A 57671-nucleotide genomic window follows, 5' to 3' on the forward strand; every position below is an offset into this window, starting at 1 on the left:
GCCGGGCCGATGATTTGATCCGACCCGGCAAGGGGAGCAGGTAGAGTTACTCTTTGTCGAGCGGCACCTGGAGCATGGTTGCCAGATCCCTCGCGTTTTGAGGGGCCGCGCCCCCCACATCGTTGTTGAAATAGATGTAGACGTCCAAACCGCGGCTTAAGTATTTCCTGATCCTCGCCATGTCCTTCTCCAGTTGTTCCTTGGTGTAGAACCCGTTGTAGCTCCCCTCCATCCCATGTCGCCTGATATAGACGAAGTCTGCGGTGATCGGCGGTGCGTCGATGAATATTGGGTGGTCTGCCATGCACAGTGACACATTGCGGTCGCGGCACAGGCTCACCACCTCGTCGGTAAGCCAGCTTTCGTTCCTGAACTCCAGCGTGTGCCTGCCGTGGTATGGTGCCACTTGGTCCAGGAATTTTTCCAGTCTCCCCAGGTCGACCTTGAACTGCTGTGGGAACTGCCAGAGGACGACTTGCAGTTTCTCCTGCAACTCACGGGTCGGCTTGAAGAATCTCGATAAGGCCGTTTCGATATCGTGCAGCCTCTTGATGTGGGTAATGTAGCGGCTCCCTTTCAGCGCGAACGAGAAGTTGGGCTCGCTCTCGTCGTGCCAATGCTTGAAGATCGCCGCAGAGGGGGTCCGGTAGAAGGTGACGTTGAGTTCAACGGTGTCGAAGACGGAACGGTAATGTTCGAACCAGTCTTTGGTCTTGAGCTCCGCCGGGTAAAAGTTACCGCGCCAATGGTTGTAGCTGAAACCGCTGCAGCCGAGGTAGAGCTTCGCCATGATGATCCCCCATATACGAGTTGTGGGATGCGAGGTGATCTTATGGATCGTTAATTTTTTTAAACTTGGTTAGTATACCCGATGCAGCCGCAGGGGCCAGTCATGGAGGAGGGGAGAACCTTCTTTAAAATTTAGTCTGTTCGCGTTGCGAACTTGTACGGGCACGTTGCGAACTTGTACACCCGCGTTGCAAACTTTTACACCCGGGTTGCAAACTTGTACATCCGGGTTGCAAACTTGAACACCCGGGTTGCAAACTTGAACACCCGGGTTGCAAACTTGTACATCCGGGTTGCAGACATGTACACCCGCGTTGCAAACTTGTACACCCGGATTGCAAACTTGTACACCCGGGTTGCAAACTAGTACACCTGGGTTGCAAACTAGTACACCCCTGTTGCGAACTTGTATATCCGTGTTGCAATTTTGTAGATGCATGTTGCAAGTTTGTAAGGGCGCGTTGGAATATGCCACCACGACCGCCTTTGAGCACAAAAAAAGGCGGGACCTTTCGGTCCCGCCTTTGTGTTCATATGGTGCTGCCAGTTACATCTTATGGCACTTGTCGCAGTCGCCGCTGGAGGTGAAGGCGTCCTTGCCATTGTGGCATGCGCCGCAGGACTGGCCTTTCTCCATGTCGCCCATGGTGTGGTGCTTGGCGCCGGCTTGCATCGGGAAGATCTTGGTGTGGCAGTCAGCGCACTTGTAGGCTTCCAGGTGGAAGTCGTGGCTGAACTTCACTTCGCCGCCCTCGTTCTTGAAGATGACGTTGCCGGGCTTGTAGCCTTTGTGGCACTTGTTGCAATCGCCGGCTACGGAGAATGCCTCTTTGCCGTTGTGGCAGCCGCCGCAAGACTTGCCTTTGTTCATGTCGGCCATGGTGAAGTGCTTGGCGCCGGCCTTGAAGGCGAAGAGCTTCGTGTGGCAGTCTTTGCAGCTGAATGCTTCGAGGTGGAAGTCGTGGCTGAACTTGGCGTCGGTCACCCCTTTGGCTTTCCAGGTGATCTCGCGGGGTTTCATGCCGGCGTGGCACTTGCCGCAGTTGCCGGCGACGGTGAAGGCTCTCTTGCCGTTATGGCAGGCGCCGCAGGTCTTGCCTTTCTCCATCTGGGCCATGGTCACGCGGCCCTCTTTGCCGGTGATTACGGTGCCGTTGTGGCACGCTTTGCAACCGTCACTGACTTTGGCAAGGTGAACAGAGTGGTTGAAGGTGGTCTGACCCAGACCCTTAACTTTGAAATCTACGTTACGGGGTTTGCCCTTGTGACATTTGACGCAGCTCTTTTCATCGGCTACGCTAAAAGCCTTGATGCCAGTGTGGCAAGCACCGCAGGACTTAGTCTTTTCCATTTCGGCCATGGTGAAGTGCCGCTTCGCCTTAAGATCGAAGATAGCGTTGTGACAGATCCTGCAATTGTTGTTATATTTCAGCAGGTGCACATCGTGACTGAAGACAACGGCGTCCCCGTTCTTAAGAGGAAACTTGACGTCTTTGGTCTCCTTGGCAAAAAGCGCAACCGGCGACGCACAGACGATAAGAACCATAAGCAAGGCGAGGCGAAACTGCATGGTACACTCCTTCTGGCTATTTATTTGCTATCACCTTAGGGCAATAGCCGGGATAATATACACATCGCAAAGGGCATCGTCAATTCAAAACTATTGATTGTTTTTTATGTTTGGCCGGTTAGGCCCTGTAAGAGGAGGGATGATGAAAACGATTTTGCTCTCCCTTTTGATGCTTTCTCTACTGGCTCCATCCCTCGCCCGCGCCGCTTTCTACCAGTGGACCGACGCTCAGGGTGTCGTCCATTTTACCGATAACCGCAACAACATCCCCAAGCATTACCGCGACAAGGCACAGCGGGTCGAACTCTCCGACAGCACCCCTGCGGTCGTGTCCCCCGGCGGCAAAACAGAATCCTCCGCAGCGCCCAGCACGGCTCCCGCGCCGGGTGGACATGGCGAGCGCTGGTGGCGCGATCGCTTCAAGTCGCTGCGAACCGAGTTGAAGACGCTCCAGGACCAGCGCGCGGGCCTGGAGCAGCAACTGGTCGAGTTGCGACGGAAACGCACCATCTTCCAGCGCGCACGGGACCGCGAAGCCATCAATCGCATGGAGGCGCAGGTCTCCGTCGTTGACGGCAAGATCAGCGAGATGCTGAACCGCATAGCCGCCCTCGATCTCGCTGCCGCCCAGGCAGCGGTGCCTCTAGAGTGGCGTCAGTAGCTTGCTCACGCAATTTATTAGCGGTTGCGGGCCTAGTTAAGCTGTGCTATAAAAAACTGCCGCTTAACTTAGGGAGAATTGAGATTATATGAACCAAATCGATAACATAATCGACAACGCACTGGCCGAAGATATCCATACCGGCGACATCACCACCCTCTCCGTCGTCGCCAATCCGCGTCGCATGCGCGCCAGACTGGTCGCCAAGGAGGAGATGGTCCTCTCCGGCGTCGACGTGGCCCGTCGTGTCTTCGCACGGCTCGACTCCGGAATCGTTTTTACCGCCCACTTCCAGGACGGCGCTCGGCTCAATAAGGGTGACATCATCGCCGTGATGGAGGGGAATGCAGCGACGCTTTTGCAAGGGGAACGGGTTTCCCTGAACCTGCTGCAAAGGATGAGCGGCATCGCTACCCAGACCGCCCTGTACGTCAAGGAACTGGAAGGGACCGGAGCCCGCGTCGTCGATACCAGGAAGACCACCCCCGGCCTGCGCGTGCTGGAGAAGTACTCGGTGAGGGTAGGGGGCGGCACTAACCACCGTACCGGCTTGTACGACGGCGTGCTGATCAAGGAAAACCATATCGTTGCCGCAGGCGGCATCGCCGAGGCTGTGCGCGCCGCGCGTGCCTATATCCCGCACACCCTGAAAATCGAGGTTGAGACCGAGACGCTGGACGAGGTCAAGCAGGCGCTCGAAGCGGGCGCCGACATCATCATGCTGGACAACATGTCGCTCGATCAGATGACCGAGGCGGTGCAGATAATAAATAAGAGGGCGCTGGTCGAAGCGTCCGGGGGGGTGAACCTGAAAACGATCAGGTCCATAGCCCTGACCGGTGTGGACATCATATCGGTCGGAGCGCTCACCCACTCGGTTCGCGCGACCGACATCTCAATGCTGATGGAGGGCGTTTGAAAGACTCCGGGGTCGATGGCAGGATAATCGAGCTGTTCCGCTCCGGCGATGGGGTGGTTTCCGGCGCTGCGCTGAGCCGCCTCCTGGGTGTATCGCGAACCGCAGTCTGGAAGCACGTCAAGGGGCTCCGCGCCTGCGGATACCTGATCGAAGCCGTCCCCTCCAAGGGTTACCGGTTGCTCTCATCACCCAAAGTTCTCACCCAGTTAGATCTCTCCTCCGGCCTCGACACAAAGAGAGTCGGCTCCAGCATCATCTGTCTCAAGGAAACCGAGTCCACTAACCAGGTCGCCTTCAAGCTCGCCGAAGACGGCGCCCTAGAAGGGACCGTGGTCATCGCCGACGCCCAGACCGCCGGCAAGGGGAGGCTCGGGCGTGTGTGGCTGTCGCCCCCCGGCGTCAACCTGTACTGCTCAGTGGTGCTGCGTCCCGCCATCGCACCCATGGCGGCCTGCCAGCTCACCTTTCTTTCCGTGGTCGCCGTGGCCCGTGCCATCGAAAGCTGCACTACGCTCAAGCCGCAGATCAAGTGGCCCAACGACATCCTGATTAGCGGCAAGAAGGTTGCGGGGCTCCTCAACGAGATGAACGCGGAGACCGAGAAGGTCAATTTCGTGGTGCTGGGGATCGGCGTCAACCTGAACCTGGACATGGCCTCGATATCGGAGTCGCTCCTGCGCCACCCGGCTACCTCGTTGTTGCAGGAAGGTGGCGTGGAGGTGGATCGCCTCGCCTTCACCAAGGCGCTGCTTATCGAGTTGGATCGGTTGTACGACGTGTTCCTGGCCGAGGGGGAAGCGCCGGTGCGGGCCGAGTGGCTGGAGCGGTCCGCCATCAAGGGGCGTAACGTCAAGGTGAGCCAGGGCGAGCGCGAGTTCGTGGGCATGGTACAGGGGGTCGATTCCTTCGGCGCCTTGCTGGTGCAGTTGTCCGACGGTAGGATGGAGACCGTGCTCTCCGGCGACGTCGCACTCGTCTAAAGGCGGCTCACGCAAAGGCGCAAAGAAAAGCAAGCCTTTGTGCTGTGACCGTTTTACTTTTAGTTTCGGTATGTGCTTGGCGTCTTTGCGGCTTCGCGTGAGGCGCAGTTTGGGAGGTTTTCCTTGCTTTTGGTGATCGACGTCGGGAACAGCAACATCGTTCTCGGGATTTACGATGAGGAACGACTGGTTCAGGACTGGCGGGTTTCCACCGACAAGTCCAAGACCATCGACGAGTACGGCATCCTGTTCCACGACCTGTTCCGCCTGTCGGGGATCGTCTTCTCCGACGTGAAGGACATCATCGTTTCCTCGGTGGTGCCGACCCTGACCGGTGTGCTGGAAAAACTGGCGCGCCAGTACTTCAAGATCAATCCCTACGTGGTGGGACCGGGCATCAAGACCGGCATGCCGATCCACTATGACAACCCGAAAGAGGTTGGGGCGGACCGCATCGTGAACGCCATCGCGGGCTTCGAGAAGTACCGCACCCCGCTTATCATTGTGGACTTCGGCACCGCCACCACCTTTGACTACGTCAACAAGAAGGGGGAGTACTGCGGTGGCGCCATCGCCCCCGGGCTCGCCATCTCGATGGAGGCCCTGTTCCAAAAGGCGAGCAAGCTGCCGCGGGTAGATATTGCCCGCCCGCCGGCTATCATCGCCAAGAACACGGTGAACTCGATGCAGGCCGGCATCTTCTTCGGCTACGTGGGACTTGTCGACGGCATCGTGCAGCGCATGAAGGCTGAAGGGAAAGAGAACGTAAAGGTCATCGCCACTGGCGGGCTTGCCTCGCTGATCGCGCCGGAATCGAGCACCATCGAGGCGGTGGACGAGTTCCTCACCCTCGAGGGGTTGCGCATCATTTATAAGAGGAACAAGCCGTAAGGGCACCCCCTCGATCCCCCTTTCGCAAAGGGGGATCGAGGGGGTGATTTGACTTGCATTGCGGGGCAGGATGTGGCGGCTACTACGGCTACCCCCCCCTGTCCCCCCTTTGCAAATGGGGGGACGTGAGGTTCGTGCTGCGCTTAGAGGAACATCGGCGTCCCGGCACAAGCTCAGAGAGCCTGCGGAAGAGGGTAGGTAGCAACTGTCTTTGAAACATCACGTTTTTTCTTGGATAGGGAGAGTTGGTTCACACGCTGAGGCGGGTGAGGGAGGTACGCTAAAATCCATTGAGAGTTCAGCCAGGTAGTTGATAGTGCGTTGTTTGTTTCGTCTGCTTTACTCAAGTCGGTTTCTCGTTGAAGCGTAGGTCATTGATGATCTTCATTCTAAAGGGAGGGCACTATGGGAAGGTATGAAACGGCAAAACTGCGTAACCTCGGTATTGTAGCTCACGGCGGTGCCGGCAAGACCTCGCTGGCTGAAGCGATCCTGTTCGATACGGGCATGATCGACCGGCTGGGGAGGGTCGACGACGGCAGTTCCACCATGGATTTCGAGCCCGAAGAGATCAAGCGTCGCATCTCGATCACCTCTTCCCTGGACCACTGCGAGTGGAAAGGGCACTCCATCCACATAGTCGACACCCCGGGCTATGGCAACTTCATTGCCGACACCCGCGCCTGCATGAGGACGCTTGACTGCGCGGTCGTGATCCTCTCCGCCATCTCCGGCGTCAAGGTCCAGACCGAGGAAGTCTGGCAGTGGGCCAACGAGTTCGAGATCCCGCGCATCGCTTTCGTTAACAAGATGGACCGCGAGCGGGCCAGCTTCCTGCGCGCCATCGACGACATGGAGAAGGCGCTGGGCGCCAGGGGGGTCGCGGTACAGATGCCCCTGGGGGCCGAGGAGAACTTCGAGGGGGTCATCGACCTGGTGCGCATGAAGGCGTACCGCTACCAGAAGGACCTCTCCGGCAAGTTTACCGAGGGGGAGATTCCGGCCGAACACCTTGACGAGGCGAAACGCCTCAGGGAGATGATGGTCGAGACGGTCGCCGAGGCGTACGACGCTCTGACTGAAAAGTTCCTCGACACTGGTGAACTCTCCGAAGAGGAGATCCTTGACGGCATCAGGGTTGGCACCATGCGCAGCACCTTTACCGCGGTCTTCTGCGGGTCGGCTGCCATGAACATCGGCGTGGCGCAGCTTCTGGATGGCATCTGCGATTTTCTCCCTTCGCCGCTGGATCGCACCAAGGCGGTCGGGATCGATCCCAAGACCGAGCAGATCATCGAGCGCGCCCCCTCCGAGAGCGAGCCGTTCTCTGCGCTGGTCTTCAAGACCACCTCGGACCCCTACACCGGCAAGATAACCATCTTCCGTGTCTACTCGGGCGTGCTCAACTCGGACTCGCTGGTTTACAACTCGGCCAAGGGGGTCCAGGAGCGCATCGGCCAGATCTTTGAGCTGGAAGGGAAGAAACAGCACCCGATCAAGCAGGCAGTGGCCGGCGACATCGTCGCCGTCGCCAAGCTCAAGGAAACGGTCACCGGCGACACGCTCTGCGACGAGGCGAAGCCAATCGTCTACGAACCGGCCCAGTCGCTGCAGCCGGTGATCTCCTACGCGATCGAGCCCAAGACCAAGAACGACGAGGACAAGATCCACGGCGCCCTGCAGCGCATGATCGAGGAAGACCCGACCATCGAGAGCCACCGCGACCCGCAGACCCGCGAGTTCATCATCTCCGGCATGGGTCAGGTGCACCTTGAAGTTGTGGTCGAGAAGTTGAAGCGCAAGTTCGGCGTTGACGTCGTCCTGAAGACCCCGAAGGTGCCGTATCTCGAAACCATCCGCGGCTCGGCGAAGGTGCAGGGAAAATACAAGAAGCAGTCAGGCGGGCGCGGCCAGTACGGCGACTGCTGGATCGAACTCTCTCCGATGCCGCGCGGCGAGGGGTACAAGTTCGAGGACAAGATCGTGGGGGGCGTCATCCCGCGCCAGTACATCCCGGCGGTCGACAAGGGGATCCAGGAGGCGGCCAAGGAAGGATTCCTGGCCGGCAACCCGGTAGTCGATTTCAAGGTCGCGCTCTTCGACGGCTCCTTCCATACCGTTGACTCCTCGGAGATGGCCTTTAAGGTCGCCGGTTCCATGGCCTTCAAGAAGGCGATGGAACAGTGCAAGCCGGTCCTTTTGGAGCCGATCGTCAACATGAAAATCACCGTACCCGACGAGAACATGGGCGACGTGATCGGCGATCTCAACTCCAGGCGTGGCAAGGTAGTCGGCGTCGAGCCCAAGGCGAACTCGCAGATCATCAGGAGCGTGGTGCCGATGTCGGAGGTGCTGACCTATTCCAATGACTTGCGCTCCATGACCAGCGACCGCGGCATGTTTACCTCGGAATTCTCCCACTACGAGGAGGTCCCGAGTCACCTGGCCCAGAAGATCATTGCCGAGGCGCAGGACCAAAAAGGCAATAACCACAAGAGTGCTTAACTGAAGTTGTAAACAGGCTGCCCGGCCCACCTTCGCCAAGGCTACGGTGGGCAAGTCTCACGAAGTCTCGGCCAAGGGGGGGCTTGCCCCGCCGAAGCCTTGGCCAAAGGGGGCTAGCCCCACGAAGCCTTGGTGAAGTAGGGGCCGGGCGCGCCTGACTCGAATGTCATGACAGGGAGGATGGAGCCAGATGGCGAAGCAATTTACACCCGATGAAGATGAAACCGTAGACCACAAGAAGAGCTCGCAACAGCGACTCCTTTTGCTTCTGCTGCTGCTCATCGCCCTTTTTGCTTACCTTTACTTCTTTACTGGGCTGATCAAGCCGCGCGAAGAGGCGCCCGCGCCCCCTCCGCCCGCACCCGCGCCGGCTGTGGTGAAGAAGCCGCTGCCGCCACGTTCCCCCGTCGCCGAGGCACCGACCTCCGCCAAGGCTACGGCCGGCAAGCCGACTACTGAAGCTGCGGGTAAGCCGGGTGAACCCGCCAAAGCTGGCGAGGCCAAACCCGCTCCTGCCGCTAAGCCGGGGACGCCTGTTGCGCCTCCTGCAACCCCCGCGGCGCCTGCTGCCAAACCCGGTGCACCTGCTGCGAAACCCGGGGCGCCGGCTGCAAAACCTGAGGCACCTGCGGCCAAGCCTGGTGCGCCTGCAGCGAAACCTGGTGCGCCTGCAGCGAAACCTGGGGCGCCTGCAGCGAAGCCAGGCCAGCCTGCGGCAGCTCCCGCTGCGGCAGCAAAGGAGGCCAAACCCGCAGCAACGAAAGAAGCCAAGCCTGCCGCCGGGAAGGAGTCCAAACCGGCCGCCAAGGAAGCCAAAGCCGCGGCAGCGGGCAAGGAGGCCAAGTCTGCCAAGGAGGCCAAAGAAGCCAAGCCGACTAAGCCCGTTGCCAAAGCCGCTGCCAAGGCCAAGGCAAAAGGCGTTTTCTCCCTCGAGCTCGACAGCGAGGTCGCGGAGAGTGAGGTCGCCTCGGTCACTGCCAAGCTCAAAAAGGCTGGCGTCGCGCCGGTAGTCACCACCAAGACCCACAAAGGCGAGCCAATGCACCGCTTGTTCCTGGCCGACTTCGCCAACCACGACGAGGCCGCCGAAGAACTGGCGCGCCTCAAGGGCGTTGCTCCCAATGCCTTCATGCTCAAGGAAGGTGGACGCTACGCGGTCTACGCTGGTTCCTTCATGAGGGAAGGGAAGGCAGCCGTGGAACAGGACCGCCTCTACGACAAGGGGGTTCGCCTGGTGCTCAAGAAGGCCAATATCCCGGTGACGGTGGTCAAAGTCCGTGCCGGCAGCTTCGCCGATCCGACCAGCGCCGAGAAGGCGGCGGCGCACCTTAAGAAGACCGGCCTTACAGCCAAGGTCGTCAAGGCAGGGAAATAGCTAAGTGTCGAAGGTCACCTTCAGGATTTCTGCGGCTGCGGCCCCGTACGTCGGGGCCGATAAGCCCAGGGAGAACCGGATGCAGGCCGCAGCAGGGCGTGTGGCGCTCCCGCCGGGCGATCTGGTACTGCTTTTGTACTATCTCTGCCATGATGCGGACCAGGAGGTAAAGCAGCAGGCGATGGCGACGCTGCGCTCCCTGGAAAGGCCACTTCTGGAACAGATCCTGTCTGAGCGCGAACTCCATTCGCAGGTTTTGGACGCGCTGGTGCAGTTGCACGGCAGAAAACCGGAGATCGCGGCGCTGCTCGCCGGGCATCAAAACCTCAGCGAAAAGGCGGCAGCCTTTCTCATGGCACAGAGGGGCGCCGCCTTGGCCGCCCCCCAGGCGGCGCCGCACGCGGCTCCTCACAAGGAACATGACCTGGAGGAGGTCGACGAGACCATCGGCCCTGACGATGATGAACCGATCGACGAGGAAGAGTACCAGTCAAAGTACCAGATGGCCCAGGCCATGGGGGTTGGCGACAAGATCAAGATGGCCATGACCGGCGATAAGGAGTGGCGTTCCATCCTGATCAAGGACACCAACAAGCTGGTGTCAGGTGCTGCCATCAAGAATCCGCGTATGACCGAATCGGAGGTGCTCGCCATCGCCAAGTCGCAGATACAAAACGACGAGGTGATCCGGGTCATCTGCGCCAACAAGGACTGGATCAAGAATGGGCAGATCAGGAAGGCTCTGGTGGAAAACCACAAGACGCCTCTGCCCAACGCGCTCCGCTTCCTTGGCACGTTGGGGGAGAAGGATCTCGCCAACCTCGCCAAAAGCAAAAACGTCAACACCATCATCTCGACCCAGGCGCGCAAGATTTTGCTGAGTAAGAAGGAAAATAGGTAATTCAGGGGGATCTCGAATGGCTCTGGTGAACCAGGCAAAGCGTGAAATCAACGCGAAAATAGTCTTTTTCGGCCCCGGTCAGGCAGGTAAGGGCACCAGCCTCAGGCACGTCTTCAATAAGCTCAAGCCCGAATTCCGCGGTGCGTTGAAGGTGATGAGCGTGCAGGGCGCCCGCATGTTGTTCTTCGACTTCACCCCGCCCGGTGACGGCAACGTCGACGGCTACCGGGTTCGTTTCCATCTCTACACCGTCTCCGGGCCGCTAGTGGACCCGGCGGCCTGGAAGATGGTGCTGAAGGGCGCCGACGGGGTAGTGTTCGTGGCGGACTCGGCTCCGCAGCGGTCGGCCGAAAACCAGGCCGGGCTGGGCCAACTGGTCGAATACCTGAAGGGGTATGGGCAGAGCCTGACCTCCATACCGACCATCCTGCAGTACAACAAGAGCGATCTCGCCGACGCAGCTTCGCAGGCCGAGTTGGAGCAGCAGCTGAACCCGTCGCGGCTGGCCAGCTTCAAGACCAGCAGCCAGACGGGTGAGGGCGTGCTGCAGGGGCTCATGGCGCTGGTGAAAAGCATTCTGACCGGGTTGCGCGCCAAGGGGACCGCCGCCATTGCCAGCGGCGAAGGGCTGCAACAGATGATGGAACCGCTGGCTGCCGCTGCGCCTGTGTCGCGGCCCGTCGCGGAGGAACCTTCCGCTGCATCCGCACCCGCTCAATCCGCCGCTGCCGTGCCGCCTCCGGCCGCGCCTGCGGCACCGGTAGTATCAGCACCGGAGGCGCTGGAGGAAGCACGGCTGTCTCTGGAGATAGCAGGTGATCCCGTGGCCACGGGCGACGTGGTTCGCGTTCCGTTGACCATCCGTAGCGGCGACCTGGAAAAGACCGTGGTGCTGACCCTGTCGCTCGGCCTTTCCGAGGAGTAGTGCTTGGGTCCCGACTTCGACATCTACCTGCTGTGCCGATTGCTGCTCGCCTCGTTCCTGGGGGGGCTGATCGGCCTGGAGCGTGAGATCCACGGCCGTCCCGCCGGGTTCCGGACCCACCTCTTGGTCTCGCTCGGCTCGTGTCTATTTACGATCTCGTCCATCGAGATCTACCGTATCTTCGGCAACTTCGCCGGCGGTCCGGTCGGGGTCGACCCGGGCCGTGTCGCCGCTCAGGTGGTCGCTGGTATCGGTTTCCTGGGTGCGGGCGCCATCATCAGGGAGCGCGCCTCGATCCGCGGGCTCACCACCGCCGCTTGCCTTTGGGTCGCCGCGGCACTGGGTATCGCCTGCGGCATCGGGCTTTTCTGGCTCGCGATCTCCGTCACGCTGGTGGCCCTGGTGAACCTCCTGTTACTCAAGGAGGTGGAGAAGAGACTCTCCCGCGACACCTACGTGCTGGTCAAGGTTTGGGGCGAAGACCGGTCCGACTTCGTCACCCGTGTCTACGAAACCCTCAGCTCTGCCGGTATCGAGCGGGTCGACGCTAAGTTGCAGAAGGACATCGAGCACGGCGTGATATTTCTCGAGTTCCAGGTCAAGCAGCCCAAGAAGTCCAGCTCCGCGGACCTCATGGCGCGTCTGAGCGTAGTGGAGGGTGTCAAGAGGATCGGAATCGACTGATCCCATCAGCCCCATTTTTAAAGCAGTCAACCAAGGAAAGGAGAACAGAGCATGGCGGAACTGAAAGGAAGCAAGACAGAGAAGAACCTGCAGGACGCGTTCGCCGGCGAGTCGATGGCGCGCAACAAGTACACCTACTACGCGGCGGTGGCCAAGAAGGAAGGGTACGAGCAGATCGCGGCACTGTTTCTCGAAACGGCTGAGAACGAGAAGGAGCATGCCAAGCTGCACTTCAAAGCCCTCTCCGGGCTCGGCGACACCATCACCAACCTGAAAGCCGCTGCGGCTGGCGAGTACGCCGAGTGGGTCGACATGTACCCGCGCATGGCCAAGGAGGCCCGCGAAGAGGGCTTCACCGCTATCGCCGCCATGTTTGACGGCATTGCCGCCATCGAGAAGGCACACCAGGAGCGCTACAAGGCCCTGCTGGCGTCGGTAGAAGAGGGGACCGTCTTCAAGGATGAGGCTCCCACTAGCTGGAAGTGCCGTAATTGCGGCCACATCCACGAGGGAACCGATGCACCCGATATGTGCCCGGTCTGCCATCACCCCAAGGCGCACTTCGAGCGTCTGGCCGAAAATTACTAACCTGCCGGGGTGGGGGAGACCACTTCTCCCTCGCCCCTGTTCCGCTTCATCCCCGTTGGGCCTGCCTCCACGCTGCGTGCGGTTCATCCAAGACAGCAAAATCCCTTGTATACGGCAGACTTTACGTGCTATGATGCGGCGGTTTCTCATTAGCAAAGGAGGCTTGCATGGCAATCATCACAATTTCCAGGGAGATGGGGACCGGCGCCTACGCCATTGCCAAGGAACTGGCAAAGAAGCTCAAGTACACCCTCGTTGACCGCGTAAAGATCGAGGAATTGGCCCCCGCCTACGGCCTGACCCCCGAGATCCTGGAAAGGGTGGACGAGAAGCCGCCGTCCTATCGCACCGCCGAAGACCGCCTCCAAGCTGCGCATCTTGCTACTATGGAGCTCATCCTGCTGGACTGCGCCAAGAAGGGTAACGTGATCCTCTACGGCAGAGGGGCACAGGATCTCATCAAGGTGCTGACCACCGTGCTCAGGGTCCGCTTCATAGCGCCTTTTGAAGACCGGGTGGAAAAGTTTGCCGAAAGGGAGTGGATCGATCCGGACCTGGCCCGCGAGCTGATCAGGAGGAGCGACCACCAGTTGGGCGGCTTTATCCATTTCTACTTCGATCGTGACTGGAATGACCCGCTGGCCTATGACCTGCTTTTCAACACCAAGTCTTCCACCCCGCACGCCATGATCGAAGCTATCATCGCCGCCTCCAAGGATCCCCGTCTCAAGGAAGGGGAGGAGGAGTCCATGGCACTGCTCGAAGACCTGATCGTGGCCAAGAGGGTCGAGGCCGAGCTGCTCAAGTCGTCGCTGGCACGGGCCCTGAAATTCTGCATCAGCTGCGAGGACGGCATCGTCACCCTGGCCGGTCACGTCCAGACCGAGGAGGAGATCGAGGAAGCCATCGAACTGGCCAGGTCCGTGGAGGGCGTCACCGACGTCGAAAGCGATCTGGATGTACTGAGCTACAAGCCGGTGAAGGATTAAAGGCAGGGACTAGGGACCGGCACTACAAATAAAAAGGGGCTGGGAGCGTAGGTGCGGGGGGCGGAAACCATTAGCGGTTTTTCCAGCCCCCAGCCCTTAGCCTCCAGCCCCTTTGTTTTTAGCCTCTCTGGCTTTGGGCCCGCTTCAGCGCCTCGACGCAGGTATAGGGTATGGCCATGCTCCCCTTGCCGGTACCCATGTTGATCCCTTCCTCGATGCCGTGGTAATCGGAACCGCCGGTCCAGATCAGCCCCTTTTTCTCCGCGGTAGATACCAGGAAGGCGCTTTCCTGTTCGTTGCAGACGTTGTTGAAAGCCTCCACCCCGGCAAGCCCCATGGCGCAGAGCTCGTCGATGATGCGGGTCAGCGTGTCGCGGTCGTTGGTTATGGTGGTGGGGTGGGCCAGCACCGCTACCCCGCCGAGCTTCTGCACTGTCGCCAGCGCCTCTTCCATCGGGAAATAGCGTTTGGGGACATCGCACGGGAGCAGGTAGCGCACGAAGGCGTCCTGCATATCCCTTACGTATCCCTTGCTCATCAGTACCTGCGCGATGTGGGGGCGTCCCAGTGCCCCTCCCGCCAGTGCGGCTGCTTCGGCGCTGGAAATGGGTGCTCTCCCTTCCGTTGCCAGCTTCTCGTTGATGCGCCCCACGATCGCCTCGCCGCGTGCTTCCCTGCGATCCCTGAATTCCTTAAGAATGGACTGTAATTGCGCATCGTGGTGATCGAGGAGGTAGCCGAGCAGGTGGACGTCCTTGAACGAGCTGTAGGCGACGGAGAACTCGAGGGCAGGCAGCACCTCCACACCGGCGGCAGCGCCTGCCGCGAGTGCCTCGTCGATGCCGTCCACGGTATCATGGTCCGCCAGCGCGATCGCCTTGAGTCCGAGTCCTTTGGCCATGGCCACCAGCTCGCTGGGGGTACGCACCCCGTCGGAAAAGGTGGAATGTAAATGCAGGTCTACCAGTTCTCTCATGTATCTCCCTCGAATTTGATCAGGCCATTATAGGGTGTTCTCCCGTTTGTGCAATAGGGAAGGACGCAGTTAGCAGTTGCCTTGACTGGTACCATCTTGTATAAGGAAGCATTACTTTTGAAAGAACGATAGAGGTGTGTGTGGCAAAAACGAAGGGGATGGCTGGAGCGGTATTCGCACTGTCCACGTTTATCATAGGGGGGCTTCTTACTTTCACTGGTTTGGGGCTGATAGCCTTTATGAAGAACCAGGACCTGCTCGGCTGGGGGGAGGGGCGCAGCATCGGCATACTGCTGGTATGCGTGGGACTGCTCGCTTCCATCATGGGCGTACTGGTAATGCGCGTGATCACCAACAGGTTATGACATGAGGGACGACCAGATCCACCAGGCGATAACGATCCTCACCGAGGCGGTCAAGGCCTGGGTGAGCCCCGCGGTGACCATCGTCGCCACGCAGGGGAAGGATCCTTTCAAGGTGCTGGTCTCCTGCATCCTATCGCTGCGGACCCGCGACCAAGTCACCGCCGACGCTTCGGCCCGGCTTTTCGCCCTGGCGGATTCCCCTGAAAAGATGATCCACCTTGATGTGCCGCGGATCGAGGCGGCCATCTACCCGGTCGGCTTCTACCGCGTCAAGGCTGAGCAGATTCTCGAGATATCGCGCTCGTTGTGCGAACTGTACCGGGGAGCGGTCCCGGATGAGCTGGAGACGCTGCTGAAATTCAAGGGGGTTGGGAGGAAGACCGCTAACCTGGTGCTCACCCTCGGTTTCGGCAAGCCCGGTATCTGCGTCGACATCCACGTGCACCGGATCTCCAACCGATGGGGCTACGTCAAGACCCGCACCCCGGAACAGACGGAATTCGCACTGAGAGAGAAACTGCCGGCGGAGTACTGGATCATAATCAACGATCTTCTGGTGACTTTCGGGCAGAACCAGTGCACGCCACTTTCACCGAGGTGCTCGACCTGTCCGTTGTACGATCTGTGCGACAGGGTGTCTGTTACCAAATCAAGATAAAACAGTGTTGCACAAACTCGCTCTTTGAGTATAATGGGGCCTTGAGTTTTTTGGTACTAAGCAAAAATGCTATCCGCTGGTGCAGAGCATCAGCCACTCTGGGGGGATTATGCTTAAGAAGATAGGTTTCGTCGGTCTGGGCACCGTCGGCGTTCACATGGCAGCTAACCTTGCCAAGTCGGACTACCAATTAACGGTGTTTGACCAAGACGCAAATGCGATGGCTGAACTTGCCAAGCTGGGCGTGAAAGTCGGCGAATCGCCGATGGCCACCGCCAAAGGGCAGGATCTGGTTATCGTAATCGTGCCGGAGAGCAAGTACCTGGTCTTTGGCGAGAACGGCGTCCTGGAAGGGATCGACCCCGGCACCATTCTGGTCGACATGGGCACCCACTGCCTGGAGACCATTGAGCGCATGGCCGAGGAAGCGAAGGCGCGCCGGGTCATGTTCCTCGAGGCGCCGGTCTGGGGGAGCAAAGAGCACGCGGCCAACGGGTTGCTCACCATCCTCGCCGGTGGCGACGAAGCCCTTTTGGGTCGTTGCCGTGAGCCGTTCTCCTATTTCGGCCTCAATATCATCCATATCGGCAAGATCGGCGACGCCACCCGCATGAAACTGATCGTGAACCTGCTGCAGGCAGAGATGATGCAGTCCCTTTCCGAGGGGCTGGTCTTCGGCGAGAAGATGGGCTTCAAACCTGACAAGATTCTCGAGGTGCTCGATTCCGGCGGGGTTGCCTCGCCGCTGTTCCACTCCAAGGGGCGCTCCATCGCGCGCGGCGACTTCAGCCGTAACCTGGCGCTCAAGTACGTCGACTCGCAGATGCGTCGCGTACTGGAGATGGCCGATAAACTGGGACTCGATCTCCCCGCCGCGAAGACCGTCTCCCAGATCTACGATCAGGCCGTCAAGGATGGTCGCGGCGAAGAGGATTTCTCCGCCATCGTAAAGCTGCTGCGCAAGTAGCCACTGTTTTACACTTGTCGTCCAAAGAGGCGCCCCCCAAAAGGGCGCCTCTTTTTTTGCTTCCGGAATGATGTGCGGTGCACTCTCCCATCAAGCGTCGTCCGCGCCTCGCGTTCCCCCCTTTGCGAAGGGGGGACAGGGGGAGTTTTCCCCGCTCCGCCTCCTTTTGCCCGCCCAAATCAACATCCACCCACCATCTCCTGCACCTCCGCACCTGTCCCACAACATCCCATTCCCCATCTATAAATGAAAAAAAATTGTGTGTACAAAAAAGTTACGGATGCAGTAAAAATAGATATTCAATTTTTTAAAAACTATTTGGATTGTTTTTAACAGGTACTAATTGTTAATTATCTGATCACAAAACAATAAGTACTTTTACTGTTACGGTTTACACATGTAGAGATAGGATTGTAGTAGGCGTAACGTTATTACTACTTCAGTAGTAATGGGAGAACTATGGGGAACACTAGAAACAAGAAGCTTCTGTTTTTGGGTCTGTCTTTGAGCTTTTTGGCCCTGGTCGGTTATGGCCTCTATTCCTGGCAGCAATCACACGCGGATACTAGCAGGCAAATCAGCTACACCACCTTCATTCAGAAAGTATCGGCCGGCAATATAGCCAAGGTGAGGATCGTCGGCGACGAGATCACCGCCCACGCTAAAAACGGCGAGAAGTTCAACCTCTTTCTCCCGGCAGGCGCCTACCTCGGCGATCTGCTCATCGCCAAGAAGGTCGATTTCTCCTCGACACCTCCGTCCGGCGGGCCTAACTGGTTCGAGATTGGTTTCCTGGTTGCAGTCGGCATATTCCTGTTTGTCATCCTGAGACGTTTCACCGGCATGGGGAGAAGCCGTGCCCGCGTGGTCGACTACTCAGAATCGACCACCCGTTTCAGTGACGTGGCCGGCGCCGAGGAGGCCAAGGCGGAACTGCTGGACACGGTCGAGTTTCTCAAGGATCCCGAGAAGTTCTCCACACTGGGTGGCAAGATGCCCACCGGCGTGCTCCTCGTAGGCCCTCCGGGCACCGGCAAGACCTTGATCGCACGTGCGGTCGCGGGGGAGGCGGACGTTCCTTTCTTCTCCATATCCGGTTCGGAATTCGTCGAGATGTATGTCGGCGTGGGCGCGTCGCGGGTCAGGGACCTGTTCGCGCAGGCCAAGAAGGCGGCGCCCTGCATCGTGTTCATCGACGAGATCGATGCGGTCGGCCGCAAGCGTGACGCAGCCGCCGGCGGCGGCGCCAGCGACGAACGCGACCAGACCCTGAACCAGTTGCTAGTTGAGATGGACGGCTTCGAGGTGAACTCCGGCATCGTGGTGCTGGCCGCCACCAACCGCCCAGAGATCCTCGACGCGGCGCTGCTGCGCTCCGGGCGCTTCGACCGTCAGGTCACCGTGGGCTCCCCCGACATCAGGGGACGTGAGGCAATCCTCAAGGTGCACGCGAAGAACGTCCCGCTGCACGATGCAGTCGACCTGTTGGTCATCGCGCGCGGCACGCCCGGTTTCTCCGGCGCCGATTTGGCCAACGTGGTCAACGAGGCCGCCATACTCGCCGCGCGCTCCAACAAGGGTGTGGTCGAGATGATCGACTTCGACCTGGCCAAGGACAAGGTGCTCATGGGCGCCGAGAAGAAGTCCATGGTCCTCTCCGACAAACTAAAGCTTTCCACCGCGTATCACGAGGCGGGCCACGTTCTGGTGGCGAAACTTACTCCGGACGCCGACCCGGTACACAAGGTGACCATCATCCCCAGGGGACGGGCAATGGGGGTTACCGTGCAGATCCCCGAAGACGACATCTACTGCTACACCAAGGAGATGCTGGTCGCCCACCTCAAGGTGCTCATGGGTGGGCGTGCTGCCGAGGAGCTTATTTACAGCACCACCACCACGGGGGCTGGCAACGACCTTGCCCGTGCCACCGACACCGCGCGCAGGATGGTCAGCGAGTGGGGCATGTCGCGTGCCTTTGGCCCGGTGGCCTTCGGACACAACGAGAACACCGATAACGGCGGGAAGAAAGGCTTCAGCGATGTCACCGCGCGCGAGATGGACAACGAGATCCGCTCCATCGTCAGCGGCTGCTACCAGGGCGTCGTGACCCTGTTGCAGGAAAACATGGACGCTCTCGAGCGGCTGACCCGGGAACTGGTTGTCAAGGAAACTCTCGACGCCGGCGAGATAGACAGCATCCTGGGGTTCGGGGACGATAACAGCAGCGATCCGGTATCCGCGGCAGCGTAACACTGTCGGCGGCAGCCTAACCAATCCAGCCTGGAAACAACCTGGGGGATCGGCGCGCTCTACCACGCGCCGGTCCCCCTTTGCTTTCTCAATCAGCAGCAAAAGCTTGCCCCCACCAGCCGATCGATGTTATGAAAGAGCCTGGCCCTGGCCCATTTGAACCGAGGAGCACCCGATGACCAACAACGATGTTTTCCGCAGACTGCGCTACGCGCTGAACCTCAACACCCAGGCTGTCGTGGAGGCGTTTCGGCTTTCGGACATGAAGATGGGGCAGGCGGACATCACCAGCTTGGTCAAGAAGGATGATGAGGAAGGGTTCCGCGAGTGCGGCGACGATGTCCTCCAGGCGTTTCTGGACGGCCTCATTGCCTTGAAGCGGGGCAAGCGTGAAGGGGCGGAGAGCAAGGTGGCACCGTTACCGGAGCAACTGACCAACAACGACATCCTCAAGAAGATCCGTATTGCCCTGAGTCTGAAAGAAGACGAGATGCTGGCCATCTTCAAACTGGCCAAATTCCCGGTTTCCAAGTCCGAGCTCAGTGCGGTGTTCCGCGCCAAGGGGCAGGAGAACTACAAGCCGTGCGGCGACCAGATGCTGCGTAATTTTCTCAAGGGGCTGACCATGAAGTACCGGGAAGGTGCCCAGGACTAAAGGCTGAAGGGAGGTTCGTTTGGACCGTCACGAAGTCGAAGGGGCCGCTGTCACGGCCGGAACTACCGAAACCGGAGTTGCTGGCGTCAAGGCTGCTGATGGTGAAACTGCCGGAACTGCCAATGTTGAAGCTAGTGAAGCTGCCGAAGTGATCGACCCGGCTGTCATTGCCCGTGGCCTGGTTGCGGTGCGCAAGCGCCGCTGGTGCCTCTGGATCGTCCTCATCGTTTACCTTCCGACCATGTACCTGACCCAGAGGATTACCCATTCCTTCAGCGGCTCGATGCCGGTCTTTTTCTGCTGGTTCGCCGTGCTGCTCTGCGTCATGTTTTATTCCGCAACCGCCCGGTGCCCGCGCTGCCGCAACTACTACCACATGCAGGGGATGGCGCTACTTTATCTGCGCAAGTGCCTGCACTGCCAACTCCCCCTCAACGCTGACAAAGGTGACAGGTTCTAGGGAGTGCCTGCTTCCTTTCCTTGCGTTATTTCTGTATATGCCTTCTGGGCCCTGTCCACCACTGACAACTCCGTCTCGAGTTCATACAAGAGGCTGTCCCCGTCCACGTCACTCTTGCGCATGAATATTTCCATGTCTCTTACGCCTTGCTCGTTCAACTCTTGAGACAGGTACTCGTCGATGGCCTCTATGTCGAGTTCGAAGGCCCGATAGGCCCGTTGTACCGCCTGTCCCTGCTCGGCGATAGGCTCGAAGGCGTCTCCCAGCTCCATGCGAGGCAGCTTCGCATTACCTGACAGCCTTGGGTAGCGACACTCTCCTGCCGATTTTTCCCCCTCAACCAGGTAAGCATTGCCCTGGTAGTGCATCCCGTTGGCGTGCTGAACCAGCTTTTCGCCCGCGCCGGTCATGGTGTTGACCTCCTCCCTGAAGGCTCGGTAGGCGCGCGGCAGGTCGGCTTGGTCGGCGAACTTCACGTCTTCCAGCGCCTTGCGTGTTTTCTGTGTTTTTAGCTGCGCGTACTGCAGGTCGTCCTGCACCGTCTGCAGCGATGCGCTGTTCCCCTGCCGCAACCCTACCCACCTTGACGTGCATCCCGTCAACGACATCCCAATGAAGACTACCGTCAGCCAACCGAGAGGACGAAGTGAGTTCAGTTGTCTCATGACAGCTCCTGTTATGCTATTGCGATTGGTTAATCGTACTTAATGTGTTGCGGGTGTCAACGCGCCTGGTGGAACAAAAAACGGCGTCGGATGCCAGCTCGGTGGCAGCAGGGAAAGGTGAGAAGAGGGCGCACCGATACCTGGGATTTTTGGTAAAATGAAGACACTCAGCTCTGCTGCTAATGAGAGTGCAACCCATTTCATTTCGGCTGCCGTAACCGATTTCATTGGTTATGGCAGCGTGGAGGAAATCATGAAAAAGTACCTGTTCGCATTGATGATGACACTCGCGGCCCAGGGAGCAGGCGCCGCGGTGGTGGCGCATAACGTCGAGTACCGGCAGGGTGACACGGTCCTGGAGGGATATGTCGCTTATGATGATGCCATCAAGGTGAAGCGTCCCGGGGTGCTCGTTATTCACGAGTGGACTGGTGTCAGCCCTTACGAGAAGATGCGCGTCGAGCAACTTGCCAAGCTGGGATACGTTGCCTTCGCCGCCGACATCTACGGGAAGGGGGTGCGCCCGGTCGGTCCTGAGGCGGCGGCCAAGGAAGCGGCCAAGTACCGAGGCAATGACCGGAGCCTGATCCGTGCTCGCGCCGCGGCGGGACTCGAGAAGCTGGCGGGGTTCCCACAGGTTGACCCGAAGCGTCTGGCCGTGATGGGATATTGCTTCGGCGGCACCGCCGCGCTGGAATTGGCCCGAAGCGGCGCCGACGTGCTGGGCACGGTTAGCTTCCACGGCGGCCTCAGCACGCCCAACCCGGCCGATGCCAGGAACATACGCGGCAAGGTGCTGGCGCTGCATGGGGCAGACGACCCCTTCGTGAAACCCGATGAGGTCGCCGCCTTCCAGAAGGAGATGCGGGATGCCAAGGTTGACTGGCAGATGAACTTCTACGGCAACGCGGTGCACAGCTTCACTAATCCCAAGTCCGGCAATGACAACAGCAAAGGGGCCGCCTATAACGAGAAGGCGGACCGGCGCTCCTTCGAGGCGATGAAGATCTTCTTTAACGAGATTTTCGCAGCACCCTGACCACAGGACCTCCACGTCTACCACTCCTGAGGCCGTAGTCCACAACTCCTCCCCCCGGAGGGGGGAGGTCGGGAGGGGGCTCGCTTCTAGGCAAACTACATTTCCCCCTCCCTGACCCACCCCCTCCGGGGAGGGGCAACGGGCGACTCCAGAGACATTCTTCCCGCGATCAGCGACACAAGGTGCAGTCATGGCGGATCGCTCCGAACCAGACTGAAGCCCATTCCCTCGATTACGCCTTCTTCGAAGGTGTCTCGACCCTCCCGAGGAGGAAAGCCTGCCGTGGGAACTGATCGCTGAGGCCGATCACATGCTGCACATCCACCTACAGGAATACGGACTGGAGAGCTGCATGCAGACGACTGGATGTAAGGGGTACTACGTCGCGGCGCCGCTGGTCGCTGCTGCCACCTGGCCCGAGATGACCAACGTCTCCACTCGTATTTCCAAAGAGATGGAAGCGAAGTTTCCAGACCGCGAGCTGCGGTAGAAGTTGCCAGGTTAGAGAGCTTGACTTGCCCCCGCGGGCGGCGGTATACCTGTGCAATTCACTTTTCCCGGAGCATCCATGCCCGTTCGCTTCATCCACACCTCCGACATCCATCTCGGCAAGACCTACCGCGCCTCCGGCTGTGATGTCCAGCGCTACCAGGACTTCTTCACCACCTTCGCCGCCATCGTGGCCGACGCGGTGCGCGAGCAGGTCGACTTTGTCCTCATCGGTGGTGACCTGTTCCACACCGGCCAAATCCTCCCCAAGACCTTTGCCAAGACCATCGAGATCCTGCAGCCGTTGAAGCATGCCGGTATCCCCTGCCTGGCTGTCGAAGGTAACCACGACTGGATCCACCGCCGTGACAGCGTCTCCTGGATGGAAGCGCTCTCGCAGCTTGGCTACATCTCCCTGCTGCGCCCCTCTCGGAGCGCCGACGGTGGCTACCTCTTCGACCCCTTCGACCCGGAGCAGGGGAGCGGCGGGCATATCGAGGTTAAAGGAGTGAATATTTATGGCCTCGGATACATCGGCTCCCAGGCAGGCAACCACGTTCCGCGCATCTGCGACGCCATCGCCACCAACCGCAACATCCTGCTCTTTCACGTCGGTGTCTGGACCTATTCCCCCGTGGAGATCGGCAACATTAAGCCCGAGGAAGCACAGCCCCTGGCAGCATGTTTCGATTACGTCGCACTCGGCCACGGCCACAAGCCCTACATCGTCAATGACGCCGACGGCCGCCCCTACGCCTTCAATCCCGGCTCCCCCGACTGCGTTGATTTCGGAGAGGAGCGCTACGACAAGGGATACTACCTGGTTTCCCTGGAACCGGACGGTACGGTGCAGCATGAATTCCGTCGCACCACGCCGCGCCCGATGCTGGTCGTAACTGCCAACCTTGACGGCGCTGGCAACGCCACCGATGCCCTGGAGCTGTTCAAGAGCCAGATGGCGGAGAAGCTTACCGATTGCGGCGACGAGCGCGCCCCGCTCATCGAAGTTCGCCTTGCCGGTAAGGTCGGCTTCCACCCCTTCGAGTTGAGCCGTGACCGTCTGCGCGCTTCGCTGTGTGAGATCTGCGAGCCGCTGCACCTGGAGATCAAGAACCACCTTTCTCTGGTTGCCGGCGGGGGAGGGGAGGAGAAGGTCAAGAAGAGCCTCGCCGAGATCGAGCGAGATGTCCTTGGCGAGCTGATCGGCGCCAACAGCCACTACCAGGGGCGCGTGGATGAGCTGACTCGCCTGAGCCTGGCGCTGCGGGACTTGGTACTCAAGGGGGACGTGGAAGGCGAGGAGCTGCTGAGCCTGCTTTCCTCCGGAGGTGACCAGTGCGCATAGTCTCGGTCCATCTCAAGAACATCAAGTCGCACCGCGAAAAGGAACTCGTCTTCTCCCCGGGGATCAACGTCCTTTCCGGCGCCAACGGCTCGGGCAAGAGCACCATCTTCGAGGCCATCGGCTACGCCCTGTTCGGTGTCGATGCCAAGGACTTCGTCTCCAATGCGGAGCGCTTCCTCACCATCGGCACCAAGCGCGGCGAAATCGGCGTGGTGTTCGAACCGGCACCGGGCGAGCTGTACCGGGTGACCCGCACCGTGGGTACGGCCGGCAAGTGGCTCCTGGCCAAGGAGGTGGGTGACGAGTTCGAGGTCGAGGAACACGCCAACATGGAGGAGACCGAGGCGCGTATCGCGCAATTGCTCGGCCTTTCAGGCACGCGGCCGTTGTCGGAGCAGTTCAAGCTGGTGATCGGCCCCTTCCAGAACGACTTCCTCGGCCCCTTCGTGATCAAGCAGCCCGCCAAGCGCCAGGATGCCTTTGACGAGATCCTCGGCATCGATGCCTGGCGCAAGACCCAAGACAAAACGAAGGTTTTGACTAGCACCATTAAGGCAAAGCTAGATGTGCTGCAGGCCGAGGTCGATACCAAGTCGGAGCAGATTGCCATCCTGCCTGTCAAGGAACAGGAACTGGCCGACCTGCGAGCTCAGGGTGAGACCAAGCAGGCCGAATTGGTGATCAAGGCGGATGCGCTTGAGCAGGCCACGACCCTGCTGAACACGCTGGAGTCGAAAAAAGAGGCGATCCAGGTAGTCCAGCAGGACGTGCAGGCGTTGCAGGAGCGCGTTGAATCCGGCAGAAATTATGTCTCCACCCAGCAACTCCTGGTCGAGCAGTCCCGGCAGGCGGCGGCTGTGGTAGCGGCGTCGACCGCTGGCAAGCAGGGATACGATGCGGCCGAAGCGCGGCTCAAGGCGTTGCGCGAACAGGAACATCAGAAGCACCAGTTGGAAAAGCAGCTTGCTGAGCTGGAAAAAGAGCAGGGAAGCGTGCGGGCGATGCTGGACGCCGAAAGCCGCGAACTCAAACTAGCCAAGGCGTCGATGGCCGAGGAAGGCACACGCCTGAAAGCCGAGCAGGACGCATTGGCGTCGGGCTTGGCAGAACAGAAGAAGCTGGAGACCGTGGCGGCGCAGGGACTGGCTGCGGCGGAGCAGAGCCGGCTCATGTTCCGCAAGCTCCCCATGCACAACATGGAGGCCACGCTGCCCTACCTCAACGTCGCCCTCAGCAGGATCGAGGAAATCGACCGTCAGATTCGTGAGAGGGAGAGTGTCCTGGCCGGAAGCGCGCCGCTCCAGGCCGAGGCGGAGCAACTGGGCGCGCGCCAGGCACGGCTGGAGCAGATCCAGACACAGCGTTCCGAGTTGGCCGGGCGCAGGCATTCGCTGGTCGAGGGGCGTGACAAGATCGGGGCCGGCTCCTGTCCGTTCTTCCAGGAGCCCTGTCAGAACCTCCAAGGGGCGGATCCCGCCGGTCTTTTCGAGTCTCGCATCGCCGCTCTCGATGGTGAGATCGCCGTGCTCGACCGGGAGGCGGCTGACCTTGCGGTCCAGGTGACCGCCGCACAGCAGGCCGCGCGTGAACTGGTGGGCATGGAGCAGGTGGCCCTTGAGCTCACCAAGGCGGGGCGGGAGCGGACTAAGCAGGAAGAGGAATTCAGCCGCAACTACGCCCATATCGCTGCGCACGCACTTCGTGCGCCGCTTGAAGAGTGGCTGGCAAGTGCCGGTCTTTCCGCTGTTTCACCCTCTGAACTTCCTTCCCTGGAAGTTGACTTGGCGGCTGCCCCAGAACAGCGTCGAGACGCGCTGGCTCAGGCCACGGACGCTTGGCAGGGCATCATTGCCAGGCTGGAAAACGCCTTGGACGAGTGCGTGAAACAGGCCGCCGACCCGGTTCAGGAATCTGCTCGCAAGCTGGCCGAACTGTCCGCGCGGGGGGAGGCGTTGAGCCAAAAGGAGCGCGAGCTTGCCACCGCCCAGGAAAGAGCCGCCCAGCGCGAACACTCCGTGGCGCGGCACAGCACTCGGCTTACCGCGTTGCAGACAGAGGTCGGTGCCCGCACAACCGAAATCGCCGTATTGGCTGACGTGGAGCGGAGCGTTAAGGATGCAGAGGAGGAACTGGTCCGCTTCCAGCCCGCCCGCGACGAGTACATAGCCAACCAGAAGGCGGCCGAAGAGTTGGGTAAGCACCAGGAGACGCTGGAGAAATACCAACGCGGTCTGCAAGGCATCCTCACCACGCTTGCCGGGAGGCAGGAGGAACTGGCCAAACTGGTGGCCGATTATCGACCTGAGCAGCACGAGGCGGCCAAGACTGAGCGTGAACAGCTGGTGATGACGGCGACACGGCTCAAGTCCGAGATCGGTGCCATTGCTGAAGGGGTGTCGCGGTTGGAGGGGGAAACTGCCGCACTGCGCGCCGTTGCCGCCGAAATCGAGCAGAAGCTGGCAGCCATCGAGAAGCTGAAGGAGCAGGCTGACTTGGTCAAGTTCCTGCGCAACCAGGTGTTCAAGAACGTCTCCGCGCAGCTTTCCGAGAGGTTCCGCGAAGAGATCAGCTTCCGGGCTGATCGGATCTACCGCAGCATCTGCGAGTCCGATGAAGAGCTCCTGTGGGGCGACAACTACCAGATCGTCCTGAAGGATATTGCTGACGGCGCCATGAGGGAGCGCAGCGACGACCAGCTCTCCGGCGGACAGATGATGAGCGCCGTGGTGGCGCTGCGCCTTGCCTTGCTACAGACCATCGGAGCTCGCATCGCCTTCTTCGACGAGCCCACGTCGAACCTGGATGCCGAGCGGCGCGAGAATTTGGCCAAGGCATTCCGCGCCATCGATGTCGGCCAGGAGGAAGTAACCGAACACTGGTACGATCAGCTCTTCCTGGTCAGCCACGACGTCAGCTTCACCGAGATCACCGACCAGACTATTCAGTTGGATTAACTGAAGACGTCAGAAAGTTCCCTCCCCCGGAGGGGGAGAAGCTATAACCCCAGAGGATTTTTATTCATGAATAACAAGCACCGTGGAGCCTGGTTCATCGCCGCTTCGGCGGCAGGATTTGCCACGCTCGGCATCCTCATAAAAAGCGCCTTCGCCGGCGGCGCAAACATCAGCACCGTACTGGCGGGACGTTTCCTCCTGGCCGGCCTCTTCCTCTTCGGCATCCTCCGTGCCCGCGGCATCAACTGCGGCCTCGACCGCAGGACTGCGCTGCAACTGATCCTCATGGGGGCGGTCGGCTACGGCGGCATGTCCGGGCTGTACGCCAATGCCATCCACTATCTGCCCGCGTCGCTCACCGGGATGCTGCTCTACACCTATCCCGCCCTGGTCACCATCCTCGCCCTGATCGTCGGTGACGAGCGCTTCAATGCACCGAAAGGGATCGCGCTGGTGGTCTGCTCGGTGGGGCTGGTGTTGCTGTTGGGGGCATCGTTCGAGGGGGCGCAACTTGCGGGGGTGCTTTCGGTTCTGGGGGCGGCGGTCATCTACAGCTGCTACATCATCATCGGCAACCGGATCCTAAAGAATATCGATCCCATGGTGACCTCGCTCTGGGTCTGCACCGCTGCTGGACTTGCATTTCTCGTCTACGGCGCAGCCAAAGGGGAACTGGTTCTGGACCTTAAACTGCGCGGCTGGCTCTCCATCGTCGGCATCGCCGTCTTTCCGACGCTGTTCGGCGTCATGGGCTTCTTCGCCGGTCTGCGACTGATCGGCGCCACCAATGCCTCTATTATCAGCATGCTGGAGCCGCTCATTACCGTGCTCTTGTCCGTGATCCTGCTCGGCGAGCAGATCACCGCCATGCAAGGCTTCGGCGGGGCAGTCCTGCTCTTCGGCGGGCTCATCCTCCAGCTTTGGGGGCACGAGGCGAGGCATGAGACTGTGACAGAAGTGTAGGAGTCAGTGGGCCTTCGTCCACTCTCCCTCTCCCGCCGGGAGAGGGTTGGGGTGAGGGCGTTGCCCTAAGCAAGATTTCCCTTCGTGGCGTCTTCCTCACCCGGCCTGCGGCCACCCTCTCCCGGTCGGAGAGGGGAAGGATACCTGAGATGTCCCCCTTCCAATCGCCTGCTATCGTTGACTTTCCGACACCGATCTGCTAGAGACATAGGGCTTGTAGCTAACCCGGCTTAAAGGAAGACATGGAAGAGTTTTTCATCAAGTTGTCCATTATGCTGGTCCCCGCGTTGATGGCAATTACCTGCCACGAGGTATCCCATGGCTGGGTTGCCGACAAGTTCGGCGACAACACGGCGCGATACTTGGGGCGCCTGACGCTCAACCCATTGAAACACCTCGACATCCTGGGTACGCTGATGATCTTCGTGGTCGGGATTGGCTGGGCCAAGCCGGTGCCGGTCAATTTCGGCAACCTGCGTCATCCCAAGAGGGATATGATCTGGGTCGCTGCCGCCGGCCCCATCACCAATTTCTGCCTGGCCACCGTTTCGGCTATCGCCATGCGGGCCGTGATAGCAGCCACGCAAGGCGCCGCCGATGGGTCCATGGTGGCCGCTTTCGCCGACCCGATCACCCTGATGCTGGCGTTCTCCGTCTACATCAACCTGATGCTGGGCGTGTTCAACCTGATCCCGGTTCCTCCACTGGATGGCGGGCGGGTCGCGGTCGGGGTGTTGCCCTACAGCCTGTCCATGGCGCTGGCCAGGGTGGAGCCCTTCGGCATGATCATCATCGTCGCTTTGGTGTTTTTGACCAATGCTTTTAGTTATGTTATTGCCCCCGCCCTTAACTTTGGCGTGCACCTCTTGGCCGGTCCCTACGCGAACCTGGTCTTCGGTGTCACCAAGCTGATGATGAAAGGGTAGGGGAGCAGAAACCAAAAAGGAGTCCGATTCTATGAGCAACAACCGTATCGTTAGCGGCATGAGACCGACCGGAAAGCTGCACCTGGGGCACTACCACGGGGTTCTGTCCAACTGGATGGAACTGCAGCGCAACTTCGAGTGCTTCTTCTTCGCCGCCGACTGGCACTCGCTGACCACCGAGTACGCCAGCACGGACGGTATCCAGGAAAGCATCAACGAGATGGTTCTCGACTGGCTCGCTTTCGGAATCGACCCTGAGCAGAGTGTGATCTTCAAGCAGAGCCGCGTGCCGCAGCACGCCGAGCTGAACCTGATCCTCTCCATGATCACCCCGGTTTCCTGGCTGGAGCGTAACCCGACCTACAAGGAGATGCAGGAGAACCTGACCACCAAGGACCTCTCCACCTTCGGTTTCCTCGGCTATCCGGTGCTGATGGCATCCGACATCATCGTGTACAAGGCGGCCCGCGTGCCGGTCGGCCAGGACCAGATCCCGCACCTGGAGATCACCCGCGAGATCGCCCGCCGCTTCAACTACCTGTACGGCGAGGTGTTCCCGGAGCCGGCGGCGCTGCTCACCGAGACCCCGAAAGTGCTGGGTATCGATGGCCGTAAGATGAGCAAGAGCTACGGCAACGCCATCTTCCTCTCCGACGACGCCGAGGAGACCAGGAAGAAGGTGATGTCCATGGTCACCGACACCCTGCGCCCCTTCAAGCGCGATCCGGGCGAGCCTGACCGCTGCGTCGCCTTTACCCTGCACTCCCTCTACGTCGATGCGGACAAGCGTGCCGAGATCGTTGAAGGGTGCCGCAGCGCCCAGCTTGGCTGCGTCGATTGCAAGAAGATCCTGGCCCAGGCCATGGTTGACACCCTCGCGCCGTTCCGCGAGAAGCGCGTGGAGCTGACCGAGAAGCCGGGCCTGGTGGAAGAGGTGCTCGCCGAGGGGAGCCGCAAGGCAGAAGTGGTCGCCAAGCAGACCATGGACGAGGCGCGCGCGGCGCTTAAAGTCTAAACCTTTCCCTCACCTGGCCTGCGGCCGCCCTCTCCCGGTGGGCGAGGGCTGTCCATTCCTTCTCCCTTTGGGAGAAGGTGCCCCGGAGGGGCGGATGAGGGCGTCGGCAGCTTAACGCAACCACCCGTTTTAGGAGTTTTCTTGTCCCTGGAAGAGATGCAAAGCAACCTTTTCTCCGAAGCCCTGGAGCAGTCGTACCGGGTGCAGATCGAGGAGTTCGAGGGGCCGTTGGACCTCCTGCTCCACCTCATCAAGAAGAACGAGGTGGACATCTACAACATCCCCATTGCTGCCATCACCAGGCAGTACCTCGACTACATGGAGATCATGAAGGACCTCAACCTTGACATCGCGGGTGAGTTCCTCGTGATGGCGGCGACGCTGCTGCAGATCAAGTCGCGCATGCTCCTGCCGGTTACCCCGGAGGAGGACGGCGATGCCGAGGTGGAAGACCCGCGCGCGGAACTGGTTCGTCGCCTTCTGGAGTACCAGCGCTACCGCGATGCCTCGCAGATGCTCAACTGCCGCAACCTCTTGGGGCGCGAGGTCTTCGCCCGCAAGTTCGATTCGGAACTGGACGAGTTGGCGCCGGTGGAGGAACCCGCCGACGTCGAGCTTTTCGAGCTAATCGAGGCCTTCCAGAGGGTGTTGGCCCGCGTTTCGGTCGACACCTTCCACGATGTGGTCGCCGACGGCATCTCCATTGCGGACCGCATCGGCGAGGTACTCTCGGTCCTGCATGCCGAGAAAACAGTCTGCTTCGACGCGCTCTTCAACACTGGCATGACCCGCGATCTCCTGGTGGTCACTTTTCTCTCCATCCTTGAACTCTGCAAGCTGAAGCTGATCAAGGTGGTGCAGATGGAAAACCAAGGCTCCATCTGGCTTCACTTGGCGGCCAAGGAGGAGGGAGAGGGCACTAGTGAAGGCGAGGGGAGCGAAGAGGAAGCGCCGACCGAGGCTGACCACGAAACGCCACCCCTGGTTGACCGCGAAGCGCCGCAGGAGCCCTAGCGTTCCCCCCTTTGCAAAAGGGGGGGCAGGGGGGATTTAGCCGCGGTAGCCACAGCATCTCGGCATTCCACGAAGTTGAAATCCCCCTCAATCCCCCTTTGTGAAAGGGGGAAGCTCAAGAGCTGTTGTTTTCAAGATTTACGGAGGATTCTGTTTGTCGGGAAAGTCGCTAAAAGGAATTGTTGAAAGCATCCTGTTCGTCCACGACCAGCCGCTTACGCTGGACCGTCTGGCCGGTATCCTGGAGGAGTACGACCGGGCCGACCTGCGCGCCGCCCTGGATGAGCTGATCGAGGACTACGAATCCGCCGAGCGCGGCATCGTGCTGATCCAGGTTGCGGGGGGCTACCAACTGCGCAGCCGCCCCGAGCACGGCGACTACATCCGCCGCCTCAACAAGACCAAGGGCGTCAAGTTCAGCCAATCCGCCTTGGAAACCCTCGCCATAGTCGCTTACCGCCAGCCCATCACCCGCGCCGAGGTGGAATACCTGCGCGGCGTCGATTCCGGCGGCGTCATGAAGAGCCTCCTGGAAAAAAAGCTGCTGCGTATCATTGGCAAGAAGGACGTCCCCGGCAAGCCGCTCATCTACGGGACCAGCCGCGAATTCCTGGAGCTTTTCGGCCTCAAAGACCTTAACCAGCTCCCCACCCTGAAGGAGATCCAGGAACTGGTGCCGCCGGATCCATTTGCCGACCAGCCTGCGCTGCCGCTAGGCTCCGCGGCGACCGATTCCGCGCCTGTCGGCGATGCCGTGGCATCCGCCGAATCAGCCCTGTCCCTCGAATCCACCGAATTCATTGATTCCGGTGATTCCGTCGACTCGTCGGACCCCGTTGAAGGCTAGCCGCTGCTGAGTTAGAATATTGCCTGGTGCGCTGTTCATTAGCATTTCCGCAAAAGGAGGCTGGTATGGTACGGCAACCTGCAGTAGCTGGTAAGTTCTACACCGGCGATCCCGCCCGGCTCCGCCAGGAGCTCGCAGAGATGATGCCTCAAGGGGAAGCGCAAAAGGCGATCGGCATCATCACCCCGCATGCGGGGTACGTGTATTCCGGGAAGGCGGCTGGCAAAGTCTACGCAGCGGTTCGGGTGCCCGACACCGTGCTGATCCTCGGGCCGAATCACACCGGCGCCGGCGTTGCCGCCGCGCTCGCCCCCGAGAACGAATGGCTCACACCGCTGGGCCCGGTGCCGATCAACCGGCGCCTGTCGCAACTGATCCTCGACAACGCTCCGCTGGTCCGCGAGGACCCGCTGGCGCATCGCTTCGAGCACTCCCTTGAAGTCCAGGTCCCTTTCCTGCAGTACCGCAATCCCGGTGTCTCCATTGCCGCGCTCTGCCTCGCGTTGCCTGATTTTCCCTCCATCGCCCAGGTGGGTGAGGGGATCGCCCGCGCTATCGCTGCTTACGGCGAAGAGGTCCTCATCGTGGCGAGCTCCGACATGACCCACTACGAATCCGCCGCCGCTGCCAAGGCGAAAGACGATCAGGCCCTGGCTCGGTTGGCCGACATGGACCCCGAGGGGCTCCTGAAGGTCTGTCGCGAGAAAAATATCACCATGTGCGGCGTCATCCCGGCGACCGCGCTCCTGGTCGCTGCCAAGATCATGGGCGCCGAATCCTGCCGGCTGGTGCACTACACCAACAGCGGCGAGGTGAATGGCGACTCGCGCAGCGTCGTCGCCTACGCCGCCCTCATGGTTTACTGATGGAGATAATCACCACCCACGTCAACGCTGATTTCGACTGCATCGGGTCCATGGTCGCCGCCAAAAAGCTGCACCCCGATGCATTTCTCGTCTTTTCCGGGGCACAGGAAAAGGGGGTGCGCGACTTCTTTCAGAAGGCGCCCCATCCTGAATTCGAGTCGTTACGCATCAAGGACGTGGATTTCTCCGCTGTCACCCGCCTCATCGTTGTCGATTGCCAGCATTCCGCACGTCTCGCCAAGTTCGGGGAACTGGCCCAAAAAGATGGCGTCGAGCTGCTCATCTACGACCACCACCCCATCAGCTCCGGCGACCTCAAGGCCGACGGTGGCATCATCCGCCCCTGTGGTTCTACCACCACCATCCTCGCGACCCTGCTGATGCAGCGCGGCATCGAGGTGAGCCCAGCGGAGGCCACCCTTATGATGCTGGGTATCCACGAGGACACCGGTAACCTCACCTTCCCCTCGACCACCGCCGAAGACTACGCCGTGGCCGCCTGGCTCCTGGAGCGCGGCGCGCAATTGAACGAGGTCGCCGACTCCATCGGCCGCGAACTGACCGTGGAACAGGTCTCGCTGCTGAACGACCTGCTCACCTCCCTCAAAACGAGCTCCCTCAAGGGCGTGGACGTCTCGGTGGCGCACGCGTCGGTGGACCGTTACATTGGCGACATCGCCTCCCTGGCGCACATGATCCGCGACATGGAGAACCTGCAGGTCCTCTTTCTGGTGGTCGGGATGCAGGACCGCGTCTTCATCGTCGGCCGCAGCCGCATCCCCGAGGTGAGGGTAGGGGAGATCCTGCGCGAACTGGGCGGGGGCGGGCACGCTACTGCAGCGTCGGCAACGGTACGGGGGCTTACCCTGATCCAGGTGCTGGATCAGTTGGACGCGGTACTGAAGAAGCGGGTCGATCCGATCCGCGTCGCGCGCAGCATCATGTCCTCGCCAGTCAAGACCCTTCCCCCCGACTGCACCATCGAGGAGGCGCGCGAGCGCCTGGTCCGCTACAACGTGAGCGCGATGCCGGTGCTCTCTGGCGACCAGGTGATGGGCATCATCTCCCGCAAGACCGTGGAGAAGGCGCTCTACCACAACCTCAACACGGTACCTATCTCCGACTACATGCACTCCGAGTTTTACGCCGCGAACCCGGAGACCCCGATCAGCGAGATCCAAAGCTACATGGTGGGGGGAGATTCGCGCCTGGTGCCGGTGCTCGACCACGGGCAACTAGTGGGGGTGATCACCCGCACCGACCTGCTGCGCTACAGCCTGGGGAGCGAGGCGATCTACGACTTGTCCCGCGACGCCATCCAGGTGAAGAACCGCGAGGTCGAGGGGATGATGAGGCGTTGCCTTCCCAAGGCTTCGGTTGAGATCCTGCATAACCTTGGTCGGGTAGGAGACCGGCTCGATCTTCCCGTCTACGCTGTGGGGGGCTTCGTGCGCGACCTGCTGCTTGGGCAGCAAAACTCCGATGTCGACGTCACCGTGGACGGGGATGGCATCCTCTTTGCCGAGGCCTTCGCTGCCGAGTTCAGCTGCCGCGTGAAAAGCCACGAAAAGTTCGGCACTGCGGTGATCGTTTTCCCCGACGGCTTTAAGATCGATGTCGCCAGCACCAGGCTGGAGTACTACGTCTCGCCTGGAGCACTCCCCACGGTGGAGCGCTCCTCGCTGAAGATGGACCTGTATCGGCGCGACTTCACCGTCAACACCCTGGCCATCGCCCTCAACAGCCAGTCCTTCGGCAAGCTGATTGATTACTTCGGCGCGTACCGCGACCTGCAGGCCAAGGTGATCCGGGTGCTGCATAACCTCTCTTTCGTCGAGGACCCGACCCGAGTGTTTCGCGCCATCCGCTTCGAGCAGCGGCTCAACTTCAAGATTGCCAAGCACACCGAGGACCTGATCAAGAACGCGGTGAAGATGGACTTCCTGGTGAAGCTCGGCGGGAGGCGGCTTCTCTCCGAACTGGTTCAGATCCTGAGGGAAAAGGAACCGCTGCAGGGGATCGGGCGCATGGCGTCGCTGGGGCTCCTGCGTTTCATTCACCCTTCCGTCGAACTGACGCCGGAACTGCAGGCCGCCCTGGAGGAGGTACGCTACGTCGTCTCCTGGTTCGACCTCCTGTACCTTGAACGCCCCTACGAGCGCTGGACTGTCTACTTCCTCGCCCTGTGCGAGGTGCTCTCGCCGGAACAGTTCTGGGCCACCTGCATCAGGCTCGCCGTCAGCGAGCACCAGAGGGAACACCTGGCCGAGATGCGGCGCCAAGGTGATGAGTTGATCGGGGCCATGGAGCGCAAACTGGCGCGGCAGGAGCGGCTGGAGAACAGCGAGATCTATTTCACCTTGCGCGGGCTTTCCGTTGAGATACTGCTCTACCACATGGCCAGAAGCAGCAATCCTGAAATCAAACGGTGCATCTCGCTGTATTTCACGAAGTTGCACAGCATGGAGCCCCTGGTCGGAGGCGAGGACCTGAAGCGGCTAGGCATCAAGCCCGGCCCGATCTACCGGGAACTTCTCGACGCTGTGCTGAGCGCCAGGATGAACGGTAGGGTCTCCAGCAAAGATGACGAAATCAGGTTGATACGGGAACAGTTGACGTAGTTGTTGCAATTTTGCAACAGCACCGTCTTTTCACAGTAGTGACGTAATATGCCGTTAAATAACGTTTTTCCTTCGAAGTGCCTGAGCTGTGAGGCGTTTAGAGCACATTAAAGAACCCTTCCTCGATGCCCCACATTTTCTCCCTTGGCCTGTCTGCCTGTGACATTTACGTATAATCAGCTACTTGTAAGATGACAGTGGTGTCTTGCTTCTTTTGGCCCCTGATTTGCAGAGATGACGGCGAATCTCTGCATGAACCGGTAAAGGGGAACCTATACGTATGAAGAACCTGAAGCACGCTGTGGCTATCCTGGTAACCCTCCTCTCTATGGCAACACCCTGTCTCGCACAAGAAAACGGTATGAAGACCATTTTCGAGGATTCTTTCTACGGCGGTCTCGCCGGTGGCCTGGTAGGCGCCGCAATGCTCGCATTTACCGACAAACCCGCAGACCACCTGCAGAACGTGGGCATCGGAGCGGGGATCGGTGTCATCGTCGGTGCTGTCTACGGCGCGGTCGCTGCCTCCAGGTCCTTGGCTGAATACGATAACGGCAAGGTGAAGTTTGCCATCCCGACCATTCACCCGGAATTCAGAGAAGGAAACGCCAAGGGGCAGAGCAACATCGTGGCAATGGCCGAACTGCTGCGCGGCAAGTTCTGATTCAGATATCCCCAAACTAAAACGAAATGCCAAGGGAGGCTGATGCCTCCCTTTTTTTTTGCACCCGCGCCAGGCATGGTATAAACTTCACGGGTTTGCAGCTCACCAACGGGGGGTGCCCATTGGCGGAAATAGAAACTCGCTCCGATTTGCTCTCCTATACTGACGCCATGCTCACGTGGGTCAGTGGGCGAGGGCGCATCCTCATCGTCGTGCACGACAACCCCGACCCAGATTCGCTTGCCTCCGCCATGGCGCTCAGGCACCTCTTCGCGGTACGACTGAACCGTGAGGCGGTAATCGCCTTCTCGGGAATGATCGGCCGCAGCGAGAATCTGGCCATGGCCAAACTGCTGCAGATCCCGCTCACCCCGTTCCCGCTGATCGACCTGAAGGCCTTTCCCGTGATCTGCCTGCTGGACACCCAGCCTGGTACCGGCAACAACTCGCTTCCTCCCGACGTGCGCGCCGATATCGTGATCGACCACCACCCCATGCGTGACAGCAGCGCCTCCTGCCGCTGGGTGGACATTCGCCCCAACTACGGCACCACCGCCACCATCCTTTACGAGTACTTGAAGGTGCAGGGGGTCTCGGTGGGGACCAAGCTCGCGACGGCACTGTTCTACGCCATCAAGTCGGAGACCCAGGACCTGGGGCGCGAGGCAACCAGGCCGGATCGGGATGCGTACCTGATTCTCTTCCCACTGGCCAACAAGACGCTGTTGAACAGCATCACCCGGCCCAACCTCCCCAGGGAGTATTTTATAGCTCTGCACAGCGCCCTTGAGCACGCCAGCCTCTATGGAAACGTTCTGGTCGCCTCCCTGGACGGGGTCCAGTTCCCCGAGGTTGTCTCGGAACTGGCCGATCTCTTGGTTCGACTGGAGGGGACCGAGACCGTCCTCTGTCTGGGGCACTACAGCCAGGAGCTGGTCCTTTCCATCCGGACCACCAGCGAAGAGATCAACGCGGGGGAACTGATTCGCAAGTTGGTGGCCGGCATCGGCACCGCCGGCGGCCATGGCATGATGGCGGGGGGGAAGATCGACAACGTGGTGCCGGAGCGGGTCCCAGAACTCGAAGCGGTGCTGACCCAGAGGTTCCTGTCCGAGCTCAACGTGACCGACCCACCATTACCGTTAGTCCCGTAAACATTCATGAAAGCGGTTGCCAAAGCCCCCTTAAAATGCTAGTAAATACGGTATGTCCGTATTCCTAGATAACGCAGCGACTTCATTCCCGAAACCGGATGCCGTGTACCTGGCGATGGACGCTGCCATGCGGGAAATCGGTGTTGCGCCGGGCAGAGGAGGGTACCGCCAGTCGCTTGCCGCGGCCCGCATCGTCTACGAAGCACGCTCTGCATTAGCCCGCTTTTTCGGGGTCTCGGACTCCTCCCGACTCGTCTTCACCCACAGCGCCACGGAGTCGATCAACATCGCGGTGTTTGGCCTGCTGAAGCCTGGCGACCACGTGGTCTCCACCAGCGTCGAACACAACGCCCTGTCGCGTCCGCTGCACCTGGCCGCGAAGCGCGGCGTCGAGGTTACCTTCGTTGCCTCGGATGCCGACGGCGTCGTCTCTGAATCGGCCATCGCCCGCGCCATGCGCCCCAACACCAGGCTGGTTGCCCTCGCGCACTGCTCCAACGTCACCGGCGCAGTCCAGCCCATCGCGGATATTGCCCGGGTGGCACGGCGGGGGGGGGCGCTGTTCCTGGTGGACGCGGCCCAAAGCGCCGGCTTTTTCCCCCTCGACGTTGAACAAATCGGGATCGATCTGTTGGCTGCTCCTGGTCACAAGGGACTTTACGGCCCTCCCGGCACCGGCATCCTCGCGATCGGCCCGGGCATCGACCTGGAACCGCTGCAGGTGGGTGGCACCGGCGGTAGCGCCAGCAACCCCGAGCCCCCGGAACAGATGCCGGAGCGGCTGGAGAGCGGCACCATCAACACCCCGGCCATTGCCGGATTGAAGGCGGGTTTGGACTTCATTGAGGCGACCGGCCTGGACGTGATCCGGGCCAAGGAGACCGCTCTGGTCGACCAGCTCCTGGCTGGCCTGTCCGGCATCGCCGGTGTCAAGTTGTACGGGCCGCTCCAAGGCGAGCGCGGTGCGGCAGTCTCCTTCAACGTTGAGGGGCACGACCCGGCTGCCTTGGGCTACTTGCTCGACAGCGAATACGACATCAGTGTCCGCGTTGGGCTGCATTGCGCGCCGGATGTGCACCGCAGTATCGGTAGCTTCCCCGAAGGTACCGTCCGGGTCAGCCCCGGTTTTTTCAACACCGAATCCGATATCGGCTTTTTTATTAAGGCGCTGCGTGAGATAATATCATGAGCGTTCCGCCTCATTAGCGGCGGACACTCCATCTGTCTCGAATAGCCCGGTGTCTACAGGCTTTCGCAAGGCGGGTGGCACGGGCGAATCAGCTTCGCTCACAATTACAGCAACAGACGGCATTCGGGCCGTGGAAGGGGATACTACGAAAAGTTCAGCTTTGTTGGTCAGGGATGAGGTATTCGGTTTTTCTGAAGGCAGCAACGTACAGGGAGTGGATATGAAGAAAATCTATGTTCTTGATACAAATGTACTTCTGTACGACCCGCAGGCTCTCACCAAGTTCGAAGACAACTCCATCATCATACCCATCACGGTTATCGAGGAAATCGACCGGTTCAAGAAGGACATGAACGAGACCGGCCGCAACGCCCGCCAGGTCTCCCGGCTCATGGATGCCTTCCGCAAGGAGGGGTCGCTGTCGCAGGGGCTCGACCTGGAAAGCGGCGGCACCTTGAAGATCGAGATCTACGAAGAAAAGGTGATGAAGAGGCTCCCGCCGGAGCTGCGTGAGGAAAGGGGCGACAACCGCATCCTGGCGGTGGCCGTGGACCTCATGGAATCGCAAAAAGAGATGCCGGTAATCCTGGTAACCAAGGACACTAACCTCCGTATCAAGGCCGACGCCCTCGGGCTCTCGGCGCAGGATTACGAATCCGACAAGGTCGCCATCGACGAGTTGTACACCGGCTGCGCCACCCTCGAGGTCGGGGCCGACGCCATCGACCGCTTCTACAGCCAGGGCTGGCTGGACATGGACAACAACGGCTACCTGCCCAACCAGTACCTGCTCCTGACCGAGGCCGGTAACCCGTCGCACAGCGCGGTGGGGCGCTTCGACCACATCTCGCGCAGGATGGTACCGCTGGTGAAGCTGGACAAAGAGGGGGTCTGGAGCCTGTTCCCGAGAAACCTGGAGCAGTCCCTGGCCTTGGACGCCCTTCTCGACGACGACATCAAGATCGTCACCCTGGTGGGCAAGGCCGGCACCGGCAAGACCCTGCTCGCCATCGCCGCCGGTCTGCAGAAGACCGCGGAGGAGAACGTCTACAACCGCCTGCTGGTATCGCGCCCGGTGTTCCCCATGGGACGCGACCTGGGTTTCCTTCCCGGCGACATCGAGGAGAAGCTGTCCCCCTGGATGCAGCCCATCTTCGACAACGTCGAGCTCCTTCTGAGCGGGCACGAAGGGGAGAAGCGCCATAGCAAGGGTTACAAAGAGCTGATGGCGATGGGGATCCTCGAGATCGAGCCGCTTACCTACATCAGGGGGCGCTCCATTCCGAACCAGTACATGATCGTCGACGAGGCCCAGAACCTGACCCCGCACGAGATCAAGACCATCGTGACCCGCGCCGGCGAGGGAACCAAGATCATCCTGACCGGCGACCCGTACCAGATCGACAACCCCTACGTGGACGCCGAGAGCAACGGTCTCACCTACGTGGTCGAGCGCCTGAAGGAGCAGACCATCTCCGCCCACGTCACCATGACCAAGGGGGAACGCAGCGACCTGGCCGAACTGGCGGCGAACCTGCTGTAGCTGACGCGAAAACTTTAGAACGGGAGAAAAAAGGGGGCACGCTGCTGGTGCCCTCTCTATTTTTTTATGCTTTTACTTGCGCTGGAATCTTCATGTGACGAGACCGCGGCGGCGGTGGTGAGCGACGGCAGGACCGTCCTCTCCAGCATCGTGGCAAGCCAGATCAGCACCCATGCCGAATATGGCGGGGTGGTGCCCGAGATCGCCTCGAGGCAGCACCTGGAGGCGGTCTCCATCGTGGTGGAGCAGGCGCTCCAGGAAGCCGGGGTCGGGATTGCTGACATCGAAGGGGTGGCGGTGACCCAGGGGCCCGGCCTAGCTGGTGCGCTCCTCGTAGGCGTTTCCGCGGCGAAAGGGATTTCGTTCGGGAGAAAGATCCCGCTGGTCGGTGTGAACCACATCGAGGGGCACCTCCTAGCCGTGTTCCTGGAACGTCCGGTCGAGTTTCCCTTCATCGCGCTGGCGGTCTCCGGGGGGCACTCGCACCTGTATCGGGTCGACGGCATAGGTCGTTACCGGACCCTCGGGCAGACCGTGGACGACGCCGCCGGCGAGGCTTTCGACAAGGTTGCCAAGCTGATCGGTCTGCCGTACCCCGGCGGCGTGGCCATAGACCGTCTTGCCGCCAGCGGCGATCCCCAGGCTATCAAGTTCCCGCGTCCGCTGTTGCACGACGGCACCTTCAACTTCAGCTTTTCCGGTTTGAAGACAGCAGTGCTCACCCACGTCAGCAAACACCCGGAGGCAAAAGAAGCCGGCATCAACGACCTCGCCGCCTCCTTTCAGGCCGCTGTGTGCGAGGTGCTCACCAAGAAGACCGCGGCGGCGATCGCCGAGACCGGCATCAAGCGGCTGGTCGTGGCCGGCGGGGTGGCCTGCAACAGCGGCCTGCGGCGCTCCATGGCACAGTATGCAGAGGCGAACGGGGTGGAGCTTTCCATTCCCGCACCGAAACTGTGCGCCGACAACGCGGCCATGATCGCGGTCCCCGGGGACTTCTACCTGGGAGCCGGGTACCAAAGCGGTTTCGACCTGGATGCGCTCCCGGTCTGGCCGCTCGACAAACTGGCGGCACGTTTCCAGGGGGGGAAGTGATGGAAAAGAGGATCAAGGCCAAGAAGGAGTTCGGCCAGAACTTCCTGGTGGACGATAACGTGCTGCACCGCATCGTTTCCTGCGTGGCGCCTGGCAGCGACGACTGCATTCTTGAGGTCGGGCCGGGGAGGGGGGCGCTGTCCCGGCTCCTGGTGGCCAGCGGCGCACGCTTCGTGGCGGTCGAGTGGGACCGTGAGCTGATCCCGTTTTTGCATGCCGAGTTTGCCGGCAACGATCGCGTCGAGATCGGTCACGGCGATATCCTGAGGGTGGACCTGCCCCAGATCCTCACCACCCGCGCTCCGGGGCGGAAGTGGAAGGTTGCCGCCAACCTCCCCTACAATATTTCCTCGCAGGTGCTCTTCAAGTTCATGGAGCATTGCGACTTGTTCGAATCCCTGGTGCTCATGCTGCAAAAGGAGGTGGGTGACCGCCTCACCGCTCCTCCCGCCTGCAAGGACTACGGTGCCCTCACCGTGCTTCTCAGGCTGCACTTCGACATTCGCCGCGAGTTCATCGTGAAGCCGGGCTCCTTCCGTCCTATCCCCAAGGTCGACTCGGCGGTGCTCACCTTCACGCCGCTTGCCACCCCTCGGGTCGAGGTAGGGGACGAGGAGCTGTTTCGCCGCGTGGTAAAGGGGGCCTTCATCCAGCGCAGGAAGACGCTGTTGAACTCGCTGCGCTCCGCTGGCTTCGACGACGGTGACGGCACGCTTACTGCCGCACTTTCCCGCTGCGGCATCGATGGGCTCCGGCGCGGGGAAACACTGTCGCTGGAAGAGTTCGCGGCGCTGTCCAGGGACTTGTGCTCCGGGAAAACTCTGGCATAAACACACATGAGTGTGCTATATAAGAACGCTAATTTTTTATCTTAAGAGGAGTACGCCTCATGAAAGTATGCGTGATCGGTTCCGGATACGTCGGCCTCGTGGCCGGCACCTGTTTTGCCGAGAGCGGTAACGACGTCATCTGCGTTGACGTCGACCAGGAAAAGATTGAAGGTCTCAAGCGTGGCGTGATCCCTATCTACGAGCCGGGGCTGAAGGAAATGGTGCTCAGAAACGGCGAGGAAGGGCGCCTGAAGTTCACCACCGACCTTGATGCCGCGGTCAAGGAGTCCCTGGTCTGTTTCATCGCCGTGGGGACCCCGCCGGGTGCTGACGGCTCTGCCGACCTGCAGTACGTTCTCTCGGTGGCCGGCAACATCGGCCGTGCCATGGAAAGCTTCAAGATCATAGTGGACAAGTCTACCGTCCCGGTGGGGACCGCGGACAAGGTGCGCAGCGCCGTGAAGGAACAACTGGAGCAGCGCGGCGTCAACATCGAGTTCGATGTCGTCTCCAACCCCGAGTTCCTCAAAGAGGGTGCTGCCATCGATGACTTCATGAAACCCGACCGCGTCGTGATCGGCACCGACAATGTGCGCACCGCGGAAATCATGAAAGAGCTGTATTCGGCCTTCATGCGCAAGTCCAACCGCATGCTGGTCATGGACATCAGAAGCGCCGAGATGACCAAGTACGCAGCCAACGCCATGCTGGCGACCCGCATCACCTTCATGAACCAGATCGCGAACCTGTGCGAGCTAATGGGTGCCGACGTAATGGCCGTCCGCGAAGGGATCGGTTCCGACTCCCGCATCGGCTACGACTTCCTCTTCCCCGGTGTCGGCTACGGCGGTTCGTGCTTCCCAAAAGACGTGAAAGCACTGGCCAAGACCGCGGATGAATGCAGCTACGACTTCATCCTACTGAAGGCGGTCGAGGAGGCCAACGAGCGCCAGAAGCGTATCCTCTCCGACAAGATCGAGCGTCACCTCGGGCAGGGTGGCGACAAGCCGCTGGCCGGCAAGAGCATCGCGGTCTGGGGGCTTTCCTTCAAACCACGCACCGACGACATGAGGGAGGCTCCCTCGCTCACCATCATCAACCGGCTCCTGGAACTGGGTGCGACGGTGCGTGCCCACGATCCCGAGGCCCTCAACGAGGCCAAGAAGCATTTCGGCGACCGTATCGGCTACCACATCAACCAGTACGAGCCGCTCAAGGGCGCCGACGCGCTGGTCATCATCACCGAATGGAACGAATACCGTAACCCCGACTTCGACCGCATCAAGTCGTTGCTGGTCAAGCCGCTCATTTTTGATGGCAGGAACCTGTACCAGCCCGGACGCATGCGCGAGATCGGCTACGAGTACCACCCCATTGGCAGAAACGGTGCCATCTGCTGCGAAATGGCGTAAATCCCGCTGTGACTGTGCTCCGTCTTCGGATCCCGTAGGCGGGGCACGTCGTTAGTAACTTGAGTTGCTGGTAATACAAATACCTACCGATTGAGGTTTCAATGCGCATTCTGGTCACCGGCGGTGCCGGTTTCATCGGTTCACATCTTTGCGAGAGACTGTTAAAGGAAGGGCACGACGTCATCTGCCTGGACAACTTCTTTACCGGTAGCAAGCGCAACATCGCCCACATGCTGGACCACTCCAACTTCGAGTTGATCCGTCACGACGTCACCCAGCCCATCCTCCTTGAGGTGGACCGGATCTACAACCTGGCCTGTCCCGCTTCGCCGATTCACTACCAGTACAACCCCGTGAAGACCACCAAGACCAGTGTCATGGGCGCCATCAACATGCTGGGGATCGCCAAGAGGGTGCGGGCGAGGATCCTGCAGGCCTCCACCTCCGAGGTGTACGGTGATCCGCAGGTACACCCGCAGACCGAGGCCTACTGGGGCAACGTCAACACACTGGGGCTGCGCAGCTGCTACGACGAGGGGAAACGTGTGGCGGAAACGCTGATGATGGATTATCACCGCCAGAACCACGTTGACGTCAGGATCATTAGGATCTTCAACACCTATGGCCCCAAGATGGCTGAGAACGACGGCCGCGTGGTCTCCAACTTCATCCTGCAGGCCCTCCGGGGGGAGGACATCACCGTCTACGGCGGGGGGGAGCAGACACGTTCCTTCTGCTTCGTCTCCGACCTCGTGGAGGGGATGGTGCGCATGATGGAGACGCCCGGCTTCACCGGTCCCGTCAACCTCGGCAACCCCGCGGAGACTACCATCCTTGAATTCGCCAAGAAGATCATCGCTCTCACCGGGTCCACCTCGCGCATCGTGTATCGTCCCCTTCCGGAGGATGATCCCAAACAGAGGCAGCCGGACATCTCCCTGGCCAAGCAGATGCTGGGCTGGGAGCCCAAAGTGAGCGTGGACGAGGGACTAAAACAGACCATCAACTATTTCCGCTCCGTCCTCACCTCGGCCTAAGGAACGCATGCAGAAACGATTTTTTCTAGTACCGGCCGCAGTGATCGTCTTCATCCTCTGCTTCACCGTTTTCGGTGACCGGGGACTGTTGCGCATCAACCACCTGCACCGTGACCTGGACGAAACGCAGAAACATCTCAATGAGTTGAAAGAGGAAAACGACAAGCTAAAGCGGGAGATTGCCGCGCTGCAGTCGGATCGACGCTACCTCGAGAGCATCGCCAGGCGCGACTTCGGCTTGGTGCGCAGCAACGAGGTGATCTACCAGTTCCCGGGTTCGGGGAAATCTGTTGCGCCGACCGCCCAGCCCGAAGCCGCGCCCGCTGCGCACGCGCCGCAGGGTGCGACGGCGGGAAAACTGGCTCAGCCTGTGCAGCCGGCGGCGCGTTCCGGCAAGTAACCAAGCCCTAGGCGGGGCATTTTGAGGGAAAAGGTATGACTCAGGCTGGAAAGCAACACTGCGTGGTCTGCGCCTGGCGCGAACACTGCTCCAAGAAATTCTGCGTGTCCGACGGCGGCGCCCGTTGCCCGGACTTCACACGCGATGTGACCATAAAACCCGTGCCAGACGCGGATAAGGATAAGGAAAGGGAGGAGAAGATATGAAGGAGCAGCTGCGCGCATGCATCCTGAAGGGAATCGAGGGGTGTTTCGCCGACGGCACGCTCACCTCTGGTGTGGTCCCGGCCATCAACGTGGAGAAGCCGGCGCATGCCGAGCACGGAGATTTTGCTACCAACGTGGCCATGCAGATGGCCAAGCAGGAGCGCAAGTCGCCCCGCGCCGTGGCCGAGGCCTTGGTCAAGAAACTGGCCGAGGCGTCCGACCTGATCAAGTCGGTCGAGATCGCGGGACCGGGGTTCATCAACTTCTTCATCAAGGACAGTGCCTGGAGAAAGATCCTCACTGACATCGACCGCGCCAGTGACGAGTACGGCAAGAGCACCGTGGGCGCCGGCAAGAAGGTGCAGGTGGAGTTCGTCAGCGCAAACCCGACCGGTCCGCTGCACATCGGCCACGGCCGCGGTGCAGCGACAGGCGATGCCGTTGCCTCGCTGCTGTCCGCTGCGGGCTTCGATGTGCAGCGCGAGTACTACATCAACGACGCCGGCAACCAGATGAACACTCTGGGTCTCTCCGGCCTGCTGCGCTACAAGGAACTGCTGGGCGAAAAGATCGACTTCCCTGAGAACTGCTACCAGGGCGACTACATCAAGGACATCGCGCGGGACGCTATCGCCAAACACGGCGATCGCTTCCTGAAGGCGCCCCAGGAGGAAGGGGTGGCCTTCTTCGCCAAGATGGGCGGAGACCTGATCCTCAAGGGGATCGACGAGGACCTGCAGGACTTCGGCATCCGCTTCGACAACTGGTTCTCCGAGCAGTCCCTCTTCGACGAGGGCAAGGTGACCTCGGCCATTGCCGAGATGCAGGAGAAGGGTCACATCTACGAGCAGGAAGGGGCGCTCTGGTTCAAGACCACGGCCTTCGGTGACGACAAGGACCGCGTCGTGGTGCGCAGTAACGGCGTCACTACCTACTTCGCCTCCGACATCGCCTACCACCGCGACAAGTACGCCCGTGGTTTTGACTGGGTCATCGACGTCTGGGGCGCCGACCACCACGGCTACGTCCCGAGGCTGAAGAGCGTTGTACAGGGCCTGGGGCGCCAGGCGGACGATCTGGGCATCATCCTGGTACAGCTGGTTTCGCTCCTGCGCGACGGCCAGCCAGTGGCCATGTCCACCAGGAGCGGCGAGTTCGTGACCCTCAAAGAGGTCGTCGACGAGGTCGGCCGCGATTCTGCCCGCTTCTTCTTCCTGATGCGCCGTTCCGACAGCCAGCTCGACTTCGACCTCGAGCTCGCCAAACGCCAGAGCAACGACAACCCGGTCTACTACGTCCAGTACGCCCACGCCAGGATCAGGAGCATCTTCGACACCGCCAAAGAACGTGGCGTGGAGCCGAACTTCCAGGACGTGCGACTGGAGCTGCTGGAAAGCGCCGACGACATGAGCCTGATCAAGAAGCTCTCCCTCTACCCGGAGATCCTGGAAGGGGCGGCGGTCAACTTCGAACCGCACCGGATCACCTACTACCTGCAGGACTTGGCCGGCGAGTTCCACAGCTTCTACAACAAAAGCAGGGTTATCACCCCGGAGGAGCCCGAGCTCACCCAGGCCCGCCTGTTCCTCTTGCACTGCGTGGCGGTCACCCTGAAGAACGCGCTGACCGTGCTCGGCATTTCGGCTCCGGAGAGGATGTAGGAGGAGCGCATGCGGCTTGACTACAGCGACAAGATGAAGGTGGTCAGGGAAAGCGCGGAACGAACCAAGCCCGTGCAGAAGAACCGCCCACGCCGCGAGCCTATCGGCACTTTTGCCGTGGTCGGTCTGTTGCTGCTTGCCCTTGGCTACGGCGCAGGGGTGCTGACCGGATGGTTCCTCTTCAAGGGAAAAGTCGACGCCAAGGCACTGGCCGCGGCGCAGGTCGCAGCCCAGCAGAAGGCACAGCCCGCAGCAGTGGTTCAGCCGGCGCCTCCCGCCCAGCCAGGGCAGGCGGGTCAGCCCGGCCAGGCTGGCCAACCGACCTCGCCAGCTCCTGACGTCCCGCTTACCTTCTACAAGACCCTCCCTTCGGGCGGGAAGGGGGCGATGGGGAGCGGCATCAACACCAAGCTTCCAGAGGTGCAGTCCAAGAAGGCCGCTGCTACTGCACCGGCTGCGAACGCGGTGCCTGCTGCCGAGCCGGCCAAGCCGGCCGCTGCCGCTACGGCAGCCAAGGCCCCTGAGGCCAGACCGGCCGAGAAAGCCGGCGATAAAGCTACCGATGCCGCCGATAAGCCGACCGCGGAAAAACAAGGGGGGGAGTCGCGCTACCTGGTGCAGGTCGCTTCTTACAAGGATAAGAAAGAGGCCGACACGGTGCGCGCCAAACTGGTTGCCAAAGGGGTGGCCGCGTACCTGGTGGAATCGAAGCTGCAGGACAAGGGCGTGTGGTACCGGATCAGGGTCGGGAAACACCTCTCCAGGCAGGAGGCTCAGCAGTTGGCTGGGAAGGTGGGGAGCGGGGCGACGGTGGTCACCGAGTAGCTTTTTTGCCCCCTGGATATTTTTTTCTCTCCCCGAGCTACAGTTAACCCCGGGATGGGGAGTCACCATGGAAAAGCGAAAAAAGCTGGGCGAAATATTCGTCGAGAACGGGTTGCTCACCGAGAAAACGGTGGAGCGAATGCTGGCCGTCTCCAAAAAACTGGGCAAACGTTTCGGGACCGTGCTCGAAGACCTGGAGCTGGTCACCGGTGAGGAACTGGCCCAGGCCCTGGCGGCACAGTACGGCTGTCGCGTCGCCAGTAACTTTGCCGGCTACAGCTTCTCGCCGCAATTGCTGGGGACCATCTCGGTGGATGTGGCTATGCAGAACAACATCTTCCCGCTCAAGCTGGACGAGAAGAGGCTGGCTCTGGCGATGGCAGACCCCACGGAAACGCGGGTGGTGCGCAACATCTCGGCCAACCTCGGGTTGACTATCACCCCCTTCATTGCCACCAGGAAGGAGATCTACGCCGCCATCTGCAAGAATTACCTGCAGAAGGAGGTGTAGAGTGCGGCTGCCCACACGGTGCTGGTGGTCGAGGACGACAAGCTGATCGCGACCATGTTCGGTGACTTCCTTGGACGGAAAGGCTTCCGTGTCATTTACGCGGCGGACGGCCTGGAGGCCTACAAGGCCGTCCTCACCGAGAAGCCGCACGTGGTGCTCACCGACCTGATGATGCCCAAGCTGGACGGTTTCGGTCTCTTCGACGCCCTGCGCAGCGTGCCCGATTTTAACGCCATACCGGTAATATTGATCACCAGCTCCTTGCAACCGGAGGACGAAGTAAAGGCTTTCGACAAGGGGTTCTTCGACTTCATCGCCAAGCCGGTGCGTGAAGAGACCCTGATCACCAGGGTCAGGAGAGCGCTGCAATTTCGGGAGCGCAAGTACCAGTTAACGTAGGCTCTTTGCCGTAACAATGACCAGGACCACGCACCCTCCAGCCCCATCCGGCGCTGGAGGTCTTTATTTGAGGAAACGCCATGTGCGCCATACAGACCGTCAAGTGCCCGCACTGCCGTAAGGAGGCCCCGCTGGCCGGGAACCCGTACCGCCCGTTTTGCTCGGAGCGGTGCAAGATGATCGATCTCGGCACCTGGGCCAGCGAAGGTTACCGCATCCCCGGCGAAAAAGCGCCGCAGCACGCTGATGACGATGAAGACGAGGGGTAGCGTAGCAGCCTCCGTTAGCAGTTAAGAACCATTATTTTATTGCAGCAGCAATGATCAAAGCAGTAAAGGAGCCTTTCATGTCAGAAGTACGTCTCCGTTTCGCACCGAGCCCGACCGGTTTTCTCCACGTTGGAGGGGCGCGCACGGCGCTTTTCAACTGGCTTTTGGCCAGGAAGCAGCATGGCACCTTCGTGCTCAGGATCGAGGATACCGACGTGACCCGGTCCACCCAGCAGTCGGTCGATGCCATCTTCGAAGGGATGAAGTGGCTGGGACTGGACTGGGACGAGGGGCCCTTCTTCCAGTCCGATTACTTTCCGGTCTACAAGGAATACATCGACAAGCTGGTCGCCGAAGGGAAGGCGTACAAGTGCTATTGCAGCGTTGAGGAACTCGAGGCGAAGCGCGAGAAGGCGCTCGCGGAAGGTGGCAAACCGAAGTACGACGGTACCTGCCGTGATCTTCCTCCTCAGGAGGACGACGGCCGCCCCTACGTGATCCGTTTCAGGACCCCCAAGGAAGGCGCGACTACCTGGAATGACCTGATCAAGGGGAAAGTCTCCTTCGAGAACGATGAACTGGACGACCTGATCATCCAGCGCACTGACGGCACCCCGACCTACAACTTCGTCGTCGTCATCGACGACGTCACCATGAAGATCACCACCGTCATCCGCGGCGACGACCACGTCAACAACACCCCGCGCCAGATCCTGATCTACCAGGCGCTCGGCGCGCCGGTCCCGGTCTTCGCCCACGTGCCGATGATCCTGGGCGCCGACAAGGCCCGTCTCTCCAAGCGCCACGGCGCCACCTCGGTCATGGCCTACCGCGACATGGGCTTCCTTCCCGAGGCCATGGTGAACTACTTGGTGCGCCTGGGGTGGAGCTACGGCGACGAGGAGATCTTCTCGCTTCAGGACTTGATCGAGAAATTCTCCATCGAGAACGTCGGGCGCTCCGCCGGCGTCTTCAATCCCGACAAGCTCATGTGGCTCAATGCCCACTACATCAAGACCGGCGATCCGGTGCGCCTGGCCGACCTCCTGATGCCGTTTTTGAAGGAGCGCGGCGTGGATCCGTCCCAGGGGGGACCGGACCTGGTGGCCGTGATCAAGACCCTGCAGGAGCGCGCCAAGACCATGCTGGAACTCGCCGACGGCGCGCTGTTCTACTACAAGGACGAGCTCTCCTACGACGAGCAGGGGGTGGCCAAGGCGTACAACGCTGACACGCCCGCGCTCCTCACCGCGCTGGTCGAGAAGCTGGCGGCGCTGCCGGCGCTGGACCAGGCCAACATCGAGCTGGCGTTCAAGGATCTGATGGCCGAGAAGGGGATCAAGCTGGGCCAGGTCGGTCCCGCCGTGCGCCTTGCCCTTTCTGGCACCACCGCGTCGCCCGGTATCTACGAGATGATCGAGGTGCTCGGCCTGGCCGAGACCAAGAAGCGCATCGAGCGCGCCGTCGCCGTGCTGGCGAAGTAGCGCGAGGGTAGGGCCTAAAAGAAAAGGAGGGCGCCCCACGGGGCGCCCTCCTTTTTTCATCGCTTTGCTGCAAAAAATGAGGCCTGCAGCGGACGAGCCGGCTGCAGGCCATGGCATTACATGTTTCTTGTGGTGCGGTTGCTGATTAGGCCGGGGAGATTGCGGACACCGGGCAGGTGTCGACGCAAGCGCCGCAGTCGATGCAGGTATCTGCAGCGATGGTCCTCTTGCTGCCAGCCTCGCTGATAGCGTTGACCGGGCAGGAATCGTCGCAGGCGCCGCAGTTGATGCATTCGTCGCTGATGGTATGTGCCAAAGTATTCACCTCCTTCACCTGGAGTTAAAAGTTGACGTGGAAACTAGCACAGCCCTCGCAAAAAGTCCACCATAAAGCTGTAGACAATAAGTTCCTAATCGGGAGAAAAATCTTGAACTGTGGCCCACTCTCCTGTATATATAAAAAAAGGTTTTATTTCTGTTCTTTTTGTCCGGTGCGGATCTTCCTCGTATCACTGGGCAAACTATAATAACGGGGGACGCTAATCGATGGATATTCTGGCACTTAACTGCGGGAGTTCTTCTGTAAAATACCAGTTGTTTGACTGGGATAAAAAAGTGGTTGTGGCGAAGGGAATGGTGGAACGCGTGGTTATCGGCGACTCCTTCATCCTGCACGAGGTCCCGGGGCGCGAAACCTACCGGGAAGACTCCGATTGCCCGGACCACAAGACCGCGGTTGACCTGATCCTGAGAACCCTGACCTCCCCGAATCACGGTGTCCTCAAGGACATCAAGCAGATAGCTGCGGTGGGTCACCGCGTCGTGCATGGCGGTGAGAAGTTCACCAAGTCCGTGCTCATCGACGACGAAGTACTCGCGGCGGTCACCGAGGTGCAGCATCTGGCGCCCTTGCACAACCCGCCCAACATTGCCGGCATTGAGGGCGCCATGGCCGTTCTCCCCGGCGTGCCGCAGATCGCGATTTTTGACACCGCGTTTCATCAGACCATGCCCGAGCATGCCTATCTGTACCCGCTCCCCTACGAGTGGTACGAGAAGTACGGTGTGCGTCGCTACGGCTTCCACGGCACGTCGCACCTCTACGTCTCCAAGCGCATTGCCGCCATCCTGGGCAAGCCGGCCAACCAATGTAACGTCATCACCATGCACATCGGCAACGGCGTCAGCCACTGCGCCATCAAAAACGGCGTGTCGGTAGACACCAGCATGGGACTCACCCCTCTGGAAGGTGCCATGATGGGTACCCGCTGCGGTGACATCGACCCGGCCATCCCCGCTTTCATGATGCAGAAGGAGAACCTCTCCGCCAAGGAGATCGACTCCATCCTGAACAAGAAGAGCGGTGTCATCGGCATCACCGGTCGTTTCACCGACCGTCGCGACGTCATCGAGAACGCCAACGACGGCGACCGTCTCTGTTCGCTGGCGCTGGACATCGAAGCGTACCGTCTCAAGAAGTACATCGGGACCTACATGGCCGTCGTGGGGAGGCTTGACGCGGTCGTTTTCACCGCAGGCGTGGGGGAGATGGGGGCGCCGATCAGGGAGCGCGCCATTTCCGGGCTGGAGCACTTGGGTATCATCCTCGACAAGGAGCGCAATGCCTCCGCCATGACCAGGAAGCGCGAGACGCTCATCACCACCGACGATTCGCCGGTCAAGGTGTACGTCATCCCGACCGACGAGGAACTGGTGTTCACCGAGGACGTGGCCGCCATCCTGAATGGCAGCTACACCGACCACATGAACTTCGAGTACAGCTTCTCCAGGCCCGACTTCGTCAGGAAGTAGGGGAGGGCGAGCACAAGATAGCAAAAAGGCCGGCGGGGCATCCCCGCCGGCCTTTCTTGTTTTTGAAACCGCGCCGGACCAGTCGGTCCAGCGCTGCGTTGCTAGCCTTGCGCCTGCACCGCGGTGATGGCGGTGACGTCGACGATGTCCTGAACGGAGCAGCCACGGGAGAGGTCGTTAACCGGCTTGGCCAAGCCCTGGATCACCGGGCCGATGGCCTTGGCGCCTGCCAGACGCTCGACCAGCTTATAGGCGATGTTGCCGGCATCGAGGGTCGGGAAGACGAGCACGTTGGCCTTGCCGGCCACGCCGCTCCCCGGTGCCTTCTTGGCGCCGACCGCCGGGATGAGGGCAGCATCGGCCTGCAACTCGCCGTCGATGGAGAGCTCGGGATCCATCCCCTTGGCGATTTCCAGGGCCTTGAGAACTTTGTCCGCGTCCTGGTGGCTGGCACTTCCCTTGGTGGAGAAGGAGAGCATGGCGACGCGCGCGGGGACATCGAGGAAGGACTTGCAGTTGCGCGCGGTGGCGATGGCGATCTCGGCGAGGGCCTGGGCGTCCGGGTTCGGATTCACCGCGCAGTCGGCGAAGAGGATGACGCCGTTCTCGCCGAAGTTCGGAGTCTGGGTGGCCATCAGGAAGAAAGAGGAAACGGTCTTGATGCCGGGGGCGGGGCCGACAGTCTGGAAGGCGGCACGCAGCACGTCGCCGGTGGTGCCGGTGGCGCCGGCCACCTCGCCGTCGGCGTCGCCTTCACGCACCATCATGCCGGCGAAGTAGAGGTTATCCTGCGCTGTCAGCATCTCCTGGGCCTGCTGCGGGGTGAGCCCCTTGGATTTCCTCAGTTCCACGAGTTTCGCGACGTAGCCGTCGAGCTTGGGCGAAGTGGCGGGGTCGACCAGCTCCACGCCAGCCAGGTTGATCCCCTTGGCGGCGGCAGCGGCCTGGATCGCGTCCGGCTTGCCCAAAAGCACGATTTTGGCCAAACCTTGTTCCACGATCTGCTGGGCGGCGAAGAGCATCCGCTCGTCGTAGCTCTCCGGTAAGACCACCGTCTTGAGTTTCGATTTCGCCTTCTCGTGAATCTGCTTAACCAACGGCATGAGCATTCCTCCGTAATTGAATTATAAAACCGTGTTAGTTGTATAACCCAGCAGGCGGGATCGGTCAATAAAAAAGCCGTCTTGGACAGTCAGCGCGGGAGCGGGGTACCGCACTCCTCGGGGTCTCCCTGCAGCTTGGCGACCGCGTGCGGAACGGCGGCCCAGACGAAGCCGATGTTCTCGGTTGCGCCCTTGGGGCTACCGGGAAGGTTGATGATCAGGGCGTTTTTGCGGATGCCGGCGACGGCGCGGGAGATGATGGCGTGCGGGGTCTTCTTGAGGCTTTCCATACGCATCACCTCGCCGAAGCCGGGGAGCAGGCGTTCCACCACGCGCTCCGTTGCTTCCGGGGTGACGTCACGCGGCGAGACGCCGGTGCCGCCGGTGGTGAGGATGAGGTCGTAGAGGCCGCTGTCGGCCCACTCGGTGAGCTTTGCCGAGATGAGGGCGCCCTCGTCGGGGATAACGTCGGTGCAGGCAACGGTGACGCCGCGTTCCTCGAGCCAGGCCCGAAGCGCCGGGCCGCTGCCGTCGGCACGCTCCCCGGTGGAACAGCGGTCGCTGAGGGTGAGAATGGCTGCTCGCATGGTGGTGTTTCTCCTTTAGTCCTCGCGCTTGAAGACGCCGCTCTTGCCGCCTTCCTTGTAGTGCAGCTTGACGTCCGAGATGACGATGCCCTTGTCGGTTCCCTTGCACATGTCGTACACGGTGAGGGCGGCAACGGTGGCGGAGGTCATTGCTTCCATCTCTACGCCGGTTCGCTCGAAGGCGCGCACGGTGGCCATGACGCCGATGGTTCCCTTCGCCTCGTCGACCTCGAACTCGATGGCGACGTGGTGGATGGCGAGCGGGTGGGAGAGGGGAATCAGGTCCGGGGTCTTCTTGGCTCCGGCGATACCGGCCAGGCGGGCCACGCCGAGGACATCGCCCTTGGCCATCTTGCCGGAGATGATGGCCTGCACGGTCTCGGGTTTGAGGGTAAGGACGGCGCCCGCTACCGCGGTGCGCATGGTCGGGGTCTTCTGGCTCACGTCCACCATGATGGCGTTACCGCTGGCGTCGAAGTGGTTGAACGACATGTTAAACCTCCATTTCCAAGGTGGGATCGAGCAGGTGTAAATCTACTTCCGCGCCGGCGGCGAACTCGGTCGCCTCGGCGGGCAGGATGGCTAGGGCGTTGCAGCGCAGCATGGTTTTCAATATCCCGGTGTTCTGATCACCGGAGGTGCTGGCGACAAAGCGCCCGCCCTCGATGGCGACGTGGACGCGCAGGAAGTTCACCTTGCCCGCCTTCTTGCGTGCCCCTTCTTTTAGCACCCCCCGCACGGTGCGCCGGAACACCTTCACGTGTCCCATCATGCGCAGGATCGCGGGGCGGGCGAACTCCTCGAAGGTGATCATGGTGGAGACCGGGTTGCCGGGGAGGGAGAAGACCGGCACGTTGCCCCTCATCCCGAAGGCGGTGGGTCCACCGGGCTTGATGCCGGGCTTCCAGAACTGTTCCACTACGCCGAGCTCCGCCAGGATTTCGCGCACCAGGTCGCGATCACCGGCTGATACTCCGGCCGAGGTGATCAGGACGTCGGCTTTAAGTCCCTCGGTGAGGAGCGCCCGGTGGCTGTCCCTGTCGTCGCGGGCTATGCCGAGGATGACCGGATCGGCGCCGCAGAGCTTGATGGCGGTGGCGAGAGCGAGGGTGTTGCTGTTGACGATCTGGCTTTCTTTTGGCTCGGTGCCGATTTCGACAAGTTCGTCGCCGGTGGAGAGGATGGCGACCCGCACCTTACGGTAAACCGGAACCAGGACCGCGGAGAAGGAAGCCAGCAGGCTCACCTGGGGAGCGCCAATCAGCGTCCCTCGGGTCATGATCACTTCACCGTTGCGCACGTCCTCGCCCTGGAAACGGATGTGGTCGTGCTTTTTCACCTGCTGCAGCAGCTTCACGGTTTCCGGGGTGTTCTCGGTCTCTTCTATGGGGACGACCGCATCGGCGCCGGGCGGGATTGGGGCGCCGGTCATTATCCGTGCGGCGCATCCTGGCGTTACTACGTCGTCCGAACTGACCCCGGCGGGGATGTAGTCGGTGACCCTGAGTACGGTGCCCAGCGCGCAGTCGGCGCTCCTGACGGCGAAGCCATCCATGGCGGAGTTGTCCCAGCGCGGCATGTCTTTAGGTGCCACGTAATCCTCGGCCAGCACCCGTCCGGCCGCTTCCAGCAGCAGCACCCTTTCCACACCGGCGGGCGCCACTTTGTCGATGACCATGCGTCTGGCTTGCTCGTAGTTCGTCATCTTTTCCTCTTTCTTCCTTGGTAATGGCAATAACGAAAAAGGGCCCGACTCCGTGAAGGAAGAGGGCCCGTGCGCTGATGCGGCGGTGCTTCTCCTTTCCAAGAGGGAGGCGGTGCCGTTTCCGGCAGCACCCATCGGCTGCGGTGCCTTGGAGTGTTTCCCTTTAGACGGCCGCGGCTCGGAGACGTTTCTGCATATTTTCCCAAGCCATAGCATATTTGCCGGGAAAACAACAATTATTTTAGGTTAAGGGTAAGCACGGCAGCTTTCCAAGGTGTAGCGTAACTAGCCGTAACAATGCAAATTCCTTCGCTCAAAACGTAGCCTTTACATGTCGTATACTTTCTTCCACTCACGGCGCACGCTCGTCTGGCTCCCTCATTAAAGTGGTTGCTTTCCGTTTGACAAACAAGGTATGGTTTTTATCGTGTACCCTAAAGCCGTGTCCGCACCGAACGCCCGGGGGATCACCCGCCGCTTGAAGCCCGGCGTGCAACTACCAGTAATCAGGAAGAATTATGTCTTTGATAGACACCTACGGCAGGCGCATCAACTACCTGCGCCTCTCGGTCACCGACCGATGCAACCTGCGCTGCAGCTACTGCATGCCTGAAGAGGGCGTGGAGAAGTTGAGCCACTGCGAGATGCTCTCCTACGAGGATCTGCTTCGGATTTCCGCCGAGGCGGTTGCCGCCGGGATTGAGAAGATCCGCGTCACCGGCGGCGAGCCCTTGGTGCGCAAGGGGATCATTGACTTCCTTGCGCGCCTGGCCGCGTTGCCGGGGCTGAAGGAATTGGTGCTGACTACCAACGGTCTGCTGCTGAAGGAGATGGCCCAGGGGCTGAGGGATGCCGGGGTGCAGCGGCTCAATGTGAGCCTGGATTCGTTGAAACCGGAAACCTTCGCCGCCATCACCCGCGGCGGTGAGCTGCAACGGGTCTTGGACGGGCTTGACCAGGCGGAGCGGGTCGGTTTTCCGCCGCACAAGATTAACGTGGTGGTCATGCGCGGGGTGAACGACGACGAGATCCTCGACTTCGCGGCGCTGACCCTGAAGCGCCCCTACGCGGTGCGCTTCATCGAGTACATGCCCACCTGCGGCGACGCCGACTGGCGCGATCTCACCGTGCCCGGCGCGGAGATCAGAGAGCGCATCGCCCGGGAGTACACCATCGAGGAGAGCACCAACAGTGAGCGCTCCGGCCCGTCCAAGAACTTCCGAATCCAGGGGGCACCGGGGTCGCTGGGCATCATTACCGCCATGACCGGCCACTTCTGCGACGGCTGCAACCGTCTGCGGGTGACCGCCTCAGGCGTCGCCAAGGGATGCCTGTTCTCCGGGACTGGCGTGGACCTGAAGCCGGTGCTGGCGACGGGTGATGACGAACTGTTACGCAAGGAAATCCGGCGCATCGTGGCGGCCAAACCGGGGCGACACGAGGTTACCGACGAAGGTGTAGAAAGCAAACCATTCGCCATGTCCCGCGTAGGCGGGTAGATAAGAAGGAGAAGGCATGATCGGAAAGATAGTCGCCGTTAACATCAGCAAGAACAAAGGGGAGAGGAAGACCCCGGTACCCGAGGTCACCCTGCGCGAGGAGCACGGCATCGTCGGCGACGGCCATGCCGGTGACTGGCACCGCCAGGTGAGCCTTCTGGCCCAGGAGAGCATTGCCAAGATGCAGGCACTTGGCTTGGACGTGAAGGAAGGGGACTTCGCCGAGAATATCACCACCGAAGGGGTGGACCTGGTGAGCCTCCCCATCGGCGCCAAGATCGAACTGGGTGAGACCCTACTCGAGGTGACCCAGATCGGCAAAGAATGCCATACCCGCTGCGCCATCTACTACCAGGCCGGCGACTGCGTCATGCCCAAAGAAGGGATCTTCGCCAGAGTGCTCAAGGGCGGGGTGGTGAGGCCGGGGGATAAGGTCGTGGTGTAGGGTTGCGGCTGCGGTGGACGGTTTGGCAACCGCGGTGGCCTGGCGTGCACGCTTTTGGTGGACGACATGGCCGCAGTGGACCCCGTGGACCCGATGGCATTTTGCAGCTGATTAAAAACTGTTTTTTGTGGGAGGGAGAGGGTGGTTAGTGCTCGCAGGGGAGCAGCACGGTGAAACTGCTGCCGCGGCCTGGTACGCTCTCCACGTCGATGCAACCGCCGTGTTCCCTGATGATGCCGTAACTGACCGACAATCCCAACCCGGTGCCGTTGGCCTTAGTCGTGTAGAAGGGGTTGAACACCTGCCTCAGGTTCTCCAACTGGATCCCCACCCCGGTGTCGGAAATCTTCACTTCGTAGTTGTCCCCACTCCCCACTGGCGCGCTCCTGATGTCGAGTACGCCCCCGTCGGGCATCGCCTGTACCGCGTTCAGGATCAGGTTGGTGAACACCTGCCGTAGCTGGTCCTGGTCCCCTTCGATGACGGCAACTTCCTCCGCGTAGAACTCGAATACCTTGATCTTCTCCAGGGAAACCTGGTGACCGATCTGCCCCACGATCTCGTGCAACAGCTCGTTCAGGGGCACTTCGCCGCGCTCCATCTGCTCGCGCCGGGCGAACTTCAACAGGTTGGACACGATCCGCTCCACCCGCTTCACCTGCTGGAAGATGGTGTCCACCTCCTCCCGGTTGGGCGCGTCCTCGGGGACGGAAAGCTGCAAAAGCTCGGTGTTGCCACGGATGATGGCCATGGGGTTGTTGATCTCGTGGGCAACGCCCGCCGCCAGCTCGCCGATGGCGGCTAACTTCTCGACCCGCAATAACTCCTCGCGCGTCTGCACCAGGAGCCGGTTCTTCTCCTCCAGTTCAGCGGTCCTCAGCTGCACCTTCTGCTCCAGGTTCCGGTTCAGCTCGATGATGCTGTCCTCGCGCTCGGCGAGCGATTGGCTCATGTCGTTGAAGCGCTCGGCCAGGTCGCCGATCTCA

55 protein-coding genes, 2 pseudogenes and 1 riboswitch (2 of these 58 only partly in view) are annotated in these 57671 nt (G+C 60.7%); of the genes and pseudogenes, 47 read left to right on the forward strand and 10 right to left on the reverse strand.

From position 1 onward, the window contains the following. Positions 1-44: the 3' portion of a peptidase associated/transthyretin-like domain-containing protein gene (locus tag K7R21_RS04725; protein ID WP_224982125.1), read on the forward strand. It extends 484 nt beyond the left edge of the window; 44 of the gene's 528 nt are visible here — the last part of the coding sequence; the start codon falls outside the window, past its left edge; it ends in the stop codon at positions 42-44. Positions 45-46: 2 nt separating this feature from the next. On the opposite strand, the gene K7R21_RS04730 is transcribed toward K7R21_RS04725, so the two are convergent. Next, positions 47-790 (reverse strand): DUF72 domain-containing protein, encoded by a 744-nt coding sequence (locus K7R21_RS04730; protein ID WP_224982126.1) that lies wholly within the window; start codon positions 788-790, stop codon positions 47-49. A 546-nt stretch (positions 791-1336) separates the two neighbouring features. Beyond that, positions 1337-2359 (reverse strand): cytochrome c3 family protein, encoded by a 1023-nt coding sequence (locus K7R21_RS04735; RefSeq protein WP_224982127.1) that lies wholly within the window; start codon positions 2357-2359, stop codon positions 1337-1339. 142 nt (positions 2360-2501) lie between these two features. On the opposite strand from K7R21_RS04735, the gene K7R21_RS04740 reads away from it, so the two are divergent. From K7R21_RS04740 to K7R21_RS04790, 11 genes are all read left to right on the forward strand, one after another. Next, entirely contained in the window at positions 2502-3020 is a 519-nt protein-coding gene (locus K7R21_RS04740; protein WP_224982128.1) for a DUF4124 domain-containing protein, read from the forward strand. Between the two features lie 88 nt (positions 3021-3108). Then, positions 3109-3939: a carboxylating nicotinate-nucleotide diphosphorylase gene (nadC, locus tag K7R21_RS04745; protein WP_224982129.1), complete on the forward strand. Its 831-nt coding sequence runs from the start codon at positions 3109-3111 to the stop codon at positions 3937-3939. Next, positions 3936-4919 (forward strand): biotin--[acetyl-CoA-carboxylase] ligase, encoded by a 984-nt coding sequence (locus K7R21_RS04750; RefSeq protein WP_224982130.1) that lies wholly within the window; start codon positions 3936-3938, stop codon positions 4917-4919. The genes nadC and K7R21_RS04750 overlap by 4 nt, the downstream gene beginning before the upstream one ends. Positions 4920-5042: 123 nt before the next feature. Next, entirely contained in the window at positions 5043-5810 is a 768-nt protein-coding gene (locus tag K7R21_RS04755) for a type III pantothenate kinase (protein WP_224982131.1), read from the forward strand. A gap of 405 nt (positions 5811-6215) precedes the next feature. Next, positions 6216-8315 (forward strand): elongation factor G, encoded by a 2100-nt coding sequence (gene fusA / locus K7R21_RS04760; protein WP_224982132.1) that lies wholly within the window; start codon positions 6216-6218, stop codon positions 8313-8315. Positions 8316-8505: 190 nt separating this feature from the next. Further along, entirely contained in the window at positions 8506-9690 is a 1185-nt protein-coding gene (locus K7R21_RS04765; RefSeq protein ID WP_224982133.1) for an SPOR domain-containing protein, read from the forward strand. 4 nt (positions 9691-9694) lie between these two features. Next, positions 9695-10591: a hypothetical protein gene (locus K7R21_RS04770; RefSeq protein ID WP_224982134.1), complete on the forward strand. Its 897-nt coding sequence runs from the start codon at positions 9695-9697 to the stop codon at positions 10589-10591. A 16-nt stretch (positions 10592-10607) separates the two neighbouring features. Continuing rightward, entirely contained in the window at positions 10608-11516 is a 909-nt protein-coding gene (locus tag K7R21_RS04775) for a GTP-binding protein (protein WP_224982135.1), read from the forward strand. Between the two features lie 3 nt (positions 11517-11519). Then, positions 11520-12200 carry an MgtC/SapB family protein gene (locus K7R21_RS04780; protein ID WP_224982136.1) on the forward strand — a complete coding sequence of 227 codons (681 nt, stop codon included), beginning with the start codon at positions 11520-11522 and terminating at the stop codon, positions 12198-12200. Positions 12201-12251: 51 nt separating this feature from the next. After that, entirely contained in the window at positions 12252-12788 is a 537-nt protein-coding gene (gene rbr / locus K7R21_RS04785; RefSeq protein ID WP_224982137.1) for a rubrerythrin, read from the forward strand. Positions 12789-12955: 167 nt separating this feature from the next. Then, positions 12956-13777, forward strand: a complete 822-nt coding sequence (locus K7R21_RS04790; protein ID WP_224982138.1) for a cytidylate kinase family protein — start codon at positions 12956-12958, stop codon at positions 13775-13777. A 118-nt stretch (positions 13778-13895) separates the two neighbouring features. On the opposite strand, the gene K7R21_RS04795 is transcribed toward K7R21_RS04790, so the two are convergent. Continuing rightward, entirely contained in the window at positions 13896-14753 is an 858-nt protein-coding gene (locus K7R21_RS04795) for a PHP domain-containing protein (RefSeq protein WP_224982139.1), read from the reverse strand. A gap of 140 nt (positions 14754-14893) precedes the next feature. Between K7R21_RS04795 and K7R21_RS04800 the strand changes: the two genes are divergently transcribed. The 6 genes from K7R21_RS04800 (at position 14894) to K7R21_RS04825 (ending at position 20111) form a co-directional block, all read left to right on the forward strand. Continuing rightward, a complete protein-coding gene (locus K7R21_RS04800; protein WP_216510743.1) occupies positions 14894-15118 on the forward strand; it encodes a hypothetical protein in 225 nt (74 codons plus the stop codon). A 1-nt stretch (position 15119) separates the two neighbouring features. Beyond that, the gene (locus K7R21_RS04805) at positions 15120-15776 is read left to right on the forward strand and encodes an endonuclease III domain-containing protein (protein ID WP_224982140.1); all 657 of its coding nucleotides are present in this window, start codon (positions 15120-15122) and stop codon (positions 15774-15776) included. 109 nt (positions 15777-15885) lie between these two features. Next, a complete protein-coding gene (locus K7R21_RS04810; protein WP_224982141.1) occupies positions 15886-16743 on the forward strand; it encodes an NAD(P)-dependent oxidoreductase in 858 nt (285 codons plus the stop codon). Between the two features lie 459 nt (positions 16744-17202). Beyond that, positions 17203-18996, forward strand: a complete 1794-nt coding sequence (gene ftsH, locus K7R21_RS04815) for an ATP-dependent zinc metalloprotease FtsH (protein WP_224982142.1) — start codon at positions 17203-17205, stop codon at positions 18994-18996. Between the two features lie 175 nt (positions 18997-19171). After that, positions 19172-19651: a YehS family protein gene (locus K7R21_RS04820; protein ID WP_224982143.1), complete on the forward strand. Its 480-nt coding sequence runs from the start codon at positions 19172-19174 to the stop codon at positions 19649-19651. 19 nt (positions 19652-19670) lie between these two features. Continuing rightward, positions 19671-20111 (forward strand): hypothetical protein, encoded by a 441-nt coding sequence (locus K7R21_RS04825; RefSeq protein ID WP_224982144.1) that lies wholly within the window; start codon positions 19671-19673, stop codon positions 20109-20111. Here the strand turns inward: K7R21_RS04825 and K7R21_RS04830 are convergent. Further along, positions 20108-20776, reverse strand: coding sequence for a hypothetical protein (locus K7R21_RS04830; protein ID WP_224982145.1), 669 nt, complete (start codon positions 20774-20776; stop codon positions 20108-20110). The genes K7R21_RS04825 and K7R21_RS04830 overlap by 4 nt on opposite strands. A gap of 253 nt (positions 20777-21029) precedes the next feature. Between K7R21_RS04830 and K7R21_RS04835 the strand changes: the two genes are divergently transcribed. The 26 genes and pseudogenes from K7R21_RS04835 (at position 21030) to gltX (ending at position 49534) form a co-directional block, all read left to right on the forward strand. Then, positions 21030-21815 carry a dienelactone hydrolase family protein gene (locus K7R21_RS04835; protein WP_224982146.1) on the forward strand — a complete coding sequence of 262 codons (786 nt, stop codon included), beginning with the start codon at positions 21030-21032 and terminating at the stop codon, positions 21813-21815. 265 nt (positions 21816-22080) lie between these two features. Beyond that, a pseudogene (gene ligD, locus K7R21_RS20935) lies at positions 22081-22305 on the forward strand (non-homologous end-joining DNA ligase LigD); the annotation flags it as partial. Positions 22306-22383: 78 nt separating this feature from the next. Beyond that, positions 22384-23649 (forward strand): metallophosphoesterase family protein, encoded by a 1266-nt coding sequence (locus K7R21_RS04845; protein ID WP_224982148.1) that lies wholly within the window; start codon positions 22384-22386, stop codon positions 23647-23649. Continuing rightward, complete coding sequence (locus tag K7R21_RS04850) at positions 23640-26603, forward strand: AAA family ATPase (RefSeq protein WP_224982149.1); 2964 nt, start codon at positions 23640-23642, stop codon at positions 26601-26603. The genes K7R21_RS04845 and K7R21_RS04850 overlap by 10 nt, the downstream gene beginning before the upstream one ends. A gap of 66 nt (positions 26604-26669) precedes the next feature. Then, a complete protein-coding gene (locus K7R21_RS04855; protein ID WP_224982150.1) occupies positions 26670-27566 on the forward strand; it encodes a DMT family transporter in 897 nt (298 codons plus the stop codon). Between the two features lie 242 nt (positions 27567-27808). Then, positions 27809-28492: a site-2 protease family protein gene (locus K7R21_RS04860; RefSeq protein ID WP_224982151.1), complete on the forward strand. Its 684-nt coding sequence runs from the start codon at positions 27809-27811 to the stop codon at positions 28490-28492. 31 nt (positions 28493-28523) lie between these two features. Further along, positions 28524-29507 (forward strand): tryptophan--tRNA ligase, encoded by a 984-nt coding sequence (gene trpS, locus K7R21_RS04865; protein WP_224982152.1) that lies wholly within the window; start codon positions 28524-28526, stop codon positions 29505-29507. Positions 29508-29648: 141 nt separating this feature from the next. Beyond that, positions 29649-30521 (forward strand): segregation and condensation protein A, encoded by an 873-nt coding sequence (locus K7R21_RS04870; protein ID WP_224982153.1) that lies wholly within the window; start codon positions 29649-29651, stop codon positions 30519-30521. Positions 30522-30675: 154 nt separating this feature from the next. Continuing rightward, positions 30676-31242: pseudogene (gene scpB, locus K7R21_RS04875) on the forward strand (SMC-Scp complex subunit ScpB); the annotation flags it as partial. A gap of 191 nt (positions 31243-31433) precedes the next feature. Beyond that, positions 31434-32234, forward strand: a complete 801-nt coding sequence (gene amrB / locus K7R21_RS04880; RefSeq protein ID WP_224982155.1) for an AmmeMemoRadiSam system protein B — start codon at positions 31434-31436, stop codon at positions 32232-32234. Continuing rightward, entirely contained in the window at positions 32234-34855 is a 2622-nt protein-coding gene (locus tag K7R21_RS04885; RefSeq protein ID WP_224982156.1) for a CBS domain-containing protein, read from the forward strand. The genes amrB and K7R21_RS04885 overlap by 1 nt, the downstream gene beginning before the upstream one ends. A 280-nt stretch (positions 34856-35135) precedes the next feature. Next, positions 35136-35519, forward strand: a complete 384-nt coding sequence (locus K7R21_RS04890; RefSeq protein ID WP_224982157.1) for a hypothetical protein — start codon at positions 35136-35138, stop codon at positions 35517-35519. Between the two features lie 170 nt (positions 35520-35689). After that, positions 35690-36673: a DHH family phosphoesterase gene (locus tag K7R21_RS04895; protein WP_224983416.1), complete on the forward strand. Its 984-nt coding sequence runs from the start codon at positions 35690-35692 to the stop codon at positions 36671-36673. A gap of 52 nt (positions 36674-36725) precedes the next feature. Next, positions 36726-37862 carry an aminotransferase class V-fold PLP-dependent enzyme gene (locus K7R21_RS04900; RefSeq protein WP_224982158.1) on the forward strand — a complete coding sequence of 379 codons (1137 nt, stop codon included), beginning with the start codon at positions 36726-36728 and terminating at the stop codon, positions 37860-37862. Between the two features lie 220 nt (positions 37863-38082). Then, positions 38083-39405, forward strand: coding sequence for a PhoH family protein (locus K7R21_RS04905; RefSeq protein WP_224982159.1), 1323 nt, complete (start codon positions 38083-38085; stop codon positions 39403-39405). Positions 39406-39471: 66 nt separating this feature from the next. Then, positions 39472-40500 (forward strand): tRNA (adenosine(37)-N6)-threonylcarbamoyltransferase complex transferase subunit TsaD, encoded by a 1029-nt coding sequence (gene tsaD, locus K7R21_RS04910; protein ID WP_224982160.1) that lies wholly within the window; start codon positions 39472-39474, stop codon positions 40498-40500. Next, positions 40500-41330, forward strand: coding sequence for a 16S rRNA (adenine(1518)-N(6)/adenine(1519)-N(6))-dimethyltransferase RsmA (gene rsmA / locus K7R21_RS04915; RefSeq protein WP_263630519.1), 831 nt, complete (start codon positions 40500-40502; stop codon positions 41328-41330). Before tsaD ends, rsmA begins: the two co-directional genes overlap by 1 nt. A gap of 59 nt (positions 41331-41389) precedes the next feature. Beyond that, on the forward strand, positions 41390-42742 hold the full coding sequence (locus tag K7R21_RS04920; protein WP_224982162.1) for a UDP-glucose dehydrogenase family protein: 1353 nt from the start codon (positions 41390-41392) through the stop codon (positions 42740-42742). A 101-nt stretch (positions 42743-42843) separates the two neighbouring features. Next, positions 42844-43779 (forward strand): UDP-glucuronic acid decarboxylase family protein, encoded by a 936-nt coding sequence (locus K7R21_RS04925; RefSeq protein WP_224982163.1) that lies wholly within the window; start codon positions 42844-42846, stop codon positions 43777-43779. Positions 43780-43786: 7 nt separating this feature from the next. After that, the gene (locus K7R21_RS04930) at positions 43787-44179 is read left to right on the forward strand and encodes an FtsB family cell division protein (RefSeq protein ID WP_224982164.1); all 393 of its coding nucleotides are present in this window, start codon (positions 43787-43789) and stop codon (positions 44177-44179) included. 202 nt (positions 44180-44381) lie between these two features. Next, positions 44382-46046: an arginine--tRNA ligase gene (gene argS, locus K7R21_RS04935; protein ID WP_224982165.1), complete on the forward strand. Its 1665-nt coding sequence runs from the start codon at positions 44382-44384 to the stop codon at positions 46044-46046. 9 nt (positions 46047-46055) lie between these two features. Beyond that, complete coding sequence (locus tag K7R21_RS04940) at positions 46056-46871, forward strand: SPOR domain-containing protein (RefSeq protein WP_224982166.1); 816 nt, start codon at positions 46056-46058, stop codon at positions 46869-46871. Positions 46872-46938: 67 nt separating this feature from the next. Further along, positions 46939-47382: a GspE/PulE/PilB domain-containing protein gene (locus K7R21_RS04945; protein ID WP_224982167.1), complete on the forward strand. Its 444-nt coding sequence runs from the start codon at positions 46939-46941 to the stop codon at positions 47380-47382. 18 nt (positions 47383-47400) lie between these two features. Then, the gene (locus tag K7R21_RS04950) at positions 47401-47781 is read left to right on the forward strand and encodes a response regulator (protein ID WP_224982168.1); all 381 of its coding nucleotides are present in this window, start codon (positions 47401-47403) and stop codon (positions 47779-47781) included. Positions 47782-47861: 80 nt separating this feature from the next. After that, positions 47862-48050 (forward strand): DNA gyrase inhibitor YacG, encoded by a 189-nt coding sequence (locus K7R21_RS04955; RefSeq protein WP_224982169.1) that lies wholly within the window; start codon positions 47862-47864, stop codon positions 48048-48050. A 77-nt stretch (positions 48051-48127) separates the two neighbouring features. After that, positions 48128-49534, forward strand: coding sequence for a glutamate--tRNA ligase (gene gltX / locus K7R21_RS04960; protein WP_224982170.1), 1407 nt, complete (start codon positions 48128-48130; stop codon positions 49532-49534). 145 nt (positions 49535-49679) lie between these two features. Here gltX and K7R21_RS04965 read toward each other — a convergent pair whose 3' ends face one another. Continuing rightward, entirely contained in the window at positions 49680-49850 is a 171-nt protein-coding gene (locus K7R21_RS04965) for a DUF362 domain-containing protein (protein ID WP_183346266.1), read from the reverse strand. A gap of 230 nt (positions 49851-50080) precedes the next feature. Here K7R21_RS04965 and K7R21_RS04970 point away from each other — a divergent pair, with 230 nt between their 5' ends. After that, positions 50081-51346 (forward strand): acetate kinase, encoded by a 1266-nt coding sequence (locus tag K7R21_RS04970; protein WP_224982171.1) that lies wholly within the window; start codon positions 50081-50083, stop codon positions 51344-51346. Between the two features lie 101 nt (positions 51347-51447). Here the strand turns inward: K7R21_RS04970 and pta are convergent, their stop codons facing one another. From pta to K7R21_RS04990, 4 genes are all read right to left on the reverse strand, one after another. Continuing rightward, positions 51448-52449, reverse strand: a complete 1002-nt coding sequence (gene pta / locus K7R21_RS04975; protein ID WP_224982172.1) for a phosphate acetyltransferase — start codon at positions 52447-52449, stop codon at positions 51448-51450. Between the two features lie 89 nt (positions 52450-52538). Next, positions 52539-53036, reverse strand: a complete 498-nt coding sequence (locus K7R21_RS04980; RefSeq protein WP_224982173.1) for a MogA/MoaB family molybdenum cofactor biosynthesis protein — start codon at positions 53034-53036, stop codon at positions 52539-52541. A 15-nt stretch (positions 53037-53051) separates the two neighbouring features. Beyond that, complete coding sequence (gene moaC, locus K7R21_RS04985) at positions 53052-53528, reverse strand: cyclic pyranopterin monophosphate synthase MoaC (RefSeq protein WP_224982174.1); 477 nt, start codon at positions 53526-53528, stop codon at positions 53052-53054. Position 53529: 1 nt separating this feature from the next. After that, the gene (locus K7R21_RS04990; RefSeq protein ID WP_224982175.1) at positions 53530-54741 is read right to left on the reverse strand and encodes a molybdopterin molybdotransferase MoeA; all 1212 of its coding nucleotides are present in this window, start codon (positions 54739-54741) and stop codon (positions 53530-53532) included. Positions 54742-54816: 75 nt separating this feature from the next. After that, positions 54817-54937, reverse strand: a riboswitch (molybdenum cofactor riboswitch). A gap of 322 nt (positions 54938-55259) precedes the next feature. Here K7R21_RS04990 and moaA point away from each other — a divergent pair. After that, positions 55260-56240: a GTP 3',8-cyclase MoaA gene (moaA, locus tag K7R21_RS04995; protein ID WP_224982176.1), complete on the forward strand. Its 981-nt coding sequence runs from the start codon at positions 55260-55262 to the stop codon at positions 56238-56240. Between the two features lie 16 nt (positions 56241-56256). Beyond that, complete coding sequence (locus tag K7R21_RS05000; protein ID WP_224982177.1) at positions 56257-56685, forward strand: MOSC domain-containing protein; 429 nt, start codon at positions 56257-56259, stop codon at positions 56683-56685. A 145-nt stretch (positions 56686-56830) separates the two neighbouring features. Here K7R21_RS05000 and K7R21_RS05005 read toward each other — a convergent pair whose 3' ends face one another. Further along, a protein-coding gene (locus tag K7R21_RS05005; RefSeq protein ID WP_224982178.1) for a cache domain-containing protein crosses the window boundary here: on the reverse strand, positions 56831-57671 show its final stretch. The gene runs 1148 nt beyond the window's last position; the window shows 841 of its 1989 coding nt (coding positions 1149-1989); the start codon falls outside the window, past its right edge — the gene reads right to left on this strand; it ends in the stop codon at positions 56831-56833.

It is taken from the genome of Geomonas agri (genome assembly GCF_020179605.1).
Classification (GTDB): domain Bacteria; phylum Desulfobacterota; class Desulfuromonadia; order Geobacterales; family Geobacteraceae; genus Geomonas; species Geomonas agri.

Excerpts from the sequence above, each read along its gene's own strand:
- K7R21_RS04990 (WP_224982175.1), bottom strand. The coding sequence starts at position 54,741 with ATGACGAACTACGAGCAAGCCAGACGCATGGTCATCGACAAAGTGGCG.
- K7R21_RS04945 (WP_224982167.1), top strand. The coding sequence starts at position 46,939 with ATGGAAAAGCGAAAAAAGCTGGGCGAAATATTCGTCGAGAACGGGTTG.
- K7R21_RS04885 (WP_224982156.1), top strand. The coding sequence starts at position 32,234 with ATGGAGATAATCACCACCCACGTCAACGCTGATTTCGACTGCATCGGG.
- K7R21_RS04740 (WP_224982128.1), top strand. The coding sequence starts at position 2,502 with ATGAAAACGATTTTGCTCTCCCTTTTGATGCTTTCTCTACTGGCTCCA.
- argS (WP_224982165.1), top strand. The coding sequence starts at position 44,382 with ATGAAGGAGCAGCTGCGCGCATGCATCCTGAAGGGAATCGAGGGGTGT.
- K7R21_RS04820 (WP_224982143.1), top strand. The coding sequence starts at position 19,172 with ATGACCAACAACGATGTTTTCCGCAGACTGCGCTACGCGCTGAACCTC.
- K7R21_RS04855 (WP_224982150.1), top strand. The coding sequence starts at position 26,670 with ATGAATAACAAGCACCGTGGAGCCTGGTTCATCGCCGCTTCGGCGGCA.
- nadC (WP_224982129.1), top strand. The coding sequence starts at position 3,109 with ATGAACCAAATCGATAACATAATCGACAACGCACTGGCCGAAGATATC.
- K7R21_RS04890 (WP_224982157.1), top strand. The coding sequence starts at position 35,136 with ATGAAGAACCTGAAGCACGCTGTGGCTATCCTGGTAACCCTCCTCTCT.
- K7R21_RS04925 (WP_224982163.1), top strand. The coding sequence starts at position 42,844 with ATGCGCATTCTGGTCACCGGCGGTGCCGGTTTCATCGGTTCACATCTT.
- K7R21_RS04930 (WP_224982164.1), top strand. The coding sequence starts at position 43,787 with ATGCAGAAACGATTTTTTCTAGTACCGGCCGCAGTGATCGTCTTCATC.
- K7R21_RS04845 (WP_224982148.1), top strand. The coding sequence starts at position 22,384 with ATGCCCGTTCGCTTCATCCACACCTCCGACATCCATCTCGGCAAGACC.
- K7R21_RS04900 (WP_224982158.1), top strand. The coding sequence starts at position 36,726 with ATGTCCGTATTCCTAGATAACGCAGCGACTTCATTCCCGAAACCGGAT.
- K7R21_RS04810 (WP_224982141.1), top strand. The coding sequence starts at position 15,886 with ATGCTTAAGAAGATAGGTTTCGTCGGTCTGGGCACCGTCGGCGTTCAC.
- moaA (WP_224982176.1), top strand. The coding sequence starts at position 55,260 with ATGTCTTTGATAGACACCTACGGCAGGCGCATCAACTACCTGCGCCTC.
- K7R21_RS04795 (WP_224982139.1), bottom strand. The coding sequence starts at position 14,753 with ATGAGAGAACTGGTAGACCTGCATTTACATTCCACCTTTTCCGACGGG.
- K7R21_RS04940 (WP_224982166.1), top strand. The coding sequence starts at position 46,056 with ATGCGGCTTGACTACAGCGACAAGATGAAGGTGGTCAGGGAAAGCGCG.
- K7R21_RS04805 (WP_224982140.1), top strand. The coding sequence starts at position 15,120 with ATGAGGGACGACCAGATCCACCAGGCGATAACGATCCTCACCGAGGCG.
- K7R21_RS04730 (WP_224982126.1), bottom strand. The coding sequence starts at position 790 with ATGGCGAAGCTCTACCTCGGCTGCAGCGGTTTCAGCTACAACCATTGG.
- K7R21_RS04970 (WP_224982171.1), top strand. The coding sequence starts at position 50,081 with ATGGATATTCTGGCACTTAACTGCGGGAGTTCTTCTGTAAAATACCAG.
- K7R21_RS04790 (WP_224982138.1), top strand. The coding sequence starts at position 12,956 with ATGGCAATCATCACAATTTCCAGGGAGATGGGGACCGGCGCCTACGCC.
- K7R21_RS04735 (WP_224982127.1), bottom strand. The coding sequence starts at position 2,359 with ATGCAGTTTCGCCTCGCCTTGCTTATGGTTCTTATCGTCTGTGCGTCG.
- gltX (WP_224982170.1), top strand. The coding sequence starts at position 48,128 with ATGTCAGAAGTACGTCTCCGTTTCGCACCGAGCCCGACCGGTTTTCTC.
- K7R21_RS05000 (WP_224982177.1), top strand. The coding sequence starts at position 56,257 with ATGATCGGAAAGATAGTCGCCGTTAACATCAGCAAGAACAAAGGGGAG.
- K7R21_RS04980 (WP_224982173.1), bottom strand. The coding sequence starts at position 53,036 with ATGCGAGCAGCCATTCTCACCCTCAGCGACCGCTGTTCCACCGGGGAG.
- fusA (WP_224982132.1), top strand. The coding sequence starts at position 6,216 with ATGGGAAGGTATGAAACGGCAAAACTGCGTAACCTCGGTATTGTAGCT.
- K7R21_RS04955 (WP_224982169.1), top strand. The coding sequence starts at position 47,862 with ATGTGCGCCATACAGACCGTCAAGTGCCCGCACTGCCGTAAGGAGGCC.
- tsaD (WP_224982160.1), top strand. The coding sequence starts at position 39,472 with ATGCTTTTACTTGCGCTGGAATCTTCATGTGACGAGACCGCGGCGGCG.
- moaC (WP_224982174.1), bottom strand. The coding sequence starts at position 53,528 with ATGTCGTTCAACCACTTCGACGCCAGCGGTAACGCCATCATGGTGGAC.
- K7R21_RS04895 (WP_224983416.1), top strand. The coding sequence starts at position 35,690 with ATGCTCACGTGGGTCAGTGGGCGAGGGCGCATCCTCATCGTCGTGCAC.
- rbr (WP_224982137.1), top strand. The coding sequence starts at position 12,252 with ATGGCGGAACTGAAAGGAAGCAAGACAGAGAAGAACCTGCAGGACGCG.
- K7R21_RS04835 (WP_224982146.1), top strand. The coding sequence starts at position 21,030 with ATGAAAAAGTACCTGTTCGCATTGATGATGACACTCGCGGCCCAGGGA.
- pta (WP_224982172.1), bottom strand. The coding sequence starts at position 52,449 with ATGCCGTTGGTTAAGCAGATTCACGAGAAGGCGAAATCGAAACTCAAG.
- K7R21_RS04775 (WP_224982135.1), top strand. The coding sequence starts at position 10,608 with ATGGCTCTGGTGAACCAGGCAAAGCGTGAAATCAACGCGAAAATAGTC.
- K7R21_RS04905 (WP_224982159.1), top strand. The coding sequence starts at position 38,083 with ATGAAGAAAATCTATGTTCTTGATACAAATGTACTTCTGTACGACCCG.
- rsmA (WP_263630519.1), top strand. The coding sequence starts at position 40,500 with ATGGAAAAGAGGATCAAGGCCAAGAAGGAGTTCGGCCAGAACTTCCTG.
- K7R21_RS04765 (WP_224982133.1), top strand. The coding sequence starts at position 8,506 with ATGGCGAAGCAATTTACACCCGATGAAGATGAAACCGTAGACCACAAG.
- amrB (WP_224982155.1), top strand. The coding sequence starts at position 31,434 with ATGGTACGGCAACCTGCAGTAGCTGGTAAGTTCTACACCGGCGATCCC.
- ftsH (WP_224982142.1), top strand. The coding sequence starts at position 17,203 with ATGGGGAACACTAGAAACAAGAAGCTTCTGTTTTTGGGTCTGTCTTTG.
- K7R21_RS04830 (WP_224982145.1), bottom strand. The coding sequence starts at position 20,776 with ATGAGACAACTGAACTCACTTCGTCCTCTCGGTTGGCTGACGGTAGTC.
- trpS (WP_224982152.1), top strand. The coding sequence starts at position 28,524 with ATGAGCAACAACCGTATCGTTAGCGGCATGAGACCGACCGGAAAGCTG.
- K7R21_RS04860 (WP_224982151.1), top strand. The coding sequence starts at position 27,809 with ATGGAAGAGTTTTTCATCAAGTTGTCCATTATGCTGGTCCCCGCGTTG.
- K7R21_RS04920 (WP_224982162.1), top strand. The coding sequence starts at position 41,390 with ATGAAAGTATGCGTGATCGGTTCCGGATACGTCGGCCTCGTGGCCGGC.